This window comes from Shimia sp. (genome assembly GCF_022448905.1).
Lineage (GTDB): Bacteria > Pseudomonadota > Alphaproteobacteria > Rhodobacterales > Rhodobacteraceae > Shimia.
The window spans coordinates 1-57671 of record NZ_JAKVCW010000017.1 but is presented as its reverse complement, the minus strand read 5'-3'; the positions used below and the strand labels follow the sequence as shown (position 1 = coordinate 57671).

General features: G+C 57.5%; 48 protein-coding genes (1 of these 48 running past the window's edge). 18 read left to right on the top strand and 30 right to left on the bottom strand.

Annotation, left to right across the window (positions count from 1 at the left end):
* The 6 genes in view from dctP to MK208_RS18010 are tightly spaced (at most 57 nt apart) and all read right to left on the bottom strand, a layout consistent with a single transcriptional unit that may run on beyond the window.
* Positions 1–754, bottom strand: partial view of a TRAP transporter substrate-binding protein DctP gene (gene dctP / locus MK208_RS18035; RefSeq protein WP_294118887.1) — the 5' portion only. Its footprint begins 305 nt before the window's first position; the window shows 754 of its 1059 coding nt (coding positions 1–754); its start codon is at positions 752–754; its stop codon lies off the left edge, out of view.
* 36 nt (positions 755–790) lie between these two features.
* A complete protein-coding gene (locus MK208_RS18030) occupies positions 791–2260 on the bottom strand; it encodes a TRAP transporter large permease (protein WP_294118886.1) in 1470 nt (489 codons plus the stop codon).
* Positions 2260–2850, bottom strand: a complete 591-nt coding sequence (locus tag MK208_RS18025; RefSeq protein ID WP_294118885.1) for a TRAP transporter small permease subunit — start codon at positions 2848–2850, stop codon at positions 2260–2262. Before MK208_RS18025 ends, MK208_RS18030 begins: the two co-directional genes overlap by 1 nt.
* Positions 2851–2907: 57 nt before the next feature.
* A complete protein-coding gene (locus tag MK208_RS18020; protein WP_294118884.1) occupies positions 2908–3432 on the bottom strand; it encodes a flavin reductase family protein in 525 nt (174 codons plus the stop codon).
* Positions 3432–4322, bottom strand: a complete 891-nt coding sequence (locus MK208_RS18015) for an aldo/keto reductase (RefSeq protein ID WP_294118883.1) — start codon at positions 4320–4322, stop codon at positions 3432–3434. The genes MK208_RS18020 and MK208_RS18015 overlap by 1 nt, the downstream gene beginning before the upstream one ends.
* Positions 4322–5476 (bottom strand): LLM class flavin-dependent oxidoreductase, encoded by a 1155-nt coding sequence (locus tag MK208_RS18010; protein ID WP_294118881.1) that lies wholly within the window; start codon positions 5474–5476, stop codon positions 4322–4324. The genes MK208_RS18015 and MK208_RS18010 overlap by 1 nt, the downstream gene beginning before the upstream one ends.
* A 91-nt stretch (positions 5477–5567) precedes the next feature.
* On the opposite strand from MK208_RS18010, the gene MK208_RS18005 reads away from it, so the two are divergent.
* The 3 genes from MK208_RS18005 to MK208_RS17995 all read left to right on the top strand — a co-directional run bounded on the left by MK208_RS18005 (position 5568) and on the right by MK208_RS17995 (position 8684).
* Positions 5568–6278, top strand: coding sequence for a GntR family transcriptional regulator (locus MK208_RS18005; RefSeq protein WP_294118880.1), 711 nt, complete (start codon positions 5568–5570; stop codon positions 6276–6278).
* 8 nt (positions 6279–6286) lie between these two features.
* Positions 6287–7393: a Gfo/Idh/MocA family oxidoreductase gene (locus MK208_RS18000; protein ID WP_294118879.1), complete on the top strand. Its 1107-nt coding sequence runs from the start codon at positions 6287–6289 to the stop codon at positions 7391–7393.
* Positions 7394–7625: 232 nt separating this feature from the next.
* Entirely contained in the window at positions 7626–8684 is a 1059-nt protein-coding gene (locus MK208_RS17995; RefSeq protein WP_294118878.1) for a hypothetical protein, read from the top strand.
* A gap of 49 nt (positions 8685–8733) precedes the next feature.
* Here the strand turns inward: MK208_RS17995 and MK208_RS17990 are convergent, their stop codons facing one another.
* Complete coding sequence (locus tag MK208_RS17990; RefSeq protein ID WP_294118875.1) at positions 8734–11223, bottom strand: PAS domain S-box protein; 2490 nt, start codon at positions 11221–11223, stop codon at positions 8734–8736.
* 36 nt (positions 11224–11259) lie between these two features.
* The gene (locus MK208_RS17985; protein ID WP_294118874.1) at positions 11260–11781 is read right to left on the bottom strand and encodes a molybdopterin-dependent oxidoreductase; all 522 of its coding nucleotides are present in this window, start codon (positions 11779–11781) and stop codon (positions 11260–11262) included.
* A gap of 334 nt (positions 11782–12115) precedes the next feature.
* Between MK208_RS17985 and MK208_RS17980 the strand changes: the two genes are divergently transcribed.
* Entirely contained in the window at positions 12116–12730 is a 615-nt protein-coding gene (locus MK208_RS17980) for a response regulator transcription factor (RefSeq protein ID WP_294118873.1), read from the top strand.
* A 21-nt stretch (positions 12731–12751) separates the two neighbouring features.
* Here the strand turns inward: MK208_RS17980 and MK208_RS17975 are convergent, their stop codons facing one another.
* The 5 genes from MK208_RS17975 to MK208_RS17955 all read right to left on the bottom strand — a co-directional run bounded on the left by MK208_RS17975 (position 12752) and on the right by MK208_RS17955 (position 21549).
* Positions 12752–15367, bottom strand: a complete 2616-nt coding sequence (locus tag MK208_RS17975) for a type I secretion protein (protein WP_294118872.1) — start codon at positions 15365–15367, stop codon at positions 12752–12754.
* Between the two features lie 44 nt (positions 15368–15411).
* Positions 15412–16806, bottom strand: a complete 1395-nt coding sequence (locus tag MK208_RS17970; RefSeq protein ID WP_294118871.1) for a nucleotide sugar dehydrogenase — start codon at positions 16804–16806, stop codon at positions 15412–15414.
* Between the two features lie 221 nt (positions 16807–17027).
* On the bottom strand, positions 17028–18443 hold the full coding sequence (locus MK208_RS17965; RefSeq protein WP_294118869.1) for a mannose-1-phosphate guanylyltransferase/mannose-6-phosphate isomerase: 1416 nt from the start codon (positions 18441–18443) through the stop codon (positions 17028–17030).
* A 102-nt stretch (positions 18444–18545) separates the two neighbouring features.
* A complete protein-coding gene (locus MK208_RS17960; RefSeq protein WP_294118868.1) occupies positions 18546–20162 on the bottom strand; it encodes a glycosyltransferase in 1617 nt (538 codons plus the stop codon).
* Positions 20125–21549 carry an HlyD family efflux transporter periplasmic adaptor subunit gene (locus MK208_RS17955; RefSeq protein WP_294118867.1) on the bottom strand — a complete coding sequence of 475 codons (1425 nt, stop codon included), beginning with the start codon at positions 21547–21549 and terminating at the stop codon, positions 20125–20127. Before MK208_RS17955 ends, MK208_RS17960 begins: the two co-directional genes overlap by 38 nt.
* A 324-nt stretch (positions 21550–21873) precedes the next feature.
* On the opposite strand from MK208_RS17955, the gene MK208_RS17950 reads away from it, so the two are divergent.
* Genes MK208_RS17950 through MK208_RS17925 form a run of 6 tightly spaced genes read left to right on the top strand, consistent with a single transcriptional unit; the run spans position 21874 to position 27681 of the window.
* Positions 21874–23439, top strand: a complete 1566-nt coding sequence (locus MK208_RS17950) for an ABC transporter substrate-binding protein (protein WP_294118866.1) — start codon at positions 21874–21876, stop codon at positions 23437–23439.
* 4 nt (positions 23440–23443) lie between these two features.
* On the top strand, positions 23444–24214 hold the full coding sequence (locus MK208_RS17945; RefSeq protein WP_294118864.1) for an ATP-binding cassette domain-containing protein: 771 nt from the start codon (positions 23444–23446) through the stop codon (positions 24212–24214).
* Positions 24201–24983 carry a dipeptide/oligopeptide/nickel ABC transporter ATP-binding protein gene (locus MK208_RS17940; RefSeq protein WP_294118862.1) on the top strand — a complete coding sequence of 261 codons (783 nt, stop codon included), beginning with the start codon at positions 24201–24203 and terminating at the stop codon, positions 24981–24983. The genes MK208_RS17945 and MK208_RS17940 overlap by 14 nt, the downstream gene beginning before the upstream one ends.
* Positions 24980–25927, top strand: coding sequence for an ABC transporter permease (locus MK208_RS17935; RefSeq protein ID WP_294118860.1), 948 nt, complete (start codon positions 24980–24982; stop codon positions 25925–25927). Before MK208_RS17940 ends, MK208_RS17935 begins: the two co-directional genes overlap by 4 nt.
* Positions 25924–26772: an ABC transporter permease subunit gene (locus MK208_RS17930; RefSeq protein WP_294118858.1), complete on the top strand. Its 849-nt coding sequence runs from the start codon at positions 25924–25926 to the stop codon at positions 26770–26772. The genes MK208_RS17935 and MK208_RS17930 overlap by 4 nt, the downstream gene beginning before the upstream one ends.
* Before the next feature lie 18 nt (positions 26773–26790).
* A complete protein-coding gene (locus MK208_RS17925; protein ID WP_294118857.1) occupies positions 26791–27681 on the top strand; it encodes a DMT family transporter in 891 nt (296 codons plus the stop codon).
* A gap of 417 nt (positions 27682–28098) precedes the next feature.
* Here MK208_RS17925 and urtE read toward each other — a convergent pair whose 3' ends face one another.
* From urtE to MK208_RS17875, 10 genes are all read right to left on the bottom strand, one after another.
* The gene (gene urtE / locus MK208_RS17920; RefSeq protein ID WP_294118855.1) at positions 28099–28794 is read right to left on the bottom strand and encodes an urea ABC transporter ATP-binding subunit UrtE; all 696 of its coding nucleotides are present in this window, start codon (positions 28792–28794) and stop codon (positions 28099–28101) included.
* 1 nt (position 28795) lies between these two features.
* Positions 28796–29536, bottom strand: coding sequence for an urea ABC transporter ATP-binding protein UrtD (urtD, locus tag MK208_RS17915; RefSeq protein ID WP_294118854.1), 741 nt, complete (start codon positions 29534–29536; stop codon positions 28796–28798).
* Positions 29533–30762, bottom strand: coding sequence for an urea ABC transporter permease subunit UrtC (urtC, locus tag MK208_RS17910; RefSeq protein WP_294118852.1), 1230 nt, complete (start codon positions 30760–30762; stop codon positions 29533–29535). Before urtC ends, urtD begins: the two co-directional genes overlap by 4 nt.
* 190 nt (positions 30763–30952) lie before the next feature.
* Positions 30953–32920, bottom strand: coding sequence for an urea ABC transporter permease subunit UrtB (gene urtB / locus MK208_RS17905; protein ID WP_294118850.1), 1968 nt, complete (start codon positions 32918–32920; stop codon positions 30953–30955).
* Between the two features lie 62 nt (positions 32921–32982).
* A complete protein-coding gene (gene urtA / locus MK208_RS17900) occupies positions 32983–34263 on the bottom strand; it encodes an urea ABC transporter substrate-binding protein (RefSeq protein ID WP_294118849.1) in 1281 nt (426 codons plus the stop codon).
* 562 nt (positions 34264–34825) lie between these two features.
* The gene (locus MK208_RS17895) at positions 34826–35977 is read right to left on the bottom strand and encodes a Gfo/Idh/MocA family oxidoreductase (RefSeq protein ID WP_294118847.1); all 1152 of its coding nucleotides are present in this window, start codon (positions 35975–35977) and stop codon (positions 34826–34828) included.
* A complete protein-coding gene (locus MK208_RS17890) occupies positions 35977–37032 on the bottom strand; it encodes a sugar phosphate isomerase/epimerase family protein (protein WP_294118846.1) in 1056 nt (351 codons plus the stop codon). Before MK208_RS17890 ends, MK208_RS17895 begins: the two co-directional genes overlap by 1 nt.
* A 70-nt stretch (positions 37033–37102) precedes the next feature.
* Positions 37103–38056: a substrate-binding domain-containing protein gene (locus tag MK208_RS17885; protein ID WP_294118845.1), complete on the bottom strand. Its 954-nt coding sequence runs from the start codon at positions 38054–38056 to the stop codon at positions 37103–37105.
* Between the two features lie 120 nt (positions 38057–38176).
* Complete coding sequence (locus MK208_RS17880; RefSeq protein ID WP_294118913.1) at positions 38177–39157, bottom strand: ABC transporter permease; 981 nt, start codon at positions 39155–39157, stop codon at positions 38177–38179.
* 32 nt (positions 39158–39189) lie between these two features.
* Positions 39190–40695 (bottom strand): sugar ABC transporter ATP-binding protein, encoded by a 1506-nt coding sequence (locus tag MK208_RS17875; RefSeq protein ID WP_294118912.1) that lies wholly within the window; start codon positions 40693–40695, stop codon positions 39190–39192.
* Positions 40696–40901: 206 nt separating this feature from the next.
* Between MK208_RS17875 and MK208_RS17870 the strand changes: the two genes are divergently transcribed.
* Positions 40902–41930 carry a LacI family DNA-binding transcriptional regulator gene (locus MK208_RS17870; RefSeq protein WP_294118843.1) on the top strand — a complete coding sequence of 343 codons (1029 nt, stop codon included), beginning with the start codon at positions 40902–40904 and terminating at the stop codon, positions 41928–41930.
* 71 nt (positions 41931–42001) lie between these two features.
* On the opposite strand, the gene MK208_RS17865 is transcribed toward MK208_RS17870, so the two are convergent.
* The 3 genes from MK208_RS17865 to MK208_RS17855 form a co-directional block, all read right to left on the bottom strand.
* Complete coding sequence (locus tag MK208_RS17865; RefSeq protein WP_294118842.1) at positions 42002–42790, bottom strand: ATP-binding cassette domain-containing protein; 789 nt, start codon at positions 42788–42790, stop codon at positions 42002–42004.
* A 1-nt stretch (position 42791) separates the two neighbouring features.
* A complete protein-coding gene (locus tag MK208_RS17860; protein ID WP_294118841.1) occupies positions 42792–43916 on the bottom strand; it encodes an ABC transporter permease in 1125 nt (374 codons plus the stop codon).
* A 91-nt stretch (positions 43917–44007) separates the two neighbouring features.
* The gene (locus tag MK208_RS17855; RefSeq protein WP_294118840.1) at positions 44008–44958 is read right to left on the bottom strand and encodes a sugar ABC transporter substrate-binding protein; all 951 of its coding nucleotides are present in this window, start codon (positions 44956–44958) and stop codon (positions 44008–44010) included.
* Between the two features lie 184 nt (positions 44959–45142).
* Here MK208_RS17855 and MK208_RS17850 point away from each other — a divergent pair, with 184 nt between their 5' ends.
* Positions 45143–46141 (top strand): LacI family DNA-binding transcriptional regulator, encoded by a 999-nt coding sequence (locus MK208_RS17850; RefSeq protein ID WP_294118839.1) that lies wholly within the window; start codon positions 45143–45145, stop codon positions 46139–46141.
* 33 nt (positions 46142–46174) lie between these two features.
* Here MK208_RS17850 and MK208_RS17845 read toward each other — a convergent pair whose 3' ends face one another.
* From MK208_RS17845 to MK208_RS17835, 3 genes are all read right to left on the bottom strand, one after another.
* Positions 46175–47308, bottom strand: a complete 1134-nt coding sequence (locus MK208_RS17845) for a Gfo/Idh/MocA family oxidoreductase (RefSeq protein WP_294118838.1) — start codon at positions 47306–47308, stop codon at positions 46175–46177.
* A gap of 94 nt (positions 47309–47402) precedes the next feature.
* Positions 47403–48296 (bottom strand): TIM barrel protein, encoded by an 894-nt coding sequence (locus MK208_RS17840; protein ID WP_294118836.1) that lies wholly within the window; start codon positions 48294–48296, stop codon positions 47403–47405.
* Between the two features lie 16 nt (positions 48297–48312).
* Positions 48313–49416 carry a Gfo/Idh/MocA family oxidoreductase gene (locus MK208_RS17835; protein WP_294118834.1) on the bottom strand — a complete coding sequence of 368 codons (1104 nt, stop codon included), beginning with the start codon at positions 49414–49416 and terminating at the stop codon, positions 48313–48315.
* A 132-nt stretch (positions 49417–49548) separates the two neighbouring features.
* On the opposite strand from MK208_RS17835, the gene iolD reads away from it, so the two are divergent.
* From iolD to iolG, 5 genes are read left to right on the top strand one after another with little or no spacing between them, the layout of a single operon-like run.
* The gene (iolD, locus tag MK208_RS17830) at positions 49549–51417 is read left to right on the top strand and encodes a 3D-(3,5/4)-trihydroxycyclohexane-1,2-dione acylhydrolase (decyclizing) (protein WP_294118833.1); all 1869 of its coding nucleotides are present in this window, start codon (positions 49549–49551) and stop codon (positions 51415–51417) included.
* The gene (locus MK208_RS17825) at positions 51417–52391 is read left to right on the top strand and encodes a PfkB family carbohydrate kinase (protein ID WP_294118832.1); all 975 of its coding nucleotides are present in this window, start codon (positions 51417–51419) and stop codon (positions 52389–52391) included. The genes iolD and MK208_RS17825 overlap by 1 nt, the downstream gene beginning before the upstream one ends.
* A 12-nt stretch (positions 52392–52403) precedes the next feature.
* Positions 52404–53261, top strand: a complete 858-nt coding sequence (locus tag MK208_RS17820; protein WP_294118831.1) for a 5-deoxy-glucuronate isomerase — start codon at positions 52404–52406, stop codon at positions 53259–53261.
* Complete coding sequence (locus MK208_RS17815; RefSeq protein WP_294118830.1) at positions 53258–54088, top strand: class II fructose-bisphosphate aldolase; 831 nt, start codon at positions 53258–53260, stop codon at positions 54086–54088. The genes MK208_RS17820 and MK208_RS17815 overlap by 4 nt, the downstream gene beginning before the upstream one ends.
* Positions 54089–55078: an inositol 2-dehydrogenase gene (gene iolG, locus MK208_RS17810; protein ID WP_294118829.1), complete on the top strand. Its 990-nt coding sequence runs from the start codon at positions 54089–54091 to the stop codon at positions 55076–55078.
* Positions 55079–55165: 87 nt separating this feature from the next.
* On the opposite strand, the gene MK208_RS17805 is transcribed toward iolG, so the two are convergent.
* Positions 55166–56344: a phytanoyl-CoA dioxygenase family protein gene (locus MK208_RS17805; RefSeq protein WP_294118828.1), complete on the bottom strand. Its 1179-nt coding sequence runs from the start codon at positions 56342–56344 to the stop codon at positions 55166–55168.
* 79 nt (positions 56345–56423) lie between these two features.
* On the opposite strand from MK208_RS17805, the gene MK208_RS17800 reads away from it, so the two are divergent.
* Positions 56424–57446, top strand: a complete 1023-nt coding sequence (locus MK208_RS17800) for a LacI family DNA-binding transcriptional regulator (protein ID WP_294118827.1) — start codon at positions 56424–56426, stop codon at positions 57444–57446.
* Positions 57447–57671 lie beyond the last annotated feature (225 nt).

The window sequence follows — 57671 nt, the reverse complement described above, 5'->3', positions numbered from 1 at the left end:
ACGTCTGGTTCGACATCCACCACAGCGCACCCATGTAAGCGTGGCCATCCAAAGTCACATACTGCAGGCCCGCATCTGGGAACTTCATGCCCATGATGTCGGTGATGCCATTCTTGGAGCCTTCAACAACACCAGTCTGGAAGCTGGTGAACAGTTCAGGCCATGGGATTGGCGTAGGGGACGCGCCCAGCGCTTTCACAAGCTCCTGCGGCAGGTCAGCCACAACGGTCCGGATCTTCAGACCTTCCATATCGGCAGGTGCCGCCACACGACGTTTGGTGTTGGCAAAGTTGCGCCAGCCACCGGTGTTACCGATGGTCATCAGGCGGATTGCGTCGCCGCTGTCCTCCAACGCCATCGCGCGCATTTTGCGGGTGAAGTCGCCAGACAGGACATGCTCCGCAATTCGGTCGTCCGCCATCAGATATGGCAGGTCGAGAACTTGCACATAGGGGAACAGGCCGGACGCGCCACCAGAGGTCGAGATGTAGACGTCAATGGACCCATCGGCCACGCCCTGAAGGCATTCGGCGCCGTTGGAGCACAACTGTGTGCCGATAAACAGCTCCACTTCGATGGCGCCGTTAGAGGCCGCTTCGACATAGTTTTTGAAGACAACAAGGCCGTCATAGTCCTCGTCATTTTCATTCGAGTTTGCCGTTGCACGGATTGTGTAGTCGGCCGCACTCGCCGTCAGCGCAGTGCCAGCCATCAAGGCCGACAGTGCCACCGTCTTTGCCAGTTTCATAAACATGCGTGTTTCCTCCTGTTGCACGTCGTTTTTTTGGTATCAGTTCAAGAACCCCGTTAGCTTCGGAATGGTCAGAGAGATTTCAGGCACAAAGGTGATCAAGAAGATCACAGCGACCTCGACCGCTAGGAACGGCAGAATGGCTTTGGCGATGGTCGTCACCCGCTCGTGCGAGACTGAGGCAGCGACAAATAGCACTAGCCCCATCGGGGGCGTGGCCAAGCCCACGGTCAGGTTTACGCACATGATGATGGCAAAGTGCACGGACTCGACCCCAAGCCCTTCAAAGACCGGCGCCAAAATCGGGCCAAGAATGATGATCGCGGGGCCCGCGTCCAGAAACATGCCCACCACGAAGAGCAGCAGGTTGATCAGGAACAGCAAGATCAGAGGGTTCTCCGACAAGGTCAGAATGAACTCGGCCAGAATTTCTGGCGCGTGGCTGAGGCTGACCACTGTTTTGAACGACATGGCCGCGCCCACCAACAGCAGCACCACGGCGGATGTGATCCCGGCCCGAGTGAAAACCTCCGGCAAGTCTTTCAACTTCATGGTCCGCAGCACCAGGAACCCAACCAACAGCGCATAGGCAACTGCGACAGCGGCGGCCTCTGTCGGTGTGAACACACCGGCCAAAATACCGCCAAGGATCAGGATTGGCGTCTGCAGTGGCACCACCGCGCGCTTGCAGACAATGCGGAATTCGGGGCTGACCACACGGCGCAATCCGAGCATCAATCCATGCGCCAGAAGCACCGCACCGAGGAAGGTCAGCCATTTGGACAGGGTTGTGTCAGCTGCCGGGGCAAATTGCACCAGCAAAAGCCCGAGGTTCAGCCGCACAAGCCCAAAAGACACCCAGCTTTCCAAACCGCCGATCTCGACGTTCTCAAACGTGACACGGCGCGCCGCGGGCAGATCGTATTTGTCGGCCATGACGCGGACCATCACCATTAGGCCAACGCCCACCAAAATGCCCGGGACAATGCCCGCCAGGAACAACGCGGCAACGCTTTCGCCCATAACGTAGGCGTAGATGATCATGATGCCTGAGGGTGGAATGATCGGCCCAATAACAGAACTCGCAGCGGTCACGGCGGCAGCAAATTTCCGGGTGTAGCCTTCACGCTCCATCGCCGGGATCAGCATGGAACCAAGCGCAGAAGTGTCTGCGACCGCCGAACCCGACAGCCCGGCAAACAGGATCGACGACAGGATGTTCACCTGCGCAAGCCCGCCCCGCAAATGGCCCATCAAAGCTTGGGAGAACTCAACCAGACGCACGGTGATCCCGCCCCGGTTCATCAACTCGCCCGCCAACATGAAAAACGGGATGGCCATCAGGGGGAAGCTGTCCATGCCATTGTAAAGGTTGCGGTACAACAACGTGATGTCGCGCTCTTGCCCGTTGAGCCAAAGCAACGCGCCGGGCGCAGCCAGCAGGCAGAAAAACACCGGCAGCCCCACCAAAAGAAGGAACAGAAACAGCGGAAGGAACCAGATCAGCATTACTCAGACCCTCCGATTGTCAGGCCTGACCGCGCTGGCAGGCGGTCCCCCATGCCCAGGAGCCGGACAAAGCGCTCCAACAACAGCTCGATGTTCACCAGGATCAACAACACGATGCCCACCAGAAGGGACAGCATCATCCAACTGCGCGGGATCCGGTACCATTCGTCAAACGTCAGAGACGTCGGCAGATACAGTGACGCGGTGGCGAAACGCCCCCCAAGCCCGGTGACCTCTTTGTAGCCGATCTGCGCCCCGACGATCAGCACGGTCAGGCTGATCAACAGCAGGGCAAACTGCAGAAGATGCATCGCCTTGCCTTTGATCACCGCATCAATGAAGTCGATCGCCACAAAGCCCCCATTGCGGAACGCTGTGGGCGCCATCAGGCCCGTCATCCACAACATGAAGAAGCGTGCCGCCTCGTCGGGCCAGGGCAATGCGCTACCCAACACATAGCGAAAAAACACTTGGATCAGGATCGCCGCGACCATCACGCCAATGGCGAATACGCCCAGCCAACGCCCGACTGCCAACAGTCCGGAGTTCAGTGGACGCAACAGATTCAAGACAGCAAAGACTGCCTTCATCGTGTTCTTCTCCTCCCGTTTAGCATTCTGTCCTCTTCAGAATGCAGGCCGCCGATCTTATTGTTTTACGGCGGCAATCTGGCCCATTTGGCCCTTGTAGAAAGTCAGTGCATCTCCGTCTTCACGCATGGTTGCGCGGTCAACATGTCCAAGAACAATCGCGTGATCGCCGCCTTCGTAAATCGCAGAGCGAGTGCACTCGAACCGCGCAAGACAATTGTCCAAAATAGGCACGCCCCAATCGTTCACCTGGTGCGCGACATCCGCCAAGCCAAAGGCATCTTTGGCCACCGTCCAGCAAAGATCGTCCTGTTCGGCCGACAGCACATGGATCGCATAATGGGTTGCGCGCTCAAAATGCGGAAACCGGCGCGAGTTCTTGTCAGGGGACCACAGCACCAGAGGCGGGGTCAATGACACCGAGGAAAAACTGTTCGCGGTGATCGCCACCGGACCGTTTTCCGATGCGGCCGTGACAATGGTCACCCCGGTGGCAAACCGTCCAAACGCGTCACGCAGCAGCCGTGTGTTGTTCGGGTCGGGCACAAAGCTGAGCTTTCCCCCGACAGTGTGAGCAGACATCATGGGACCTCCTTGCCGAGCGCGGCTTCGTAGAGAGAGAACCAGGTTTCGCGGTCCAGTGTGACCTTCTCCGCGTCCGAAATCATCTTGATTCGATCAAGGTTGTTGGTGCCCAGAACCGGCAGGATACGGGTTGGGTGGCGCAACAGGAACGCCACGGCCACAGCGGCGCGATCCACGCCCTGCTCTGCCGCAATACGATCCAAACGATCCGCCACATCCCCTGTTCCGGTCATCAGGCTGCCGCCACCAAGCGGCGACCATGCCATGACAGGCTGGTCATGCTGTTGATGGAAGGCCAAATCCCCATTTGTGAACGGGGACAGTTCCGCCAGTGAAATCTCGATTTGGTTGGTGGCCAGCGGCGTCTTCATCGCCGACTGCAAAAGCTTCCAGTCCCAGGGGCGGAAGTTGGAGACGCCGACGGAGCGCACCTTGCCTGACGCCACCAGATCATCCAGCGCCGCGCCGGTTTCGTTGTGATCCATCAAAGGGTCGGGGCGGTGGATCAACAGAAGATCCACATGATCCACCCCCATCTCACTCAGAGACCGGTTCACTGAGGCTTCGATGTGCGCGCGCGAGGTGTCGTAGTATTTGACCGGCTTGTCGGCATAAATCCCGATGGGCGCGACGATATCGCACTTGGTCACAATCTCGATCTGATTGCGCAACGCCGGGTTGGCTTTTAGCGCCCCGCCCAGCACCGCTTCGGCCCCGTAGTCACCATAGATGTCCGCCTGATCAAAGGTCGTGATCCCCTGATCCAGACAGGCTTGGATTTTTGCTTCTACGTATTCTGGCGACGTGTCCGCATCATCGGCCACACGCCACATGCCATACACCAGACGGCTGAAGCTCAGCCCGTTTGCGATTTCGACACGGTTCATCAGCGGCGTTCTCCAATACCAAGGGGGGTCTGCGGCGTGGAAGCTGGCACGCGCCCATAGGCATGCGGCAGCGATACAGTGTTGAGATGCGGCATCACGCGGGCGCCAAAATGCTTGGCCTCGTCCACATGCGGATAGCCAGACAGAACAAAGGCCCGCATCCCCATCTTCTTATAGGCTTCAAGCTTGGACAAAACCTGATCGGTTGACCCGACCAGTGCCGCGCCACAACCAGATCGCGCCCGGCCCACGCCGGTCCAGAGATGCGGCTCAATGAAGCCATCATCGTCGGCCACATCGCGGTTTTTCGCCTGATGCGACACGCCCAGAGATTTCGCGTCCAGCGCACGTTCACGGATGGCGCGCCCCTGCTCGTCATCGAGTTTAGACACAATGTAGTCGGCATATTCACGGGCTTCGGCCTCGGTGTCCCGGACAATCACATGCACGCGCAGGCCGTAATCGAGGGTCCGGCCATAGCGTTCCGCCACCGCGTTCACCGCCTTCATGCGCCCGGCCAGTTCGTCCATCTTCTCCGGCCACATCAGATACACATCGCAATGCTGCCCGCAGAGTTCCAACGCATCCGGCGAATAGCCACCAAAGTAGAGCAGAGGTCCGCCAGTCTGATACGGAACCACAGGATCGGTTGTCAGGCCCTGGAAGTTGTAGACCTCACCTTCGTGGTTGATCTCACCCTGGGTCCAAGCCTGCTTCAGAATTTCGACAACTTCCCGCGAGCGCTGGTAGCGATAGCTGCTCTCGGCCTTTTCACCGGGAAAGTCGGACGAGATGATGTTCACGGTCAGCCGACCTTCCAACATGTGGTCCAACGTCGCCAGCGTACGCGCCAGCATGATCGGCTGCATCTCGCCACAGCGCACGGCGGCCAGCAAGTTGATCTTGCTGGTGATCGGTGCGCAACCCGCCACGAAGCTCAGCGTGTCCTGCCCCACTTGATAAGAAGACGGGCACAAAATGTTGCGAAACCCTTGAGCCTCAGCTTCTTTCACGATGTTTGAGCTATGCGCCCAGGACGACCGCAGATCGCCATCTGGCACGCCAAGGAACTGGTAATCGTCTGAACACAGCGCGGCAAACCACGACACTTCCACAGCATCCAGATCAGCTGATGTCACCGGTACGACGGTCATCGAGTTCCTCCCAAAATCTCGTTCTCCTTACCTCTTGATTAAACTGCGATTTGATGTAGATCAATGGTGTATCAATTTTTCGAGATGATCCATGTCAAATCCAGACCTCTCCAGCACGGCCTTGCCGCTCTATTTGCAGATCAGCGAAACCCTGATCCGCGAGATCGCGGCGGGCCGTCTGGTGGACGGAGAGCGCTTGCCGCCTGAACGCGAGCTTGCCAAGCAATACGGAACCACCGTGCGTACATTGCGCAAATCTCTTGCCGAGCTGGAGAAGCAAGGCATGCTGGAGCGCGTTCAAGGGTCAGGCAACTACGTGCGTGCTACGCAAAGCGGACGCAGCGTTTACTCCATGTTCCGATTGGAGTTGCCCGAGGGTGGCGGATTGCCAACCGCAGACATCCTCTCGGTGCATGGCATGGAGAAGCCGGTCGACCTCCCAACATTTGGCACGTCGAATCACGGCACACGGATTCGCAGGTTGCGGTATCTGGACGAGGTTGTGATCGCCGTCGAAGAAATCTGGCTAGACGGCGACGCAGGCAAAGTGGACCCGGCAAAACTGTCGGAATCACTTTACCACTATTATCAAAAACAGCTCGGCTTCTGGATTCGCCGCGCCGAAGACCGCGTCTCCATCGGGCACGTGCCAGACTGGGCGCCAGAGACATTTGGACAGAAGCCGGGGGCAGTTTCAGGCTACATCGAACGCCTGAGTTGGTCGCAAGCCACCGCCCCAGTCGAGTTTTCCCGCACCTGGTTTGACCCGGAACACTCTATCTACATCCAACGCCTGACTTAGGAGGCACTATGACGAAACCCACCACCTACGGGATCATCGGCTGCGGCATGATGGGGCAAGAACACCTGCGCAACATTGCACTCCTCCCGAACACGGAAGTTGGGGCCATCTTCGAACCCAACGCCCAAATGCGCACGGAGAGCGCGCGTTTCGCGCCCGATGCGCGGTTTGTTGACAGCCTGGAAGAACTGCTGGCCGTAGACACTCTGGACTGCCTGCTGATCGCCAGCCCGAATTTCTGCCATGTAGCCCAGCTGCAAGAGATCGCCCAGCTCCGTCCTTTGCCCATCCTTGTCGAGAAACCGTTGTACACCGATCCGCAAGATCTGGCCCAAATCGACGCGTTCATCGCCAGCTATCCCGCCCCGGCCTGGGTTGCGATGGAGTACCGCTATATGCCGCCGGTCGCGGCGTTCCTAAAAAACGCAGCAGATGTCACCGGCGGCATCAAAATGCTGACCATCCGTGAACACCGGTTTCCCTTTCTTGAAAAGGTCGATGACTGGAACCGTTTCAACGCCAAATCCGGCGGGACATTTGTGGAAAAGTGCTGCCACTTCTTTGATCTCATGCGCCTGACGCTTGGATCAGAGCCGGTGCGCGTGATGGCCTCGGGCGGGCAGGACGCGAACCATCTGGACGAACTCTATGACGGGCAAGCGCCGGACATTCTCGACAATGGATATGTCATCGTCGATTTCGATAACGGTGCCCGCGCGATGCTCGAACTGTGCATGTTTGCCGAAGGTGCCGAATATCAGGAAGAAATCGCGGCAGTCGGCCCCAAAGGCAAAATCGAGGCGCTGGTCCCCGGACCAGGCCGTTTCTGGCCTGCACATCTTGGCGCCGCGCCCACCCCCAAGCTCATCCTGTCTCCGCGTGCGCCCAAAGGTCCCGTTGAAAAAGAGATCCCTGTGGACCCGGACATCCTCGATGCTGGCGACCACAACGGCTCAACCTTTTATCAGCACAAATATTTCCTGGAATTGGTGCGCGGTGAGCGGTCCACACCCGAGGTGAGCTTGACCGACGGCAAAATGGCTGTCCTGATGGGCATCGCGGCGCAAACCTCCATCCAAGAGAAGCGATCCGTCGAGATGTCGGAGATCACCTAAACAGCTTTGGCGCATGGTTTTTGATTGGCACTGCAACGCCAACGCCCCATGCGCCGATCACCGTCGCCGAGAGACCGGCAAGACAAAAGGCCGACGGGCTCACAAGCCACCAAGCTGAGTGACCCCACATCAGAACCGCAGTATCGCCAAATGCGCGTCCCACTATACTTTCGCGCGCGCTTCGGACTTCAGCATCGCCACCATACTGGTTGCCAATCAGTAGGAGGTTGAAATGTTACACATGCTCAAATGTCTCGCGCTAGGCTGTGTCGCTGGCGGGGTGGTCAGCCTGCCGCAAGCCCATGCAGAGGTTTCCCCTAAAGCGCTCTACAACGAGGCGATGGCATCTCTCTCAGATGCGCCGAAAGAGGCCATCCGCACCTTGCAGTCGATTTGTACCGACGGCTATGCGCGGGCCTGTGATCGGTTGGGCTACTTTCGTTTCAAGGGGATCGGCGGAAACCAAGACACCGCGCAGGCCATCGCTTACTATGACAAAGCCGTTGAGCTGGGACAAAGCAAGTCCCTTGTGTCCTTGGGCAAAGTACAGCTTTCGTCGCAAGACTACGAGGCTGCGCAGCAGAGCTTGTTGGCCGCGTCAGCCCTAGGTCTGCAACAAGGTGAGGCGGTTCTTGCCTGGGCCCATGCGACGGGCCGCCTGGGCCCCTTGTCCGATCCCCATTTGGGTATTCCAACACTGGTCAAGTTGGCAAAGGCAGACAGCCGCGATGGTCAGATGCTGTTACTAGACGCCCTGACGCGGGATCTCTCGCAACGGGTTGATGTGACCGACACTCTGGACCAGCTGCACAAGCGTCATGCGGATGGCGACGCCAAAGCGGCAGAAGCCTTGCTGAAATACTATCGGGTTGTTGGACATGCACGTGGCACGCTCGCCACCCGTGACCGGCTTCTGCAAACCGAAGGATTGCGTGCAAAAATCCAAGTCGAAGAAGGGTTGTATCTGGCAAGAGATCAAAACCCGGCTCAGTTCTGGCGTGCCTCTGAAGAGATTGTGCGCGCGGCGCCAAATGATGTGTTTGCACGCGGGCTCTCGGTGGCGGCCAAAATCAACAAAAACGCATATGTGCGGATTGTGCAGATGGAGCTACGCGATCTTGGCTATGCCGTTGGGCGCGCCAGCCCCTATATGAACCGCCCTTTGATCCGGTCCATCAACGCCTTTTGCCGCGATACCAACCAGCAAAGCGCGTGCCTCTATGGGCCTTTAAAATCCAAGAGCATCAAAGCTGTCGCAGGAGAACTGGCGCAGGTTCGCGCTGAATTGTAATCCAAACACAGACCGATAAAAGGGGCGCACCCAGCGCCCCTTTTTGGTTTTAGCGCTGATGTATTTGATCTGGGAACACACGATCGAATTCAGACTGCAAGTGGTTCAAATGTGCCCCCCAGCGGTCTTCAGGCGCGTTTTGCACCGCTTGCAGCGCGCCCCAAAGCTCCATCCACCCCAAGACTGCGGCAGACCCAGACAAACGGTGCGCTTCTTCTCGTTCCGCTTCCGTCAACGGGTCGGTGACTTGCTTCCCGGTCAGGAACTGTGAAATCTCTGCCTGAGTTTCCTGTACGGCTTCTGTATAGCGCTCGAGGCCAAATTGCTTCAGAAACTCTGGGGCGTCTTGCGTCGCGGCTGTAAACGCTTCGACGCCATCTCCCACACCGAACACATCGGCCAAAGCACCATGGATCGCGGCCCGTCGCACCGGCTTTAGGATCAGCGTTTGAAAATCTTGCGCCAGAATGGCCTCATGGTCCTTTTGCGCCGCATGTGCGGTGACAGCCACGGCCGGTGTCGCGACATTTGGTGACGTGCCTTCTCGAATACGCTTCAGCGTTTCCAACCCGTCGATACCTGGCATGCTGATGTCCAGAAGCAAAACGTCGAAACCCGAAGTCTCGCAGGTTTCTATTGCCTCAAAGCCGTTACTAGCTTCCTGCGTGACGCCCCCCAGATCGCGGACAATGTCTGTGAGGATTTCGCGGTTGATGTCGTTGTCATCCACCACCAGAGCCCGAAACCCTGCAGGCAAGTCCCGTAAGGAATGCGCGGTCGCATGCGTTTGAAGGTCCGCCACATCCGTCGTGGTTGGCAAAGGCAAGCGGAAGGTAAACAGGCTGCCCTCTCCCAACAGGCTGTCAGCCTCCAATTCGCCTCCGTTGCGCTCGATCAAGCGTTTGGTGATGGCCAGCCCGAGCCCTGTGCCGGAATTCTCCCGATCAAAGGCGGTGTCGATCGTGACAAACTCTTCAAAAATCCGGCTGAGGTTTTCCGGCGCAATACCAACCCCGGTGTCGGCCACTCTGAACTCGACCAGATCGCCAGAAGACACTCGTTCAACCTCTATTGCGACGCTGCCCTCACGGGTGAATTTCAGCGCATTGCCAACCAAGTTCACCAGGCAGCGCTGCAAGGAGCCACGATCCCCACTCACGGTTTGCAGATCCTCCGTCAGGAAGTCTACTGAAAGCGCGTTTGCATGCTGGGAAGCGTTGCTTTGCAGGCTGTCCACCACGTCCTGCACCAAATCTGTGAGGTTGAAGAGCGCATGTTTGGGAGCCTCAGCCTCAGACGTCAAAGAGGACAAATCCAAAACGTCGTTGACATGGGACAGCAGCAACTCGCCGGAAATACCAATCGACGCCAAATGCCGTTTTTGCGCGTCACTCAGGTCTGACTGATCCATCAACTCAAGTGACCCCAAAATACCATTCAGCGGTGTGCGCATTTCATGGCTCATGACGGTCAGCAGGTTGGACTTCGCCTTTTCGCCCACCTGCGCTTTTTCCAGCGCGTCTTTTAAATCCTCTTCAGCTTTCAGCTCTTTGGTGATGTCCCGCAGGAACGACACAAACACCGTTTCGCCACTGGCCTCCGACAGGGAGATAGACAGCTCCACCGGAAAGACCTCGCCGCCTTTGCGCATCCCTTTCAGGCGCACGCGCCCTGCCCCGATAACTTTGCGTTCGCCGGTTTCCACAAACCGTTTCATCCCCGCCCGATGTGCTTCTCGCAGCTCTTCCGGCACAATCAGCTCCGCCAAATCCGCGCCCAACGCCTCATCACGCGTGTAGCCAAACACGGTTTCCGCCGCGCCGTTGAACTCCACAATATGACCTTCTGTGTCCGCAACCAGAACCGCATTCAGCGATGACGACACAACAGCCTCAAACCGGGCCCGCGCCTGCTCTCTCTTCTGTGAGGCCCTTTGCCCTTGGCGATACAACTGGATCAAACTGGCCAGCGACAAAAACAGCACCGCAATCAGCGCGGTCAGACCATAGGCGAGCCGCTGTAAGGTGACCGACAACCGGTTGCGATCTGCGGTTTCCTGCGTTGTAAAGTGGTCGACTCCTGCCAGCGCCAAGGCCCGCACTTTTGGGCGCAACGCATCAATGTCCGACAACAGTGTGGGCAGGTAAGCCTGGAGCGTTTCATCCGGGCCGTCGATCAAAGGGATACTACGGTCCAAAAACTGTGTGGCGGCAACCGTGCTTCCTGCCACCGTTGGGGCCTCCACCATCGGCGCAAAGAAGGCACTTTGTCGGGTCGTTGTGATCCGGCTGTAGAAGATGTCAAAGCGTTTGCGGACTTCGCCCAGCCCAGCGTTCTCATTGGACCGCGCAGACAGCACCGCGCTTTGCAGCCGCAACAGCTCCACCTCAAGCTGCGACATCGTCCAACTCACGTCATCGTTTTGCGCGGTCGACAGAACCCGCAGGTCCGTGAACACCGTACGCCCCAAGCCACCAACCAAAAGCAAGCTTGCCAATAGCAAGCCTGCGAAGAGGACAAACGGCCATCTGCCATTCATAAGAAGGAGCCTGATGCGCGGGATGTGGGCCTCAAGTTACTCATTGGCAACAACTTCAATTCGATCAAGCTGCCAAATGCTGCGGGAATAATACTCTTCTGTTTTATAGGCGTCGTTGCCTGCGAATGGGTAAACGATCCACAATGGCCCCTTGTCACGCAAGGTCATTTTTTCGCCATTGCGCAGATAGGCGATTATCGGACCATTCTCTACCGCATCAGACGTCGGGATCGACACGGTGTAATCATTAGCGGCTGTGGCCAGTAGATTGCCGTCGCTAGCACCCACATGGGTAAGCAGTGCGGACAAGGAGACGCCTTCAAAAACCTGGGTTCCTTCGGTCCAAATGGTGTCTGTCTCAAACTGCACTTTTGGCAGGGCGCGCAGGTCGCTTTCTTCGAATTGCCAGGTCAGTCCCGCATCTGTCGCTGAAACATCTCCGCTGACCGTCAACAAAGTGTCGGCCATGGCCTGTGATGCCACCATGGCGAGCAGGATGGCGCCGGTCAGAAAGCTTGGTGTGGTGGGGGCAGCGAGCAGTTTTTTGAAACGTTGCATGAGACACTCCGAGATTGGGTTGGTTTGTCTCTTGGTGACATGTGGGGGCGAGGTGCGTGTTTGGGCATCAGGCTAGGCCACTAACCTTTGGTATAGTTTGTCTGACCCTTCGCTAGTTGGCGGTCATCTGATGCCCCAACGGATTTTACTCAAACTATGCGAATTTACCTGCAGTTATCCTGTTGGTGTCAGCATCGGCACACCAGGACACATGGTTTTAAAGGAGCTAGGTATGTCGCAAGATTTACGGCAAAGTCAGGGTGTCACGACTGGTTTACACGCGCAGGGCCTCGTAGGGTCCTCCCAGAACCCAAGAGTAGGACGCCCCGTTTCTATGCGTATTTTGTTAGCTGATGACCACGGAATGGTTCGCGAAACCATCTCTGCCTACATCACCTCTGAAGGCCGTGCCACAGTTGTGGCCGGATCAGATTATTTTGAGGCCATGAAGCTTCTGGACCAAAAAGGTCCATTTGATCTGGTTCTGCTGGACTTCAGCATGCCGGGCATGAACGGGCTTCAAGGCCTGATCGACGCCGTGGCGGCCTACCCGGATCAGGCTTTTGCCATTGTCAGCGGCACTGCCCCAAACAAAGTGGCGCAAGACGCCTTGGAAGCCGGGGCCATTGGTTTTTTGCCCAAAACCATGGGAGCCAAGTCTTTGGTCAACGCGGTGCGTTTTATGATCGCTGGCGAAACCTTTGTACCAGCCAGTGTGCTTTCTGCCGGCGGCGAAGCGGAAGAAAGCGATTTTGAGAAGCAGCTGAGCCAGCGTGAGAAGCAAGTTCTTACCGGTCTGTGCAAAGGGCAATCCAACAAGGAAATCGCTCGGGATCTCGATTTGCAAGAAGTGACCATCAAGCTGCACGTGCGCACCCTGTGCAAAAAACTCAACGCAAAAAACCGCACGCAGGCGGCCTTGATCGCAAAAGAGGCAGGCTTTGAATAAGCCCGCCTCGCCTTGGTTTCGTTAGAACACAAAGCTGTCTGAGAGCAGTGCAAAGTCTTCCGCAGTGTCCTGCAACAGAAGCGTTGTGTTGTTTCCGAGTTGGATGGAAACGTCTTCACCGCTGACGCTGACATGGTTGCCAAACCAATCAGAGTACTCGCTTTCGCTGCCCCCAAGGTCCAAACCGCGAAGGTGCAGCCGGTCCCCTTCGGCAACGGAATAGTCCAGAATGAGGTCTTGCGACCCGTCCAGATCGTCGTTGCGGAATATGAAGGTGTCAGCACCGATGCCGCCAGTGGCCACGTCGTTCCCTGCCCCCAAATACAGGCGATCAGCGTCTGCGCCGCCATCCAGCGTGTCATCGCCAATCGCACCGCTGAGATAATCGCGGCCTGCGCCACCCGACAGCTCGTCATTGCCTCGGTCGCCTCGGAGACTGTCGCGCCCCTCGCCTCCGTTAAGCACATCATCGTTCGCGCCGCCACGGAGATTGTCGCTTCCCAAGCCGCCATCCAGCGCATCATTGCCGGAGCCGCCACGCAAATCGTCATCGCCTGCGCCACCTGTAAGCGCATCTTGCCCGGAGCCACCAACCAACTGGTCGGCACCGTTACCGCCGTTCAGCGTGTCGTTGCCGCTGCCACCTGTTAGCTCATCAGCGCCTTCATCGCCAGCCAGGCTGTCATTGCCGGAACCGCCGTTAAGAACGTCATCAAAAGAACCTCCAGAGAGGTCGTCATCTCCAGAGCCCCCGCGCAATATATCTGCACCGCTGCCTCCAGACAGCACATCGTCTTGCCCACCGCCCGACAGCGTATCGTCACCGGCGCTGCCAAAGAGCATGTCAGACCCCGATCCCCCTCTCAGAACGTCCGCGGCCTCGCCGCCGTCCAACGTGTCATGACCTGCAGACCCTTCCAGCGTGTCGCTGCCTTCACCGCCCAGCAGAAAGTCATCATTTTCCGGCAGAAGGTTACCAAATTGGTCATAACGCAACCCGTCACTGTCATAGTGAGAGACAATGGTGCTGTTGCCATCCGGACCTGCGCCGCCGTGCAAATAGTCATCGCCATCGCCACCCAGAAGCGTGTCACCAAGACCGCCGCCAATCAGGTCATCTTCGCCAATGCCACCGTCCAGCGTGTCATTGCCACCGTTGCCTTCGAGCGAGTCGTCGTAGGTCAGTTCGCCCTCCGTGGTCGCAACCAAGCTCAAATCACGGATCAAAACAGAGGACGACAAATCAACCTCGACAAAGGGACTTTCCGCGGTTGGATCAGCCGCGCCATCGTTAGAGTAAGAACTGGGCGCTTCGGTCAGCAACACAAGGCTGGCTTCGCCGGTCGCGGGATCGATCACCACTTGGTAGATGCCGCCACTGTTGCCCGTGGCGTTGTTCATGTCGTGATCGCCGGAGTTGCCACCAACAAAGAGGTTGCCGTCCGCGTCCATGATCGCCGCGCCAAAGGTCACGGCCGGCGCGCCGTCCAGCGTGACGCCGTCCACAACCGTCGAGGTCACCGGCACCAAGGTGAACTCCGGTACGCCACTGGAAATATCGGCCACCAAAAGAATGGTGTCTGCTCCTTCGGATGGCGGACGCGCCACGCCGTAGAAGCTTTGAGTTTTGGCATCAAAGGCCACGTCATAAACCCGGTGGGTGACAAGCGCGCTGGGGAGCTTGTGCACTGTCACCACCGGGTTTCCATTGGCGTCTAGCTGATCCACATCGATCACCGCAATCCGGTCCATGCTGGATTGAAACGACCAAAGGTTGCCCTGATCATCAAAGTCGCCGGTCCAGGACCGATAAGGCGTTTCGCCAATCCGGTAACTGTTGCCCTCTGCATCCAGCATGATCAAGTCAGAGCGCTGCACCGCGTTGCCGAGGCTATCAACACCGGTTCCCACCGCGATGGCATACAGAAGATCGTCTTGCGCGTTGTAGCCCATGGAGTTCACGTTCACTGTGCCCGCTGCACCCGCGACCTCATAGGTCTGAGTTTCCACATCAAACACATGCAGCGTGCCGTTCAGTACCTGATAGAGGTTGGCCTGACCGTCGGCAAATGCGGCCACTTCCACTGTCTGCCCACCGATCTGCATCTCGCGCGCATAGTGGAAGATTGGACCGGATGTATCTATCGATGGCCCCGAACTTGGACCGTCAATCGAGCGCAAGGTGATCTCGGTTTCACCGCCAATGGCAGTGAAGCTTGTGTCAAAGGCATTGTAAGCGCCGCTTTCCGTGGAATAGGTCCCCACAATCGCGCCGTTGATGAGCACTTCTACTGTGGCGCCCGGCTGTCCCGCCGCAAAATTGGCGGCGAGGTCGAAGGACAGATTGTAAACGCCTCCGACTTCGGTGGTGAGGGTTTGGCTCATCTGCTGATGGCCGCCATCCAACGCAGACACCGTCCAGTTTCCGCTGTTGGCGTAGTCGGTAAACCCGGTTGCGTTGTCAGTGCCTTCCAACAGATTGGCCTGTTCATAGTCGCCATACAGGGCGTCGTTGCCCGCGCCGCTGGTGATGCTGTCGTCTCCGGACAAGCCAACGATCAAGTCTCCTGTGCCAGTCCCATCGAGCACGTCGGAGAGGCCCGTTCCAGTGATGAGATTTAGGTTGCTTGTGGGCATGTCATGTCCTCACATATGTCTGAACAGGTTGTGACTTTGGCCGATCACCAGCCAATGCCGTTAATCGCGAGATCCTGTGGGGCGCTGTCAAACAGCCGGACCACATCCACGACCGCCACATTCTTGTGTCGCTGCACGGCGTCTCGGTAAGTGTCGCTGGCGTGGCACACGATCACCACGTCGGCCGCTACCATGACGCTCTCGACATCGTCACGCAGCATGTCGGAGAGGCCTTCTGCCAGTTTTGTCAGACCCTGGCTGCCGTACTTGGTGTAGCTCGCCAGCCCGTCCAGAGGGGTGTCTTTGGTCACGGCCTCATCATGGACGAGCAGCTCAACGCCTTGTTGTTGCAGCGTCGCCATGGCTTCCAGAATGGGGCTCTCCCGCAGGTCATCTGTGCCTGGTTTGAACGCCAGGCCCAGAATTCCCACCCGCTTGGCGCCGGTTTTCTGCACCATCTCCACAGCCTGTTGGATTTGCTCAGCGTTAGACTGTTCCAGTGCGCCGATCATCGGAAGATCGACCCCAAGGGTGCTGGCCACATGCTGTACCGCGCGCACCTCTTTGGGCAGGCAGGAGCCGCCATAGGCAAAGCCCGGCTTCAGGTAATAGGCGGACAGGTTAAGTTTTTGATCCTGTGTGAAGATCTCCATCACCGCGTGGCTGTCCACGCCCAAGGGCTTGCACAAACGCCCAACTTCATTGGCAAAACACACTTTGGTGGCGTGCCATACATTGTCGACATATTTGATGGTCTCGGCCACCTCGATTGTGGTCAGAATGGGCTTGTCGTCCACCGGCGCATAAATACGGCGCATGATCTCTGCCGTGGCGAAATCAGTGGTCCCGATCACGGTTTTGGGTGGGTTGTGGAAATCATCGATCGCCACACCTTCGCGCAGGAACTCCGGGTTGAAGCAGATGCCAAAATCACGACCTACCGCTTTGCCCGATACGGCCTCCAGAATGGGTGCCATAACCTTCATCGTGGTGCCCGGCGGTATGGAGCAGCGCATGGCGAAGACGTGAAAGCCCTCTTTATCTCGCAGCCCTCGCGCCATCGCATCACACGCCAGCTTGATGAAGTTGTGATCACAGCCCCCGTCCGCAGCGGTAGGGGTTCCTACAGACACAAAGGTCACATCCGTGTCGATGACCGCTTGACGCAGATCATCTGTGGCGCTGATCAAGCCGTCTTCAACACCCGCGGTTAGGGTTTCGGTAAGCCGATCTTCGTGGATGGGGCTTTGGCCGAGGCCAATCTGATTCACTTTGGTCTGGTCCAAATCCACGCCAATCACCCGGTGGCCCAGCGACGCCAGGCATGCGGTTGAAACCGCGCCGACATAGCCAAGACCCACAACACTGATGCTGGATTTTTGACGTGGGACCGGGACGACAATCTCTAAGTCCTGCGGTGAAAACCTGCGGTATTCCATAATGTCGAACTCCTTCTTGAAGTCATCTTAGAGGATTTTTTTCATCAAATTTTCTGGAATTAGGTCAGCCTGAACGCCCCGAGGGTCAGCCCACTATCCTTTCGAGTGTCCCCCTTTTGGGAGCCTTCAAAACAACAAAACCTGCATGGAGTTCCATGCAGGTTTGCCGCGTTCGCCAAGCTGGGTGGGCTATAAAGCGGCGAACGATCCGGGGGAAAGGATCAGGCCAGTTCTTCGCGGTGATAGATGTCTTCGTAGCGAATGATGTCGTCTTCACCGAGGTAGCAACCAGACTGGACCTCAATCAGATGCAGCGGCAGCTTTCCGGGGTTTTCGAGCCGGTGCACGGCGCCCAATGGGATGTAGGTGCTCTCGTTTTCCGTCAGCAGTTTGACGTCGTCATTCACCGTCACTTTTGCCGAGCCACTGACCACTACCCAGTGCTCTGCGCGATGCACATGACTTTGCAGGGACAGCTTGGCGCCCGGCTCCACCATGAGGCATTTCACTTGGAACCTCGGGCCGAGAGACAGCGTTTCGTAGTACCCCCATGGGCGGTAGCAGCGTTTGAACCCATCAGCTTGCGGGACCCCTTCGGCGCGCAGCGTTTCCACCACTTGGCCGACATTGGCACTTTCAGACCGGTCGGCGATCAGGATGCCATCATCGGTGGCCACGGCCATGACGTTTTTGAGGCCCAACCCCACAAGCTTCACATCCGGGTTTTCGGACTTCAGCAAGCTGCCTTCACAGTCAATTGCGGTGGCATTACCAGCCGTCACCGTGTCTTGGCTGTTTGGCGCGCCAATGTCCTTGAGCGCTTGCCAGCTGCCCAGATCCGACCAGCCGCAGGTGAGCGGCAGGGCTGCACATTCCTGGATATTTTCCATAATCGCATGATCAAAGGAGATATCCGCGCAACGTTTGTAGGCTTCGGCGTTCAGACGGGTGAACCCGAAATCTTCCGCACCCAGCGCCAACGCCGCCTCCGTCGGGCCAATCAAATCTGGCGCATGGGTTTCGAAAGCCTTCAGAGCCGTATCGACGCGGAACAAGAACATGCCCGCATTCCACAGCCAGTTGCCCTCCTCCAGCATTGCGGCGGCGGTGTCAGCGTCCGGTTTTTCCGCAAACTGAGAGATCATGAGCGCGTCATCATTACCACCCTCGACACGCAGATACCCAAAGCCTGTAGCGGCGTGATCCGGTTTGATACCCAAGGTCACGATCAAACCTTTCTCTGCCACCCGCGCCGCCTTTGCAATCACCTGGCGAAAAGTGCGGTCGTCAGTAATCTGATGGTCGCTGGGCACCACAAGCAATACCTTGTCCGGCGTGTCCTTGTGTACCAACGCGGCTGTCAAAACGGCCGGTGCGGTGTTGCGCCCCTCCGGCTCCACAATCAGTGCACCGCAGATGGCTTGCATCTCCGTCATCTGCTTCTGCGCAATGAAGCGGTAATCCTCACCGGTGATCACCGTGGGCTCGGCAAATCCAGGAGCCATCACCCTGTCGACTGTGCGTTGAAACAGGCTTGGACCATCAAGCAGATTGGCAAACTGCTTTGGGAAACTCTTGCGCGATACAGGCCACAGACGGGTACCGGAGCCTCCGGCGAGAATGACAGGCGTGATCATGAATACATCCTTTTGTTGTGTGTTGAGAACAATCTAGCTGTGCGAAGGACGCCAGTTGGAATGTCGGAGGGGTATGCGGATGCGCAAAAGGATAGGTGTGCCTCAAAGGGGCAGGTCGATCAGCCCGACATAGAGCATCAACAGGGTGAGAAAGGCGGACGTGGCTGTGACCAATTGGAACAGCGCGAATCCATTGCGCAAACGATCCAGCATACTCGTGCCTTCTCCCGCGCTTTGATTGCCGCGATTGGACCATTTCTGTTTGGACAGGTGAAAGATCATGTAAATCTTCACCGACGCGTTAATCACCTGATTCAGATAGAGAATAAACGGCCAAGTCATGTCCGCGCGGCGACTGTATCCCATCAGAAACAAGCACAGCACCACGCGGGAAAACAACACCCAAATCAGGCAGTTCCAGAAATATCCGGGGGCCACCATACTGCCCAAAACCGCCATGACCGGACTGACCATCATGGTCCACATGGCGATGCGTTGGTCCACCACACACCACCAGATGAAGAACGGCATCCGGCGTGGGCCCAACGCAATGGCACGACTGCCATTGCGCAACATGTTGCCAGACCAGCGGCGGAAGTTCTGGATCATCCGCATCAGCCCGTTCTCTTTGATCACCTCAATGGTGTAGACCGTTGCATCCGGCACATAGGTCATCTTCGCCCCCACACTCAGCAAGCGGTACCAGGTTGATTTGTCATCCCCAGACAAGAAACGGAACCGACCCCAGAGCCAGTGGTTCAGGTGATCGGCCTCAATGGCGCGGATGAACTTCGGGTCCACGATGTGGCGGGCGCGAAACACGCTCGTGCGGCCGGTCAATGTGAGAACACGGTTGGACAAGGCGTGGCTCTGCATTGCCAGCCTCCGTTGGGCAAAACGCATGTCGAGCCACTTGGCGATCCACTGCGGCCCGTAGCAAATGACCTCTTCGTCGGTGGTCAGCGCCTGCAACTCGGGATCATAGGCAAACATCGAAAGGGTTTTCTTGAGCACCTCGTCGCCAAACAAAGCATCCCCATCCATGAAGATCACCAGCTCCTCAGGATCGGCCGCCGTGCGGCTGATTGCGCGCAGGATCAGGCCGATGGCCATGCGCTTGCCCGGTTGGTTTTGACGGATAAACACCAGTTCGGCGAGATCGTCGGGTATGTCTTGCGCGTAGGTCTCGACAAACTCCCGGATGATCATTTCGTCATAGGCGCTACCGGTGCCGATATAGAGCGTGGTGGGTATGAGCTCACGCCGGATTTGGCCCAGAATGGACCCGATCACCCGTTTTGTGATCGAGGGCTCCTCATAGTAGGTGGTCATTTGGATATGCAGCCGTTTGGGCCGCCAGCCTGCCTCCCAAAGCGCATCCGCCTCCCGGCGCATACCCGGCCATTTGCACCGGGCGTAGATCATCGCGCGGATGGAATGAGTGAACCACCAGCCAAACCGCCACAAACCCAAAGTGCCAAGCACCACCGTGATATGGCCTGCATTGGGATCAAGGAACCGGTTGGGCACATTGGCCAGCAGCCAATAGAGCGCCTTTATCACCACCATCAAGGCTATTAGATGCGGAAAGGTCCAGCGCGCCCAATAAGGTTTGATCGGCGTCTGCGAATCCCGCAACCGCGTTGTTAGGTCTTTGTCAAAGGCATATTCGGACTCTGGCTCATACATCGGACGGCCACAGCGTTTTGACGCGCTCAATCACCCGCTGCGCCCAGGGACGTCGCACCTCAAGGTTGACCGGCGCATCGCGGCGCAAGGCCACTTTGGTATCCGCCGCACTCAGATCTCGCGGCGTGACGGTGACGATGATGCCAAACTCCCCAGGACGCCGCGGGTCCGCACCGGCCTGAACATCCGTCACCACGCCCGGCAGCGTCTGTTTTTGCCCCATGGTGTTGATCCCAATGCTGGCGGGCATGCCGACAAAGATCGTTTCGGCAAAGCGCTCGCTGACCCAGCCTTGCGCCACGCGCGGTGTATCGCCCTCAAACACCACAGCCATGTCATCATGGTCATAGGGCTGCCCCTTACGCACCAGAACTTCATGCACCACGCCATCGGAGGGCGCACGTACGTGGCTCAGCGAGATCGCAGCTTTGTGCGCATCCCGCGTTGCCCGCAAACCGCGCACTTTCGCCAATTGCGCGGCCTCTACTTCTTGCAGGCGGGTCACAGCAAACTCAAACGGGTCCAGCGCAATGGCGGCCTGCGGGTTTTTCCCCAACATCGCCTGCCAGCGGTCCCACAAAGTGTCAAAGCCACGATCCCCAACAAACCGCGCATAGGCCTGCCCCACTACCGCCGCCCGCACCTTCGGTGCCGCAACCGTGTGATAGGCCATCAACGCCTCCAGTGTTTCGTTGATTTGGAGCAGTTCGTTTTGTTCCTGCGCCAGCTTCGCCCGCGCCAAATCCAATTTGCCTTCCGCTTGAGGGTCTTTCAGGCGCACAAGAACCTGCCCCGCAACGACAGCCTCGCCCGGTTCCACGGAAATCGACTTCACGTACCCTTCGCTGGCAGGCAGGTGCTCTGCAATTGGCGCGACCACCCGCCCATGTTGCACATTGATGCGGGTTACGCTGTTGAATACGGACGCACCAAGAATGGTGGCGACGGTCAGGGCGATCACGCTATAGATCAAAACATGCAGAGCCACGCGGATTGGTGTGGGCCAGCGCCCCCTAATGCTGGCTTCTTTCTCTTCATCTGTCTCACTCATCGGAACCAGGTCGACAGGCGTGTCCAAGCTGGTGATGACATCCCCACTGCTGGCCATCTGGCCGGACAGGAGCGCGCGGTAAAACAATGCCAGCGTCTCGCGCTGCCGTCCGCTGAGGCCTTCAAATTCTACCAGACCGGCGTCGTTTGGTTGGGTAAGCCGCACCGGAAAGCGCACATCCACACCTTGGAATGGCACACTCAGCACGCCCGTCTGAGGACAGTCCCCAGCGCCTTCAGGCCAGTGCAGCCCTGCCAGCGACCACGCCTCAATCCGCACAGCCTCTCCTGCTGGCGTTTCAAACGTCAGCGGCGCTTGCACGGTCCAGCTCATGTCAGAGCCAGCGGGTTGATGGCGAATTTTCACAGCGACCTCATGAGATGTTCGACATCAAACTAGGAACAAGGGCGCAGCCTGAGGCCCGCGCGGCTGTATGGAACGGCGATCTAAAGAGAAATCAACTAACCCAAAGGTTAGAATATGCCGGTTTGGCGCACGAACAGGGCGTGCATTCGTATAGTTTGCGAGGGAACTCGCCTGGCGGTTCAATCTCCCAGTTCAAAGTCCAGAAACCCAGGGAGGATGTGGTGCAGCACAAAACCTACGCAAACAGTCGGATTAATATTGATATGATATAACATTTATCATAAGGGGAGTTTCATCATAAACTTGGTTCAAGGGAACTCCATAGTGTCGATTGTATCGCCGAAATTTGGCCGGTCTTTGTCTGTATCTCTATTAGCAATTGCCACATCCATTGCCTCCCTTTCCGCCACCCAGCTTGCAGCAGAAAACACCATGGTTGTTGCTGCGCCATTTGGCCCGAAAAGCAGCATTCCTGACCCGCGCGCGCGCCAGAACGGTTGGTTAAGCAATCGCGCAGGGGTATCTGAAACCCTGATTGGTCTGGGCTATGACATGTCGATGCAGCCACGACTTGCTGTGTCTTATGAAAACCTGTCCCCGAACGAATGGCAGCTCACTTTGCGTGACGGTGTGACGTTCCATGATGGCACTCCCGTGACCGCACAATCCGTCAAAGAGTCGTTTGCCAAACTGGACGTCGAAGGCCATGCGGCACACAACCCGCGCCTGTCCAAGCTTCTGGGCATCGCCGATATTCAGACACCTGACGACAAAACGCTAATCTTCACCACCAAAGAGCCGAACTCCGCGTTCCTTTGGTCCCTGACCGAGCCATCTGCCGCCGTAATGAAAGAAGGCACCGACGCGCTGCCTTTGATCGGCACGGGCCCGTTTGTCTTTGTGAAGGCAGAGGCGGAGAAATCTTATGAGGTGAAAGGCTTTGCCGACTACTGGGGCGGCGCGCCGAAATTGGACAAATTGAAGATCGACGCAATCTCTGATCCGTCTGTGGCCGCACTGGCGCTCCAGGCCGGAGATGTGGATCTGGTCACCAACTATCCCGAGCCGGATTTCGCCAAATTGAAAGAAAGCGGTGAAGGGCAATTGTTTGCGGGCGCCACAACCCGTTTGTTCTTTTTCCAACCCAACATGACCGATGGCCCATTGGCAAACCCCGCGTTGCGCGAAGCCGTGTCGCTTGGGCTGGACCGTGAAACCATCGTCGCCGCTGCCCTTGTTGGCGTGGGCGGCTCCCCGGCAAACGCCCTTTTCCCTGCCAATATGGCGTCATGGGCCAACGCAGATCTGTCTCTGCCTTACGACCCAACGAAGGCGGCTGAAGTGTTGGATGCGGCGGGTATCACAGACTCCGATGGCAACGGCATTCGCGAACTGGACGGCAAAGACGTGGTGCTGAAACTGCGCAGCTATGAAGGGCGCGCGGCCCTGCGCCCAACGTTGGAAATCTCACAAGTACTGTTGCAGCAGATTGGCCTGGGTGCAGAGATCGCAATGGGGGAATTCGGCGCAAACAACGACGCGCTGAAAGCGGGTGAGATCGATCTGCACCTGCAAGCCTGGGGCACCGCACCACAAGGCGACCCGGACTATTTCCCAAGCACGCTGGTTGCAACCGGCGCTAGCTACAATGTGTCCGGCTACTCCAACCCGGAGCTGGACGCGCTCTTGGAAAAAGGCCGTGGCCTGTTCACAACAGAGGAACGGCAGCCGATCTACGCGGAAGTGCAGGAGATCATCAACCGTGACCTGCCTGTGATCCCCGTGTTCCACAAAACGCAGGTGTCTGTGGGCAACGGCAAGGTGGAAGGCTACCAAATCCACCCGGCTGAGACCTATTTTGCCTCACCGGAGTTGGCGATTGCCAAGTAAACCCATGTCGCTTTTGACAATTGATGCCCTGTCTGCCGCGATTGGCAGGCAGGGAGTCCTGCACGACATCAATCTCACGCTTAACGAAGGTGACTGGCTCGCCGTTGTTGGTGGCTCTGGCGCGGGTAAGTCGACTTTGCTGCGGTTGATTATGGGTCTGCGCAAACCGGCTCGGCCATCGGCAGGACATATCACCTTTGATGGGCAACACTGGAATTGCACCGCGCACTATGCTCCGGATCGCAAAGGGATCGCCCTCGTTCCCCAAAGCCCCGCGCATGGGTTTGATCCCCTGCGACGGCTCCGCTGGCAATGGCGACAGGTCGCCAAGCGAAAATCCCCGTTAAGCGTTGCCGAGCAAGACGCAGTGATCTCCTCACTTGGCTTGCCTTCACTTGACGAAAGCTATCCACATCAATGGAGCCGCGGCATGCAACAACGCCTGCTGCTCGCCATGGCGTTGATTGAACAGCCCAAGCTGTTGATTTTGGATGAGCCCACCTCCGCCTTGGACCCATTGATTGCCGCGCAGGTTCTGGAAAAAGTGCGCCAGATTTCGAAGGCACAGGGCATCTCTGTTTTGATGGTGACCCATGACCTTGGCATGGCCGCCCAATTTGCCAGCCACATCGCGGTGATGGCGGAAGGGCGCCTTGTGGAAACTGGTCCAACTGAAGCCCTGCTGTCTCAGCCACAAGCTTCCTACACAAAAGACCTAGTAGCGCATCGCCATTGGCAAACCACCACCGAGGACCTGTGTCGTGCAGCAGAATAAGCCGCTGATTTCTGTGTCCAACTTGCAAGTGTCTATGGGCGGCAAACCGCTTCTCTCGAACGTGTCGTTTGACCTGAGCGAAGGCGAGATGCTCTGCATTGTTGGGGAAAGCGGTGCGGGCAAATCCACATTGGTCAAAGCCCTGCAAGGCATGATGCCCGGACACTGTGATCGCTTCACCTATGCCCCCTCCAGCACCGAGGTTTGTGGCGCGATACCTGCAGGACTTGGATTGGCTCAAGCCCGGTGGGTGATGCAAGATCCACTCGCCGCACTAAACCCGCGTCAGCCCCTTGGACGGTCCATTGCAGAGAGCCTGCACAAGGAAAACCTCCCAAAGGACCAACTGCGCAAACGCGTGCTTTCGGCGCTGGATGACGTTGAACTAACAGCCGATTTTTACGACCGCCTGCCGTCCCAAGTGTCTTTGGGGCAGGCGCAGCGGGCCTGTTTGGCTCGCGCACTGATCGCGCAGCCCAAGCTGATCTTCTTTGACGAGCCGCTCAGCGCGCTGGATGCTTTGGTGCAGAAAAAGATTGCCCAAAGGATGGAAAGCCTGCGCCGGGCCACAACCACGACCTACATCGCCGTCACACACGATCTTGGCTTCGCAGCCGCCTATGCCGACAAGGTGCTGCTGCTGCGCGATGGCACCGTCTCGGCGTATCAATCTCGCACGGCCTTTTTTGCCAACCCGCAAAGTGACTACGCCAAAGACTTGGTCGCTGCTGCGCAAAGCCTCGGCGCACTCCCGGAGGCCGCCGCATGAAAACGCTTCTCATCCGATTTGCCGGCCTGTTGGCGGTCCTGTTCGGGATCACCCTGATCACCTTCACCATCAGTTACTTCGCCCCCGGTGACAAAGCCGAGGCAATTGCCCATGCCCGCTACCCGGGTGATTTTGGCATCGCGCCAGAGGTGCTGCAGGGCATCCGCGAGGAGTTCAACCTCGATGCGCCGTTCTTTTCCCAATACACCCATTGGCTGGCAGACGTGATGCGCGGAGATTTCGGCGTTTCTTACTCATCACGCACTTCAGTTTGGGTGATCTTTGTCGACAACCTTGGTGAAACGGTCACGCTCACGCTGACCTCGTTAGCCATTGGGCTGGCTGCGGCGTTCTTGCTGTCCGCTTTTGCGGTTCGCTATCCAAACACCATCTGGGATCGCGGCGCGGTGATTATCTCTTCCATTGGCGCCGCGATGCCGAGCTACTGGCTTGCCTTGCTGCTTATTCTGGGCGTGTCCGTGTACCTCGGCTGGCTGCCCGCCTATGGGACCGGCACTTTTGCCCATCTGATCCTGCCGGCTGCAACGCTGGCCTTCTGGGTCATGACCTCGCAAACCCGCCTTCTGCGCACTTTCATGCTGGAAGCCTACAACCAGCCGTTTATCGAAACCCTGCGCTTGCGCGGCATACCCGAGCGGGAGATCTTTTCCCGCCATGTCCTGCGGCATTCTTTTGTCCCGACGCTCACTATGATTGGCCTCGATATGGCCAGCCTGCTCGAAGGCGCCATCATCGTGGAACTCACGTTTTCCCGCTCCGGTCTTGGGTCTCTGCTGGCTGGCGCGGTGCTGTCACGGGATCTGCCTGTCGTGATGTTCCTCGTGATGTTCTTTGCCACCGCTTATGTGGTCATCAACTCCGTGATTGATGGTGTTCAACACCTCTGCGACCCACGCAATCTAAAGAGGGCGAAAGCATCATGAGCCTGAGCCAGTCGATCAGCATTTCAGATAGCCACCCTGCGGATCCCTTGCGGCAGTTCACAAAGCGCGTTGGCGTGGCGACGCTTGTCCTCTTGGGATTGTGGAGCCTCGCCCTCTGGCTGACACCCTATGAACCCGCCGCCGCTGACTTTCTCAACCGGCTGGCACCGCCAAGCGCCGCGCATTGGGCTGGCACAGACCACCTTGGGCGCGACATTGCCACGCGACTGCTCTACGGTGCGGGATGGTCGCTAGGACTGTCACTTGCCATCTCACTAACAGGATTTGTGGTCGGCACCGTGGTTGGCATTCTCGCCGCCCGCTCTGGCCCGGCGGGCGACTTTGCCGTCATGCGCGTGACCGACAGCTTCTTTGCTTTCCCCGAGTTGATCGCAGCGGTGACCTTCGCGGGCCTGTTTGGCCCCAGTACTTCCAACCTTGTGATCGCGCTAATGGTGGTCAGCTGGATGAAATTCGCCCGTCTCGCCCGCGCGCTGACACTCAGCCTTGGCGAGAGCGATTACATCACCCAGGCGCGTTTGAATGGGCTGAGCAGCCGGTTGATCCTGTGGCGACACCTTTTGCCAAATATCCTGCCGTCCCTATTGGTGCTTTGGACAAACAGCTGGTCGCGCACCATTTTGTCGGTCTCCGGCTTGAGCTTCCTTGGATTTGGCGTACAACCGCCGTCAGCCGAGTGGGGCGCCATGCTGTTGGATGGCAAAGCCTACATGCAAACCGCACCGCACATCATGATTTTCCCGGGCCTCGCCGTTTTGTTGGCGGTGATGGTCATCAACCTCACCGGAGACCGCTTGCGCGATCTCATGGCAGGCAAAACCTAACCTAAAAAAGAGCTCGTTATGGATACGACAGGCATTGCGCTGCGCATTGGCGCCACGTTCTTTTTCACGTTGATGGTTGTCTGCGTGAAGTTTTTGTCAGGCACAGTCCCGCTTGGACAAATTGTCTTTTTCCGCAGCGCGGTGGCCTTGGTGCCATTGGTGTTGTTCCTCATGTGGACTGGCGACTTCCCCGGCGGGCTGCACACCAAACGCCCGTTTGGCCATGTCCTACGCTGCCTTCTGGGTTGTGCCGCCTTGTTCGCTTCATTTGCCTCACTGGAATACCTTCCCCTCGCACACGCCTCGATCATTGGCTACCTCGCACCGATCCTGGCGGTTATCCTCGCGCAAATGTTCCTTGGCGAACAGATGACGCCCGCCCGTTGGGGCGCAGTGGCGCTCGGATTCTTGGGCATGTTGGTGTTGGTTGTCCCACAAGCTTCCGCGACCAGTGTTGATACATCTTATCTCATCGGCGCGGGACTGGCCTTAACAATGGCCGTCTTTACCGCCGGTGCCAAAGTGCAAATCCGCAGCCTGGCGCAAACCGAAAACGCGGGCGCCATTGCCTTCTACTTTGCTGCTACGTGTTCACTTGCTGGGCTGATGACCGTTTTGTGGGGCTGGGTCGCCCCAACGCCAATGGCTTGGGTCTGGCTTTGCGGAGCTGGCCTCGCTGGCGGCGTGGCACACATCATGATGACGCTGGCCCTGCAGCACAGCGAAGTGTCCAAGCTGGCCCCGTTTGAATACCTGTCGCTGGTGTTTGCCGTGCTGGCAGACCTTGTGCTGTTTCAGATCGTCCCTGAAGCCGCGTTCTACTTGTCCACGACCCTCATCCTTGCGGCACTTTGGCTGAATGTCACGGAAGGAAAATCAAGCTCAAAAAGAGCCACCCAAGGCAATTGATTTAGGCAAAAACGGTGTGACATCTGGCGTCGAAACGAGTTTCCAATCCATAATCGACCCTTGCTTACAGTGGCGAACGCATATTGCAAACAGGTTGTGTGCCCGCCTCAAAACAATACTGGCAAACGACGAGGTCTCTTCGTGTGCCGGAAGCCCCCCCCTAACGGAACAAAGGCACGTCTGCATGGCGAACCCTTCGGACGCCAAAAGACGCCTCGTTTTTATTGGCAACAGCGCCTTCTCGGACCGGCCTTTGCTATCGCAATCTGATCGGGGCGTAGAGTTTTTGTGAGCCGAACTGTCAGAGACCCATCCAAGCCATTTGCTCATCAGTCCAATGATCCCGGCTTCAATGTCCCTATCGTTGGCCCCGCGCCTCTTCCGTCTCGAAGTCGCAAGAGAGAATACAATACAGGTTCATACTGAAACGGCGTCCAGAACCCCCTCTTTTGAGAGAGTTGCTTTTGTCCCAGATAACATAACCTCGCCGCGACGCAGGACAACAAAGCTGTCAGCGAGATCATAGGCAAATTCGAAGTATTGCTCGACTAGCATGATCGCCATGTCGCCCTTGTCGCGCAACAACTTAATCACCTCTCCGATTTGTTGGATGATATTGGGTTGAATCCCTTCGGTTGGTTCGTCCAGGAGGAGGAGCTTCGGGCGTGTGATGAGGGCTCGGGCAATGGCAAGTTGCTGCTGTTGCCCCCCAGAAAGGTCGCCCCCGCGGCGTCCCTGCATTTCCTTGAGCACAGGAAAAAGTTCAAACATCTCTTCCGGCACTGCGCGGTCCCCCTTGGGCAGACAGTTGAATCCGGTCTCCATGTTCTCACGCACCGTCAACAGCGGGAATATTTCGCGCCCCTGAGGGACGTAGGCGACACCTTTGTGGGCCAACGCCTGAGCTGGCAGCGGCGGCAGAGCTTCGCCATCCAATGTCAGCATGCCGCCAGAGCGCGGATGCGTCCCAGAGATGGCTTTAATCAGACTGGTTTTACCCACCCCATTTGTGCCCATGACACAGGTGACCTCGCCCTGTTTCGCTTCCATCGAGATGCCGTTGAGGATCTGGGAGTGGCCATAATGCAGCGTAATGTCTTCGAGTTTCAGCATCTTAGCGCTCCAGATAAACGTCGATCACATTCTGATCGGAAGTAACGTGATCCAGGCTGCCTTCGGCCAGTACAGCCCCTTCATGCAACACCGTGACTTTGCAGTTCAGGCGGCGGACAAACTCCATGTCATGTTCCACCACCACAACCGCGCGGGTTTTGGCGGCTTCCACCAAAATATCAGTGGTGTGTTCCCGTTCAGAAGGTGTCATGCCAGCGGCCGGTTCATCCACGAGCAAGAGACGCGGCTCTTGGGCGAGCAGCATGCCGATCTCCAGCCACTGTTTCTGGCCATGGCTCAATTCGCCGGACTTACGGCCCAACTGGTCTTTCAGCCCGATCTGTTCCGCCAGATCATCCACTTTGGCCAAATCGACTTTTGTAGGCCGATAGCGCAACACCGCCAGCCAGCCGCGGTTGTTCTTAAGCGCCATCAGCAGGTTTTCCTGTACCGACTGGTCCTCAAACACTGTCGGTTTCTGGAACTTCCGCCCTATCCCTGCCTGCGCGATCTTGGCCTCGTTCATGCGCAGCAGATTCATTGAGCTTTCGCCCCAGATCACGCGCCCTTCGTCAGGCCTGGTCTTGCCCGTGACGATGTCCATAAAGGTGGTCTTGCCAGCGCCGTTTGGCCCAATCACGGCGCGCATTTCCGCCTCAGCGATCTGAAACGACAGGTTGTTGATGGCACGGAAGCCATCAAAGGTGACAGACACACCCGATACTTCAAGCAGCGTGTTCATTGGCTGGCCTCCTGTTCGCGCAATGCCCCGTCATCTGGCCCCAGATCGGCCCCATGGCGGGATGGGCTGCGGCGCTCTGTGTAGAGATCGATAAGCCCCCCGATGCCTTTAGGCGCGAAAAGTGTGACAAGCACAAAGGACAGCCCCAAAAGCACCAACCACCAGTCAACCCATTTGACTGTGTAAAAACCAAGGTTGATGTCAGGCGCCTGCCCGCCGGTAAACCAAGTGGACAGCAGACTAACAAACGCGGCACCGATGATCGCACCGTAAAGCCGCCCGCGTCCGCCGATGGCGACCCAGACCGCGAGGTAGATCGACGCGATAGGCGCAATCTCCGCCGGATTGATGATGCCTGCTTGCGGGTAGTAGAGCGCGCCCGCGACAGCAGCGATGCAAGCGGTGAGCGTAAAGATCACCAGTTTGTACATCTCTACCGAATAGCCAAGGAAGCGCACGCGCGCCTCATTGTCACGAATGGCGCGCAGAACCGAGCCGAACTTGCCGCTGACGAGCCAAGCGCAGAGCACATACCCCCCACCCAGCGCCGCAGCAGACGCCCAGAAGAACCAGAGAGACACATAATCTTGGGACGCCGTGACACCGGGCAAATTTTGCAAACCGGACAGACCGTTGTTGCCGCGCAGACCGCTGTCGTTCTGAAACAGATAGAGCGCCAGTGCGAGGGTCATAGCTTGCGTCAAGATCGACAGATACACCCCGGTGACGCGCGAACGGAAGGCGAGCCAGCCAAAGACCAGCGCCAGTATGCCAGGCACAAAAACGACTAAGATCAACTGGATCACCAAACTGTCGGCAAAAGCCCAGATCAAAGGGAACTCGCTGCTCCCAACCACGCCGAAGATCTGATTGCCGACGGCGTCAATGACTTCGCCGTCGGTTGGGGGGATCTCCGCTTGGGCAAGACTGTCCACCACTATCAGACGCGTGCGCTCATACATGAGCCACATGCCAATCATGTAACCGCCCAGTCCAAAAAAGGCGAAGTGACCAAGGCTCAGGATGCCGGTGTAGCCCCAAATCACATCCATCGCGAGCGCGATGAGGCAGAGGCAAAGCGTCTTGCCCAACGTCTTGATGAAACTTGTGGAAATGCCACCAACGCCAAAGCCTTCGGACATCACCGTCACCAGCAAAGTGAAGAGCGCGAGTATCGCAAGGAAGACGAGAACCGATGGGTTCTTGGCAATAAAACTACGCTGCATCGGAAAATCCTCCTGCAAGCTGCACCTCCCGACCGAAAGCTCGGGCAGCCCCCGTACCGCCCCCCCACGGGGCGGGGGCTTCGTTGCAAGTATTGTGCGGTTTGAAAGAGGCTTGGCACTTCAAAGCGTTCCGTTGGCTGGACGCGCCCCGTGCGGTCCGGGGGCCGCCTTTGGCGAGAAATTGCATGGCTTATTCCCCCGCCGCGCGGCCTTTGAGGGCGATGATGCCCCGCGGCCGGAATTGGATGAAGATGATGATGAAGATAATCATGTAAGTCTGGGCGGCCAGCGTATTGGATGGGTTCATCCATTCGATGCCTTTCTGCAGGAAGCCGATCATCGCAGCGCCCGCAAGCGTGCCCCAGATATTGCCGACACCGCCGACCACGACGGTCATGAAGCTCTGCACGATGTAGTCGCTGCCCAGTTCTGAGGTCACCTTGGCAAAGAGGCCAATGGCCACGCCGGCAATACCTGCGATTCCGGAGCCCAACCCGAAAGTCAGCATGTTCACCTTGTCTGGATTGATGCCCATGGACGCCGCCATGCGCGGGTTCTGCGTCACGGCGCGGGTCTCTAGGCCAAGGCGTGTGCGCTTCATGATGTAAAGGAAAATGCCGAGGAAGATCAGCGCAAGGATGAAGATCGCGATGCGAATATAACTGATCGAGACCACGTCGTTCATCACCCACGCGCCATCCAACCAGCCCGGAGCGGTCAGAGGGCGCGCCTGTGTGCCAAAGATGTTTTTGGCCAGCTGTTGCAAGGCGATGGAAATCCCGAAAGTCGCCAGCAATGTCTCCAAAGGGCGGGCTTGCAACCAGCGGATCACAAGACGTTCCATGGCCACTCCGGCGGCAAAGGTCACAGCAAAGGCCGTTGGGATCGCCACGATGATCGACACCGTGTGATCCGGGATGAACTGCTGCACCACATAGCCCGTGTAGGCGCCCATCATGATGAACTCACCATGCGCCATATTGATCACGCCCATCACACCAAAGGTGATGGCGAGGCCAATCGCGGCCAAAAAATAGATTGAGGCGAGCGACAGCGCATCCAGCGTCAAATCAAGTGTTTGGTTGAGGCCAACCTTCAGTTCAATGTCCTTGAGTGCCTTTGCAGCAGCATCGGTGACAGATTTGGATGGCTCTGCATAGGCGTCAAAAAACACATTTACCTTCAGCGCGGAGTCAATCGCAGCCTCATCTACATAGGTGGGCACCTCGCCTTCGGCAGCCAGAACGGTGTAAGCCTTCAAGCGCGCTGCTTGGGTGTGCAGTGTCGCCACCGGCACACCGCCAACGCTGCCTCCCTCAATATGCTCGCCCAAGGCGAGGCGGATGTCATCAGAGGTCACACGCGCTGGCGCAATCCCTTTGTCAGCCAGCAAGTCATAAGCAGTGATCTTGTCGAAACTGTCCTGCCCCGGATGCAAAATCTGTGCGACATTCGCGCCTTCCGGAACCGCGCCAGCGGCGACTTCGCGTGTGGTGGTCAGAAGTGGGTTCAAAGTGGCACGCACGTCCACGCCAAGATCACCGGACATATCGGCAATGGCTGACAGGCGCGCGGTCTCGTCCGTGTCATAGCCAATGGTCAACAGTCGTTCGAGACGCTGTTTCTGCGCTTTGAGCGCTGCATCCGGCTCGCCATCGATGGACGCGCGCAAAGGGGCGAGCAGACTGGCCTCCGGGTCTCTCTCGATGGACAAAAGCGCGGCCTTGCGGGCTTCAATGTCGGGATCACTCAATTGGAATTGCACCAACGCCGTCCCAATCAGCGCACGGATGCCGCTGTTGGGTTTGAGCTGTTTCAGCTCTTTCTTGGGAAATTCTCCAACCGTTTCGCCGCTATCAAAGTCGGTGAGCGCATAGGTCTTGCTGTCGATCTTCTCGCCAATGAAAAACAGCCCGTCTTCCTTGCGCTGCCACATGTTCTTGGCGGCCCAAACCTCAAGAACGGTCTGCGCTTGGGGCAAACCAGAACTGGCCACAGCGTCAATCGCGGGCCCAATGGTCTTGCGCGAACTTTTCACAATCAGCGCCTGATGCTCTTGCAGGATTGGCTGGATAGCGGCGTCTTGCGCCTGCGCCCTGTCGGGCGAAATCAGGCAAGCGGCCAAGAAGGCAAGGCCTGCCAAGAAGATCTGTCTCATGTGAGGAGGTCCGCGAATTTAGTGAGGGGCCGCCACGTGAGGCGGCCCCAGTAGGTCTCAACTTAGTAGTTGGACAGCGTCTGAACGCAGGTTTTGGTCTCGGTGTTGTACATACCGCAGTCCAGCTCTTTCCAATCCGACATCAGCACAGCGGATTCTGGCAGGAAGTCTGTCCAAGCATCGCCCGGCACTTCGGAAGTCTGGGAAATGATGTCAAACTGACCGTCTTCCTGAATTTCGCCAATCAGAACCGGCTTCGCCAGATGGTGGTTTGGCAGCATCACGGCGGTACCACCGGTCAGGTTCGGGAATTCCTGGCCGTACATTTTGGAACGCACCGCGTCCACGTCAGTGGAGCCTGCCTCTGTCGCTGCGTTCAGCCACATGTTGAAGCCGATGTAGTGCGCTTCCATCGGGTCGTTGGTCACACGCTCTTCGCCCATGGTCGCCTTCCAGGTTTCCACAAACTCTGCGTTCACGTCGGCATCGGCAGACTGAAAGTAGTTCCATGCGGCCAGGTGACCCACGAGATTGGACGTGTCCAGACCGGCCAGTTCTTCTTCACCCACGGAGAAGGCCACCACAGGAATGTCATCCGCAGAAATGCCCGCCGCGGCCAGCTCTTTGTAGAAGCCGATGTTTGCGTCACCGTTGATGGTGGAGATCACGCCAACTTTTTTGCCGTCTGCGCCCAGTGCAACAACGTCCGCCACGATCTTGGACCAGTCAGAGTGGCCAAATGGGGTGTAGTTCACAAAGATATCGTCATCCGCGATGCCTTTGCCCTTCAGGTAAGACTCGAGAATATTGTTGGTGGTACGTGGGTACACATAGTCGGTGCCGAGCAAGGCGAATTTCTCAACGCCCAATTCGTCCAGGAAGTAGTCGGTTGCCGGGATCGCCTGCTGGTTTGGCGCCGCACCGGTGTAGAACACGTTTTTGGAGCTTTCTTCGCCTTCGTACTGAACCGGGTAGAACAGCAGACCGTTCAGCTCTTCGATCACTGGCAGCACCGATTTACGGGACACCGATGTCCAGTTGCCGAAGATAACGTCGACCTCGTGCACGGTCAGCAGCTCACGGGCTTTTTCGGCAAACAGAGGCCAGTCGGACGCCGGGTCCACGACAACCGCTTCCAGCTGCTTGCCAAGCAGACCGCCTTTGGCGTTCTGTTGGTCAATCAGCATCAGCATGGTGTCTTTCAGCGTGGTTTCAGAAATTGCCATGGTACCGGACAGCGAGTGCAAAACACCCACTTTGATGGTGTCTTCGTCGGCCATGACAGCGCCGGCGAGAGACGCAAAAACCAGAGATCCGGCGAGCGTGGATTTCAGAAAGGTCATTCTTTTCTCCTGGCGGGGCGGCCACGGAAGCGCTTGCACTCATGTGCCCGCTGCCATTACCTGATCCCCGCAACTTCGTGTTGCAAACCGTGTGGCGGCCGTGTCGAGGTCCAATTCGTCGGTCGTCACACACCCTCCGATTTCACGACACAGCGTCGACGGATGGTGGCTAGAGCGTTTCTTTATTGCTGCTTGGTTGGCAAACTCGCCGAGGCAAAACGCCCTCCCCCCGCGCTAGGTGCATAATTTTTGAGCTCTTTTTCTGACACGCGCATAAAAATGTGACGCCTGCAGCTGGTATTGCGACAGCATTTTGCCGGACGATTGAGCATTTAAAAAAAGGCCTGCCAGATTCCTCCACACTCAAGCGGACCTCTTTGGGGGTAAGCAATTGACGCGTCAAACACAGGTATCAATTGGCCACAGACCGACTTTTGAAGCTGCCACAACAGTGCCAAAACCATCACATTTCAAGCACCACGAAACTGACATAGCTGGCGCCAGAGTCTTATTTTGCGCCGCGCTCAAACTGTCCGCGACGCCCGCCAACAAACAAACATTCCTAGACTAGAGAAACCCACGCAGAGTTCCGCCCCGAGCTGCGTACGCAAGCATCAATGAACGCCATCCCTTGCAAGCCTTCCTCTAGCCCCGGCAAAACAGTGAGAGGGCTCCCCTGCTGTCCCGCCTGCATTAGCCGAATGCAAGCCGCTGTTTCGAGGTAGATATTGGCAAAGCCTTCCAAATACCCTTCGGGATGTCCGCTGGGCGTGCGGGTGAGATAATCCGGCTGTCCAGCTGCGCCGGCACCAGCCCGTGTCAGGAGACGTGTCGGTTCACCAAAAGGCGTATAGCGCATCACATTGGGTGTTTCTTGCTCCCACTCGATGCCACCTTTTGAGCCATAAACTCGCAATCGCAGTGCATTTTCATTGCCCGGAGCAACTTGCGAACACCACAACATCCCCCGCGCGCCTTCGGCAAAGCGCAGCATCACATGGGCGTTGTCATCCACCTGCCGCCCATCGACAAAGCTCTGAAGGTCAGCGCAGAGACTTTCCGGCGTCAGGCCGGTTACAAAGCAGGCAAGGTTAAAGGCATGGGTGCCAATGTCCCCTGTGGACCCGCCAGCGCCGGAGCGCGCAGGGTCCGTGCGCCAACTGGCCTGTTTGTTGCCCTCCGGCTGCGGCTCGGTCAGCCAGTCCTGCGGGTACTCCACCTGCACCACACGGATGTCCCCCAGATCGCCGTTGGCGATCATATCCCGCGCCTGCCGGATCAGCGGGTAACCTGTGTAGTTGTGGGTCAAAACAAACAGCGCGTCCGATTTCTCCACCGCTTGCGCCATCTTGCGCGCATCCGCCAAAGTCGAGGTCAGCGGCTTATCGCAGATCACATGGATACCGCGTTTTAGAAACTCCCGCGCCGCAGCCATGTGCACATGGTTTGGTGTGACAATTGCCACGGCTTCGATGCCATCCTTCAACCGCGCCTCGCGGATCGCCATAGCTTTGAAATCGTCATAGGTCCGGTCCGGCGACAAGCCCAGCGCCTGCCCGGAGGCTTGCGCCTTTTCCGGCGTAGACGATAACGCACCCGCAACCAGGTCAAATTGCCCATCAATGCGCGCTGCGATCCTGTGCACCGCGCCAATAAAGGCATCATTGCCGCCGCCGACCATGCCTAACCGGATTGGTCTCTCAAACTCACTCATCATGAAATCCCCAGCATGCGTTTGTTGGCCTCTTCATCGGTGCCACCATCGGCAAAGTCGTCAAAGGCAGTTTCGGTCACGCGAATGATATGATCGCGCACAAAGGCCGCGCCTTCGCGGGCGCCGTCTTCCGGATGCTTCAGGCAGCATTCCCATTCCACCACGGCCCAACCATCAAAGTTTTTGGCCGCCATCTTGCTGAAGACCTTGCCAAAATCGACTTGACCATCACCAAGGCTACGGAACCGCCCTGCGCGATCAACCCAGCTTTGATAGCCGCCATAGACGCCCTGTTTGGTGGTTGGATTGAACTCGGCATCTTTGACGTGAAACATCTTGATCCGGTCAGCGTAGTCATCGATGTGACCGACGTAATCCAGACACTGCAGCACAAAGTGGCTCGGGTCATAGAGCATGTTGCAACGCGCATGGTTGTCGACGCGGTCAAGGAACATCTCAAATGTCACCCCGTCATGCAGGTCTTCGCCCGGATGGATTTCGTAACAAATGTCGACACCCATCTGATCCGCATGATCCAGAATGGGCCGCCAGCGTTTGGCCAACTCGTCAAAAGCCGTGTCGATCAGCCCCGGCGGGCGTTGTGGCCAGGGATAGATGTAGGGCCACGCCAACGCGCCGGAAAAGGTCACGTGAGATGTGATGCCAAGGTTATAGCTCGCCGTAACCGCCAGCTTCATCTGTTCCACAGCCCAAGCTTGCCGCGCCTTTGGATTGCCGCGCACTTCCGGCGCAGCAAAGCCATCAAACGCTTCATCGTAGGCGGGATGCACCGCCACCAATTGTCCTTGCAAGTGGGTGGAAAGCTCTGTGATTTCAACGCCGTTCTCGCGCGCCACGCCGACCAGTTCTTCGCAATAACTCTGCGAGCTGGCCGCACGGGCGAGATCAAATAGACGCCCGTCCCAGCTCGGCACCTGCACGCCCTTATAACCACAATCAGCGGCCCATTTGGTGATGCTGTCCCAGGAATTGAAGGGGGCCTCGTCGCCGGCGAGCTGCGCCAGAAACAATGCGGGACCTTTGATTGTCTGCATGATTTTTCTCCTGTTTGAAGAAGAGGCCCCTTGGGAGAAAGGGCCTCTTCTCGGGTACCCGAATGGCGCTTTAGAACGGCGAATCCGGGAAGTAGAAGCTCGCCGCGTTCTCAGGTGTGATCAGCGTCGCACCCAGGATGTAGCGCCCAGCCACAGGGCCATTGGATTTGAACGCAGACACGGTCACATCCATCGCGGTGGCAATCATCGCTGGCGGATAGAGCACGTCGACTGGCACCAGCTCGTTGCCATCCATGATGCCTTTGATGGTCTCTTTCATGCCGGCACCGCCAACAACAAACATGCCATCGCCATCACGGCCGGCCTGTTTCAGCGCGGCAACAACACCAATTGCGATGTCATCATCCTGCGCCCAAACCGCGTCAATATCCGGGAAGCGAGACAGGAAGTCCTGCATCACTTCAAAACCGTCGTCACGGTTCCAGTTGGCGTGCTTGTGATCCAGAACGTTGATGCCGGAGCCTTCGATTTCGGCCATGAAGGCGTCAAAGCGCTCGTTGTCGATCAGCGTCGGAATACCGCGCAGAACCACAATGTTATCGCCATCCTTCAGGCGGGTTTTCATGTACTCAGCTGACACGCGACCCAGTTCCGGGTTGTTGCCCGCCACATAGATGTCCTCAATGCCCGGCTGGCTCAGGCCACGGTCCACAACGGTGATCAGCGCGCCGGACTTCTTGACGTTCAGAACCGGATCGGTGAGTGGCTCGGATTCAAACGGCAGCACCACAAGCGCGTCGATTTGGTGCACGGACACGAGGTCTTCCAACGCGCTGGCCTGCGCGGATGGATCTGGCGAGTTCACCAGGATCAAGTCCACATCCGGATAGAGCGCTTCCAGCCGCTCTTCGGCCTTTTCCGCGTGCCAGTTCATACCAGCGGCCCATGCATGGGTTGGGGTTGGGTAGCTCACACCGATCTTGATGGTCTCAGCACTTGCCCAGCCGGTAAGGGCGATTGTGGCCGCCGTGGCCAATGCGCCAATTTTGGTAAAGGTCTTCATGTTTTCCTCCCTAAAAGTCCTTTGACTTCCCTGTGATTTGGACGCACCTCTCCTCTCCGGTGACGCCCGGTTCTTTCGCACAAAGCTCTGCGAGAAATTCTTCGTGTGGTGTGTCAGCGCCTAGTCTGCCGACGTGTTGCGGCCCCAATCTCCGCGTTGCAGCCAGACGGCCACGATGATGATGAGGCCCTGCATGGTCCCGTTCAGATAGTTGGAGATCATGTCCGTGAAGTTCAGAATATTGCCGATGGTGGTCAGGATCAGCGCGCCCAAAATAGTGCCGCCAATCCGGCCATAGCCGCCCTTGAGCACCGTACCCCCAATGATCACCGCAGCGATGGCTTCCAGTTCCCACAAAACGCCGGTTGAAGACGACGCGGAGCCGAGACGCGGCACGTAAATGATGGTAGCGAGCGACACGCAGAGACCCTGGATCACATAGGTCAGTGTTTTCACCCGATCCACCTTGATGGCGGAGTATTTTGCCACGCTCTCGTTGGAGCCAATCGCGGTGCAGTAGCGCCCGAAAGCGGTGCGGTTCATCAGGAACCAACCTGCAATGGAGACAACGATAAACACCCACACCGGGATCGGCAGACCAAAGAAACTGTCGTAGTAGACCGGGCGATACACGCCGCGAATGTCATAGTTGAGCGACAGGGTTCCGCCGTCAGCGAAATAGGTCACCAGCGAGCGGTAAATACCCATGGTGCCAAGCGTCACGATGAAGGCTTCGATCTTGCCTTTGGTGGTCAAAAGCCCGTTCACAAGACCCGCCCCAAGCCCAAGGATCACCGAACATCCACAGCCAATCAGAACAGTTGTGACGCCGGTGCCAAACGTGTCCACCGCGCTGTTCATCACAATGATCATCACGCCCGCGATCACTGCGGCCATGGACCCAACCGACAGGTCAATGCCGCCAGCGGTGATCACAAAAGTCGCGCCCACCGCAATGATGCCAATGAAGGCCGAACGGGTCAGCAGGTTGGTGATATTGCCTTCACTCAGGAAGGCCGGGTTGAGCAGAAAGCCGATCACACAGAGGATCAGGAGCGCAATCGCGGGTCCTGCCGTCTTGAGGTCAAAGCCGCGCAGCATCGAAGGTTTGGCTGTACTCATGGTTGTCTCGGTCATTGCTGTTGCTCCCGCTTAAGTCCTGCGGCGTAGCGCACGATTTCTGTTTCGTTGATGCGGTCGCCGGTCACGACCCCAGTGATTTCGCCTTCGCGCATCACCACCACGCGGTGACACAGGCCAATGATCTCCGGCATTTCAGAGGATACCACGACCACAGACACGCCTTCGGCGGCGATGGCGGCGATAAAGTGATAGATCTGCTGTTTGGTGCCCACGTCGATGCCGCGCGTCGGCTCGTCGATGATCAGGATACGCGGATCACACTCCATGACTTTGGCGAGCAGAAGCTTTTGCTGGTTGCCGCCAGACAGGTCGCCCACGTTCACATTGGGGTCCCGCGCCCGAATATCAAAGCGCCGAATAGCACGCTCCAGCGCGGCGTCCTCAGCCTTGCGGTCCACGCTCAAGCCTTTGACAAACTTCGGCAAAGCAAAAAGCGAAAGGTTCGGGAGCATCTTCTGCCCAAGCAGCAGACCTTTCTCTTTGCGGTCTTTGGTCAGATACACAATCCCCGCATCGCGTGCCGCCGCCACAGAAGTGAAGTTTGCAGGCGCGCCATCAAAGGCGACACTTCCGCCCTCGCGCGGTGTCAGGCCGCAGATGGCCTCAAAAACCGCTGTACGCCCGGCGCCAATCAGCCCTGAGAACCCAAGGATTTCCCCTTTCCTCAGGTCAAAGCTGACGTTGTGTACGCCGGGCGCCACCAGATCGCGCACGTCCAGCACGCGATCTGCATCCACATCCACTTCGTTCATCGGCGGGTACAGGTCGCTCAACTCGCGCCCCACCATCATCTGCGCCATCGTGTCCGGCGTCACGTCTTTCGCCGCATGGGTGCCGATCCACTGCCCGTCCCTTAGCACGGTAACTTGATCGGAAATCGCGCTGACTTCGGCCAGCTTATGGGAAACAAAGACAATCGCCGTGCCGCGCGCTTTCAAGCGGCGCACCTGTGCGAAGAACAGCTCCGTTTCCGCTTCGGTCAAAACCGCCGTTGGTTCGTCCATGATCAGAACACGTGCGTCACGGCTGATGGCTTTAACAATCTCCACCATCTGCTTTTGCGCAATCGAGAGATCGGAAATCCGGTCTTCGGGCGAAATGTCGAGGCCGATGTCATCCAGATAGCCGCGCACCATGGCGCGCATTGTGGCCCGATCCAGCACCCCCCTGTTCATGATTTCCCGCCCAAGGAAAATGTTTTCCTCAACGGTCATCTGCTCGGCGAGATTGAGCTCTTGGTGGATCAAAACAATCCCCAGCTCTTCGGATTGACCGTTGCCGGGCAACTCGGTGTCCACACCATCCAACCGGATATGGCCGGACGTGGGCTGCAAGAACCCGGAAAGGATTTTCATAAACGTCGACTTTCCCGCGCCATTCTCTCCGATGAGCGCGTGCACCTCCCCGGCGCGAATATCCATGCTCACGCTGAACAGAACCGGGACCGAGCCAAATGACTTGCTGATCCCGTCCGCCGACAAAATCGGCACACCTATAGACTGGCCATCCGGCACGTCGTCTCCTCCCTGAATTTTCGCCTCACTGCGGAGGCGTTGATTGATTTATGTAAACGTTTTCATCAATCATGTAAACCTTTACATAGAGCGCTGTAAACCTTTTCACAATGCCGCATTGCGGCTATAAGGCTCCTAACCGCCTCGTGCGCATAAACAAAAACACCAAACCAACAGGCGCGCCAAACGTGTCATTGCCACCCAAGAAATCTGCCACAATTGAGGACGTCGCCAAGCTGGCCGGCGTCTCCATTGCCACGGTCAGCCGCGCGATTCGAAACCCGGAAAAGGTGGCGGAGAGCACGCGCAAGAAAGTGACCAATGCCATCGCGCGCACCGGCTACACCGCCAATGTGATGGCGCAGAACCTGCGCATGAAACGCTCCAAGATGGTCATGGTGCTGACGCCCTCCATTGCGGACCCCAACTTTCCGGGCGTGCTGATTGGACTGGAGAAAGAGGCACACGCGCGCGGCTACGGCGTGTTGATCGGCAACACCGAAGGCGCAATTTCACTGGAAGAAAACCACATGCGCTTTCTGGCAACGGGTGTGGCAGATGGGCTTGTTCTTCTGACCGGGCACCTGCCCGTGGCTGGCGCGCCACAAGATCCGGTTACGCAACTGCCCCCGCTTGTGGCTGTGGGCCGCCCTCTGGAGACCACCGAGACCGATTTTGTCGGGGTGGACGACGTGGCCGCCTCCAAAATGGCAACCGAATATCTGGTGTCACTTGGCCATCGCCGCATCGTGTTTGTCGGCGGCGGCACCGGCGATGTGCTGTCCGATTTGCGTCACGAAGGCTATCGCAAAGGCCTGGCAGAATGCGCCGAAGAACTGGCCGATTGGCGCGTCGAGGGGGATGGCAGCAGCGAAGGCGGGCGTGCGGCTGTGGAGCGCCTTTTCATCAAGGATACACTGCCGACGGCCTTTTTCTGCTTCAATGACAACACCGCCATTGGCGTGATCGCGGCCCTGCGCCTGCGTGGGTTTGACGTGCCCGGCGATTTTTCCGTGATAGGCTTTGACGACATTCCCTTTGCCAGCAACATCACCCCGGCTCTGACCACGATCCGCCAACCACGCAACAAGATTGGCGAGCGCGCCATGGCGGTGCTTTTGGATGGGTTAGAGGGGCAAAGCACGGAGAAAACCAATGAGCGGCTTCACGGCGATTTGGTTGTGAGAGAAAGCTGCGGGCCTGCAGGGCGCAGCTAATGCCCCACCCCGAAACCACGGGAGGGGACTTTGCATTGATATAGAGCGCAACACCAGTTGGCTTCGATCTTCTAAACGGTGCCGCCGAGACTGTCTTCCAGCGCAACCAGTTCCTGGCCGCCGGCCATCATATCCTGCAGCTCATCCGGGGTGATCTGCCCGCGTTGCGACGTGCCTAGGGTTTGACCGCGATTAAGCACCGTAAAGCGATCTCCAACCGCCAGCGCGTGGCGGACGTTGTGGGTGATAAACACCACAGCCACGCCCTGCTTGCGCACCTTGTCGATGGTCGCCAGAACGTTCGCCGTTTGCCTCACACCCAATGCGGAGGTTGGTTCGTCCAAGATCAAGACCTTTGCCCCGAAGTGAACCGCGCGCGCGATCGCGACTGTCTGCCGCTCACCGCCTGACAAAGTACCAACCGCCTGATCCGGCCCGCGAAGGTTGATGCCCATTTTGCGCATCTCGTCCATCGTGACCTTATTGGCGTAATCGTGATCGAAGAAGTTCATTGGGCCGATCTTCTTCACCGGCTCATTGCCCATGAAGAAGTTCCGGCTCACCGACATCAAAGGGATCATGGCCAGGTGCTGGTGCACCGTCGCAATCCCGGCAGAAATCGCATCACGCGGGTCGGCAAAATGCATCTGCTGACCTTCAAATAGGATCTCTCCTTTGGTCGGCTTATGCACACCGGACATGGTTTTGATGAAAGTCGACTTCCCCGCGCCGTTGTCGCCAAGCAAACAATGACACTCGCCGGGAAAGATATCGACCGAAACACCCGCCAATGCGATCACGCGACCAAAGTGTTTCTCGATGTTTTTCATTTGAATGATGGGAGCATGTTCAGGGTTCATATCAGCGCTCCCCTGTGATGATGCGACGGATGTAGGTGTTCAGGATTACTGCCCCCAGCAGGATCACGCCAAGGAAAACGCGGAACAGAGAGCTTTCCACACCGGCAAAGAACAGACCTTGCTGCACCACGCCGAAGATCAACGCGCCAAGCGCGGCCCCAATCACCGATCCGTAGCCACCGGTCAGCAACGCTCCCCCAATAACCACCGCGATGATAGCTTCAAACTCCTTGAGCAAGCCGCGGTCTGCACCGGCAGAGCCGAACTCCATAACCTGACACACAGCAAACACAGTCGCGCAGAAGGCGGTGAACATGAACATCAGGATTTTCACCTTGTTCACCGGCACACCAGAGTTCCGCGCCGCCTCAGCGTCGCCACCAGCCGCATAGATCCAGTTACCGAACTTGGTTTTGGTCAAAATGATGTGCCCGACAATCACCAGACCAATGGCCCAAACGATCAGCATTGGCAGGCCTTCGACCACGGGCTGCCCTTTACGGGTGCCGCGCTCAAACACCGCAATGATGCCGTTGTCGCCCATCCACTGGAAAAAGCCGGTGAAGATCTTGCCGCCAAACACGGCCGCCAACCAATCCCCCTCAGCAACGTCGCTTACGCCGCCAATGATGGTTTTGCGCTCGATGGTCTGCGGCAGGTAGATCGCAAAGCCGCGCAGGATAAACAGGAACGCCAAGGTCACGATAAAGCTTGGCAGCCCGGTGCGCACCACGATGAACCCGTTTAACGCACCGATGGACACGGCAATCACGAAAGTGACAATAATCGCCATCCAAACCGGCCAGCCGAGCGTCACACTGAAAATCGCAATCAGCATCCCCGCGAAACCGATCATCGAGCCAACCGAGAGATCAAACTCCCCTGCGATCATCAACAGACAGGCCCCAACGGCGATGATCATGAATTGCGCCGAGATCTGGCTCCAGTTCATGATGCCCTGGCTGTTGAACATCCCGCTGTCAAAAGCGAAGAGAAGGAAAAAAGTGAACACGGCGACGGTGCCGACAATCCCACCCAGTTCTGGGCGGATCAACGCATTGCGGAAACTGGAAATTTCCTTGACGCGTTCGTCGGTGTTGGCCGTGGGCTGCGTCGCGCTTGTCATGCGACATCTCCCGTTTGGTCTGAATTGTAGGATTTGGAGTACAGTGTGCGAGGGGCGCCAATGCAAGCGCCCCGCGCGAAGTGAGTGACGCTTAGCGGTATTCGCCCGCGAACTCTTCAACTTTCTCCAGGCCGTCTGCGGTCACAAAACCAGGGCCGGAGTTGATGTTGTTGCCTGGCAGAACGCCGTAGCGGTGGTAGTTGGTGAGCACCACAACCGGCAGGTAGGCCTGCAGGAATGGCTGCTGGTCGATGCCCCAGTTGATCACGCCGGCCTTAATGCCTTTCACGATCTCTTCACCGAGGTCAAAGGTGCCAAAGTAGATGTCACCAGCCATGCCGTTTTCATCCAGCGCCAACAGGGTTGGATCTGCGGATGTTGGGCCAAGCGTCAGAATGGCGTCGGTTTCCGGGTTGGCATTCAGATACGCCAGAACACGGTTTTTGATCTCTGCCGGGTCTTGGCCACTGTCGATCATCTGGTCACCCAGATCCACGCCCAGACCATCGGCAAAGCCCTGACAGCGCTCGGTCGAAGATGGCGAAGAAATGTAGTGGTTCACGCAGAGGAAGCTGCCCACGCCGTCACCTTTGGCGCGTACACCCGCTGCATAGCCTGCGTCATACTCTGGCTGACCCACATACATCAGCGCACCAACTTCGCGCGCCTGATCTGGCGTGCCGGAGTTCATGATGATCACGTCAACGCCACTGTCCACTGCCGCTTTGATTGGACCGGACAGGACATCGTAATCAGACAGAGTGGTGATGATGCCGTTTGGACCGGAGGCCGCGGCCTGCTCAATGATACGCGCCATGTCGGCGAGGTCACCGGTTGGCGGGTTGCGGTATTCAACCTCAACACCCATCTGATCGCCCGCAAGCGCGATGCCGTTTTTGATTGTGTTCCACCAGCTGTCGCTGTCCGGTGCGTGGCTGACCAGAACATATTTCTCACCTTCGGCCACTGCCGAAGTTGCCACGGCAAACGGTGCTGCCACCACGGCAGCGGCCAGAGCCAGCTTCTTTGTAATTGACGTCATGTTTTCCTCCCAAAATCACGTCTTCATGGCACGTGGGCGGCTGTTCCCGCCTCTCCGACTCAATTTAAACCACACTCCAACCCATTTTGCAACCGGTTGCAAAATTGCAGGCGCTGTTTCATGCTGCACTTATTAAAAAAACCTTGTAAACAAGCCGTCATAACGAACTAAGGACCGACAAAAAATGGCCGTCACTTTGAAAGAGGTTGCAGAACGCGCAGGCGTTTCACGGTCAGCCGTATCGCGCACCTTCACCGACGGCGCTTCTGTTTCCGACAAGATGCGGCGCAAAGTCGAAAAGGCCGCCAAAGAGCTGGGCTATAGCCCCAACGCCCTGGCTTCTTCCCTCACAACCGGGCGCACCAAATTGATCGGCCTTGTGTCCAACAACTTTCACAACCCGATCTTTCTGGAAGTCTTTGACCTGTTCACCCGCGGACTACAGGACCGTGGACTGCGCCCCTTGCTGGTGAACCTCACTGACGAGACCGACCCCGAGAACTCGGTCCGTATGTTACGCCAATATTCTGTAGACGGCGTGGTGGTCGCCTCCTCCACGCTCCCCCCGGGATTTGCCAAAGCCTTTCGCGATGCAGGCGTTCCTGTGGTGCATTCTTTTGGACGGGCCTCATCAGCGCCGCAGGTGCACGTCGTGGGAATTGACAACGTTGAATGTGGCCGCATGGCTGCTCGCGAACTTATTGAGCGCGGCTACACGCATCTGGGCTTCATGGGCGGCCCGGAAGGCGCCACCTCGACCCAGGATCGCTACACAGGCTTTATGTCAGAGATGTCAGCCAATCCGGGCATCAAGGCCAGTTACTCCTTTGCAGACGCCTACTCCTTTGATGCCGGACGTCGCGAAATGCTCAGGCTGCTAAAAAACAGCCCTGCACAAGCCTACTTCTGCGGCGACGACGTTCTGTCCATTGGCGCACTGTCCGCCATTGATGACAGCGGCCTGGCCTGCCCGGACGACATTGGCCTTATCGGCCTCAACGACATGGAAATGTCACGATGGGAAAACATCGACCTGACCACCATTCACCAACCAATCCGCCAGATTGTAACGAGCTCAATAGAGCTGATGGTGGCGATGCTGGACGACCCGGAGCGCTATCCGGAAACCCGGATTTTCCCATGCTCTATCGTGGAGCGCGGCACCTTGAAGGCAGAGGTCTGAGGCCACACCACTTGGCGCAGCCTCAGCTCTCCGTCAGCGGAACATAGGTGGACGGGCATCGATCCAGGCACCGCCATCTTTCGCAGAGGCCACCGCCGTGTAGACCGCCGCCATGGACCGCACGCCGTCCGCGGCATTTGGCAATCCATCACGCAGCTCGCCGGAAATGGCATCCGCCAAATCACAGTAGATATTGGCCACCGCCAGAGGGAAGCCTTCGGGATGCGCAATCGCCACACGGCTCAAACGCTGCGCATCTTCGTGCAGACCGCCCTCACCTTTTTCAATGATCTGCGTGCGCCCGCCAACGGGCGTGTAGATCAACTGGTTTGGCTGCTCTGAAGCCCAGCGCAGACCGCCGGTCTCGCCAAACACCTGAATATCAAAGCCGTGCTGCCGGCCAATCGCCACCGAAGATGTCCAGAGCCGCCCAACCGTGCCGCCGCTCATACGGAAATTGACCATCGCGTCATCTTCCAACTCACGGCTGGCAATGGTGGAGGCAAAGTCGGCTGACAGGCTTTCGACCTCATCATCGGCAATGAACCCGGCCATATGCATCGCATGGATGCCACAGTCCGCAAACTGCCCGGACACCCCGGCCATCGCCGGATCATAGCGCCAACGCACACGCGGGTTATCCGCATCTGTGGCGTCGCCGTGATGCCCATGGCTGAAGTTTGTGACCACCAAACGCACTTTGCCAATCTCACCCGCCCGAACCATCGCTCGCGCCTGACGCACCATTGGATACGCCGAGTAGCAGTAGTTCACTGCGCAGATCTTGCCGCTCTTCTCAGCGACCTTCACGATTTCTTCGCCTTCCTCGACGGTCATGGTCATTGGCTTTTCGCAAAGCACATTGAAACCGCTCTCAAGAAACGCCTTGGTGATCTCAAAGTGCGTCGAGTTGGGCGTGGCCACCGTGACCAGATCGATCCGGTCATCACGGCCCCGCTCGCCGGCAAGCATCTCCTGCCAATCACCATACGCCCGATCTTCGGCCACACCGAGACGCTGCGCATACTCCTTACCCACATCCGGGCGATGATCCAACGCGCCGGCAGCAAATTCAAACCGCCCATCCGCAAGCGCCCCCAATCTGTGAGCTGGCCCAATCTGGCTGCCTTCGCCGCCGCCAATCATGCCCCATTTCAGCTTTGTCATGAGCTTGTCTCCTCCTCATGATGTCACCTGAGGTGCCAGAATTTGGCACCTCCGCAATACAGTCGTGATACAGACGTCATACCGACGTCCAGATTTAGCTGAATCCGATGGATTCCAGATACTCACGGTTCTTGCGCGCATCGCCCACAGGATCCGGGTCCAGAAGTGGGTCGCAGTCCTGCTCCACCGTGCACCAGCCTTCAAATCCGGCATCCAAAAGCACCTGACGCACGGCTGGGAAATCGACATCTCCGTCACCGAGATTACAGAAGATCCCCTGACCACAGGCATCATAGAATCCGGTGCGATTGGCGATCACCTCGGCCTTCACCTTCGGATCTATGTCTTTGAAGTGCATATAGGAAATGCGGCCAATGTGTTTCTTCATGAAGGCCACGGGATCAAAGCCTGCGTAGCTGTGGTGTCCGGTGTCAAAGCAGATCTTCAAGATGCTTTCGTCAACCTCATTCAGCAAACGCTCCAGCTCCGGCTCAAAGTCCATGAACCCAGCAGCGTGCGCATGAATACCAACGGTCAACCCATACTCTTCGCTCCCGATCCGCGCGGTCTCAGCAATACGATCCCGATAGGCGGTCCACTCGGCCTTATCCATCTGTTCAGCCTCCCCCACACGCCCAGCGGTTGGCGCTCGACGCGGAGAGATTGAATCAATTAAAACAAGATGTTGCGCCCCATGCGCCTGAAGCGCCTTGGCCGTGCGGTGGGTGGCATCCAGCACATCGTCCCATGCGTCCGGATCGTGATAGGCGCGGAACACAACCCCGCCGATCAGCTCCAAATCATGCTCGGCCAAAGCCTCTCCCAGCACCGCCGGGTCCTCCGGCATGAAGCCCACAGGCCCAAGCTCAATCCCCTTGTAGCCCGCCTCGGCACACTGTTTCAAAACGGTTTGCCAGGTTGGATTGCGGTCGTCCTCCGCAAACTCCACGCCCCAGGAACAGGGTGCATTGCCAATCCGAATGCTCATTTCGCTCACTCCAAAGTCAGAAGCTGTTGATATGTTTCCAGGTTTTCGCATCATGACTGGCCAACGCAGCCGCAATGACACGATTCACCTCATGTCCGTCTCGGAAGGTCGGGAACACCGCCTCCCCTGTTTCGATCGCCCGCAGGAAATCCCGCGATTCGATGATGATCTGATCTTGATAACCCGTTCCGTGCCCTTGCCCCTGGCAGAACGGCTCGTAATCGGGATGCGCAGGACCGGTCAGGATTTTCACAAACCCTCGCGTCGCCTCCGCACCCTCCATACGATAGAGCCAAAGCGCATTTTGATCCTCCTGATCAAAGCGAATTGCGCCCTTTGTGCCCGATATTTCATAGGCATAGCCCATCTTGCGCCCGGTCGCGATGCGCGAGAAATACATATGCCCCATGGCGCCGCTCTCAAACCGGCACATCATTTGCGCATGGTCATCGTTGGTCACAGCGCCACCGGGCCGCTCCGCATGAACGGTCTCCACCTCACCCAGAACCTTGGAAATCGGCCCCATCAACGCCAGCGCGCAGTTGACCATATGCGGCGCCAAGTCGCCCATCGTGCCATTGGCCATACCCTGCGTGCGCCAACTGGCCGGTATGTCCGGGTCAGCATAGAAATCCTCGGTGTGCTCACCGCGAAACCAAGTCACATCCCCAATTTCACCTTGGGCGATCAAATCGCGCGCAAACTGGGTTGCAGGCGTGCGCACGTAGTTGAAGCCAACCATATTGGCCGCGCCAGCAGTCTCCGCTGCAGCAACCATCGCCGCGCCATCTTCCATCGACGCACCCAATGGTTTCTCGCAAAGCACAGGCTTACCCAATGCAAAAGCAGCCTCAGCAATCTCACGATGCGTCTCCTGCGGTGAGGCAATAACCACGGCCTCGACCTTCGGATCAGCCACCAATGCGCGCCAGTCTCCAGTAGATCGCGCAAATCCGTAAGCTTTTTGATACCGCTGCGCGCTCTCGGGAGACGACGCGCAGACCATTTCCAGACGCGGACGCAGCGCAGTGTTGAACACCGCCCCCACAGAGGCCATCGCAACCGCATGGGCCTTGCCCATATAGCCGCCGCCACAAATGCCGATCCCGATCTCAGTCACCGCGCAGCCTCCTTTTTGAAATTCAATTTGCAACCGGTTGCAAAACTTGTATCTTGAGATTCGAAAACTCGCAAGCCGCATTCGTTCGGAACCCTCAGATTCCGCCAAATGCTCCAGAAGGGTCGCGCAAAGATGACGACAGAAAACACCACTATCCGCCTCACCACAGCGCAGGCAATTATTCGTTGGCTTTCCAATCAGTTCATAGAAATCGACGGGAAGGAAATGCGCGTCTGTGGCGGCGGATTCGGCATCTTTGGCCATGGCAATGTGACCTGCTTGGGCGAAGCCCTGAACGGCGTGCGTGAAGAGCTGCCTCTGTACCGCGGACAGAACGAGCAAAGCATGGGATTCGCGGCCGCGGGATACGCCAAGCAATGGCTGCGCCAACGCTTCATGTTCTGCACGGCCTCGGCGGGTCCTGGCACGGCCAACCTGCTGACAGCCGCCGGATTGGCACACGCAAACCGCCTGCCCATGTTGCTGCTCTGCGGGGATACTTTCCTCACACGTCTACCGGACCCGGTGCTGCAGCAGATGGAAAACTACAACGATCCAACTTTTGGCGTGAACGATGCTTTCAAACCCATCGTGCGCTACTGGGATCGGATTTCCCACCCAGCTCAGGTGATCCAATCCCTGCCAAACGCCCTTGCAACCATGTTGGACCCCGCCGATTGCGGCCCTGCCTTCCTTGGATTGCCGCAGGATGTGCAAGGATGGACTTACGACTACCCCGAAAAGTTCTTTGCCAAGAAGGTCCACCGCATCCGCCGTCAATCTCCAGATGCGGCGGAAATTGCCGATGCAGCGGCAATGCTTGCAACAGCAAAGCGCCCAATGATCATTGCAGGCGGCGGTGTTCAATACTCACAGGCGGCCACTGAACTCACCGCCTTTGCAGAAAAACGCAGCATTCCCGTGGTTGAGACCATCGCCGGTCGCGCCAACATGCTCGCTACCCACCCGCTGAACATCGGCCCGATTGGCGTCACCGGTTCAGACAGCGCAAATGCGATTGCCGAAAAAGCAGACGTGATCCTTGCGGTTGGCACCCGATTGCAAGACTTCACCACCGGCAGCTGGACTGCCTTTGATCAAGACGCACAGTTCATTTCGATCAACGCCGCTCGCCATGACGCCGGCAAGCACATGTCCCTACCCGTGGTAGGTGACGCCAAACTGGCTCTGACAGCGCTGGACAGCGAACTCGAAATGAAAACGCCCACACAATGGGTCACTTTCGCCCAGGAAGAGCGCAAAAAGTGGGACGCTTACGTGGCTGACAACGTGTCCTACGGCAACCGCCCCAATTCCTATGCACAAGCGATTGGTGTTGTGAATGAGCTTTGCGATGCGCGAGATCGTGTTGTGGCGGCCGCGGGTGGTTTGCCCGCTGAGGTCACCGCCAACTGGCGCACGCTGGATATTGGCACGGTGGACGTCGAGTTTGGATTCTCCTGCATGGGCTATGAAATCGCGGGGGCCTGGGGTGCCCGGATCGCCCAGGCAGAACGGGAACCGGATCAAGACACCATCACCTTCTGTGGGGACGGCTCCTACATGATGCTCAACTCAGACATCTATTCTTCTGTGCTGAGCCAGAAAAAAATGATCGTGCTTGTGTTGGATAACGGTGGTTTTGCCGTGATCAACAAGCTGCAAAACAACACCGGCAACGAAAGCTTCAACAATCTGCTGGAGGACTGCCCGACAATTCCAGAGGCCTTTGGCGTCGACTTCACCGCGCACGCGGCCTCGATGGGGGCAACAGCCGAGAAAGTGGCGAACCCGGCAGAGTTGGCGGAAGCCTTCAAACGGGCTAAGGCCAGCGACAAGACCTATGTCATTGTCATGGACGTAGACCCCTACGAAGGCTGGACCACAGAAGGTCATGCTTGGTGGGAGGTAGGCACCCCTCACATCACCGAAGATGACTCTGTGCGCGAAGCGCATATTGCGTGGGAAGCCAGCCGCGTCAAACAGCGTCGGGGTGTGTGATGACTTTGATTGACGCCATCAAGGGCAATCGCTTTGCGGTGTTTGGGCGCGCAGGCATGGACATGTTTGCCGACCCCATTGGAGTTAAAAGCGAGGATGCCACCACCTTCCGCGCGGACCTGGGCGGATCCTCCGCCAATATCTGCGCCGGTCTGGTGAAGCTTGGATCGGAGGCGTCCCTTGTCACCTCAGTGTCTGACGACGCAGTAGGCCGGTTTTGCTTCAACCGCCTACAGGACTACGGCGTCGGCACGCGCTACGTCCGTTCTGTCGGTGGAGAAGCCCGGACGTCACTGGCGGTCTACGAAAGCTGCATCGAAGACTTCCAGAACGTGATCTACCGCAACGGTGCGGCGGATTTTCAAGTCTCAGACGAGGATATGGACGCGGTTGACTACCGCGCATTCACCGCGCTCATAACCGCGGGAACGGTCTTTGCCGCCGAACCATCGCGGTCCGCAACCTTTCGCGCTTTTGACAATGCGAAGGCCGCCGGTCTGCCGGTGATATTTGACATCGACTACCGCCCATACAGCTGGCCATCTGCAGAAGTGGCCGCTGACGTGCTATCGCGCGCGGGCGACGCCAGCGACCTGATTGTTGGCAACGATGAAGAATTCGGCTTCATGGCGGGTGGCATCGGAAAAGGCCTCGATAAGGCGCGGGAATTGGCCGCCAGCGGCAAGCTGGTGATCTACAAAATGGGCCATGAAGGCGCCATCACGCTGAGTGCTGGTGAAGAAATCCGCACCGGCATCTACCCCGTCACCGCCGTCAAGCCCAACGGCGCCGGAGACAGCTTTATGGCTGGCCTCCTTGCCTCAATCGCCACAGGCCACAGCCTCCGCGACGCCGTCCTGCGCGGCTCCGCCTGCGCCTCCATTGTGGTGTCCCAGCCCGGCTGCGCCAACGCCATGCCCACAACCACCGAGCTTGAGGCCTTTTTGTCCTCGCACTCCGGACCAACTCTTTGAAAGGAGAGCCCAATGCACATTGCGCCCCATGACAACCAGAACAAACCCATCGTTGATGCGAACCATGACCTGGTGCCGCTGAACTACTTCAACATCGTGAAACTCAAACGTGGTGAAGTGTTTGAATACGCTGTGCCCGGCTACGAAACCTGTGTGGTACCGGCCACCGGCACCGTGGATGTCGATGTAGAGGGCGCAGTCTATCCTGACCTGGGCAACCGAACAGAAGACGTCTGGGACGGCGATCCTGAAGGGGTCTATGTGCCGGTTGGTGCGACCGTGCGCATCACCTGCAAAACCGACACCACCGAAACCTTCATTGCGGGTGCCAAATACGACAAAGTTCTCGAGCCGTTTGACGTGCGCGTGCCGGAGCTTGATCTGGTGCAATACGGCTCCGACGACACCAAAACCCATCGCAAGATCAAACACATCCTCGGCGCCAACCACCATGACAAAGTGGGCCGTCTTCTGGTCAGTGAACTCTTCACGGTCGGCGAAGGCGGCTGGTCCGGTTTCCCATCTCACAAGCATGACACGGACCGTAAGGGCGCAGACGGCGAGATGATCGAAACCCGCCACGACGAAACCTACAACTTCCGTTTCAAGCCGAACTACGGCTCTGGCGTTCAAATGCTGCAGCGCGAAGATAACAAGCCAGGCGACGCGTATCACATCATGGATGGCTCAACGATCATGCTCGACAAAGGCTATCACCCCTGCGCCGTGCTGCCCGGCTATCAGATGTATTACTTCACCATCCTCGGCGGGTTGAGCCAACGCAGCCTGAAGCAGTATTTCCAGCCAACCCATGAGGAACAGCTGCACACGATCCCCGGCATTATGGATATGGTTGCGAAGTTCAAATGACCCTGGTGACATTAAAAGATGTCCTTCAGCCGGCGCTGAAGGACGGTTATGCCGTGGCCGGATTGGTCACGCTTGGCTGGGAAGACATGCGCGCTTATGTGGCAGCGGCAGAAGCGGAAAACGTGCCGGTGATTTTGCAGGCCGGTCCCTCTTGTCGGGAGCACACACCGCTTCCTGTGCTGGGAAAAATGTTCACGCATCTCGCGGAAAACGCCTCCGTGCCCGTCGTCGCGCATCTCGATCACGGCTACACGGCAGACGAGTGCCGCATCGCCATCGAAAGCGGCTTCACTTCGGTGATGTTTGATGGCTCGCGCACACCTTTGACGCAAAACATCCACGACACTGCCGTGATTGCCGAAATGGCGCATGCGGCGGGCGTGTCGTGCGAAGGGGAAATCGGCTTTGTCGGCTACTCAGGCGGCGAAGGCTCAGCCGGTACCGATCCTGAAGAAGCTGCACAATTTGCGCGGGACACTGGCGTTGACGCTATGGCGATCTCCGTCGGGAATGTGCATCTGCAACAAGACAAAGAAGGCGGGCTGGACGTTGACCGCATCAACGCCATTGAAGCTTTGACCGACGTGCCCTTGGTAATCCATGGCGGCTCCGGTGTGCCCGTGGCACAAAGGCAAGCCTTGGCGCGTGACTCCAAGATTTGCAAATTCAATATAGGAACAGAACTGCGCATGGCGTTTGGCGACGCGATGCGCGCGGCAGTGAACGCCGACCCAACGCGCTTTGATCGCGTGCAGATTCTGAAAGAGACCCACGATCCATTGGTGGCCAAAACCCGCCAAGTCTTGCGCAGCTTCAAGGGGGCATAGATGACACGTATTGGACTATTGGGGTGCGGCCGGATCGGCCAGGTGCACGCCCGATCCATATCACAGATTGAGGGCGCTACTGTCACGGCGGTGGCCGACGCCTTCCCGGCGCCTGCTCGGGACTTGGCCAACCAGACAAACGCCAAGGTCATGGATGCCATGGAGCTGATCAACAGCGCGGATGTCGACGCAGTTGTCATTGGTACGCCAACCGACACCCACTACGACCTCATTCACGCCGCCGCCATAGCGGGCAAAGCCATCTTTTGCGAGAAACCTGTGGACCTGTCTTCCGACAGAATTCGCGACTGCAAAGCTGTTGTTGAAACCGCTGGTGTGCCGTTCCTGACGGCCTTCAACAGGCGTTTTGACCCAAACTTCGCTGACTTGCAGGCGCGACTGCAGCAAGGCCAGATTGGCGACACTGAGATCATCACAATTCAATCTCGCGACCCTTCCCCGCCCCCGGTCAGCTACATCAAAAGCTCCGGCGGCATTTTCCGCGACATGATGATCCACGACTTGGACATGGCCCGTTTCCTGTTGGGAGAGAACCCCGTTCGCGTTTACGCCATCGGGTCTGCGCTTGTGGATGCGGAAATCGGCAAAGCCGGTGATGTGGATACCGCTGCAGTCACGCTCTCCACAGCCAGCGGCAAAATCTGTCAAATCACCAACTCGCGACGCGCAAGCTATGGGTACGACCAACGGATCGAAGTGCACGGATCACGCGGCATGTTGCGTGCCGAAAACGTGCACGAAACAACGGTCGAAATGGCGACCGAGGCTGGCTTCGCACGGGCGCCGGTGCAACACTTCTTCTTGGAGCGGTATGAAGCGGCCTATCGTGCCGAGATGGCGCATTTTGTTGACGCCGCCGCAAACAGCACGCCGCCAGCGCCAAGCATTGAAGACGGCTTGCAGGCGCAGTTACTGGCAGATGCGGCGGATCAGTCCCTGAAAACTGGCAAACCGGTCGACCTCACCTGACTCTAAGCAGGCTCCCCAAAAACAAACGGGCCATCGTGTGAAACTAACGATGCCCCGTTCTTTCCTAAATAAGGCACACCAACTTGCTTAGGTCGCCAGTTTGACAGTCTTCATTTCTGCAAGTCTGGCACCGAACTCGTCCTCACTCAAGCCCTCCTCAATGGCACGCGTAAAGTAGGCAGCCTGTGTTTCTGGCGCCAACCCATTTGACGGAGGATCGCGGTCCAGATTTGTCGGGAACGAGTAGCCCTCTGCGGTGGCGGCAATAGCTGCTGAGAGCTCAGCCTGCGTCAAAGTCCCTTCAGAGGAAGCCCGCACGGCATGGGGAAACACCAAACGGCACATCTTCTCTCGGTCAACCGTCTCCATAGCCTGCCCAAAGGCAGAAGACACTTGCAGCAGATTCACAAACCGATGGATATCGGAACTGCTGTTTGCGCCAGCGGCATGAAACAGTGCCGGATTAAAAAAGACGGCGTCCCCTTTGGAGAGGGGTAATTGCACGCAACGCGCCTCAAACACCGCTCGGAAATCCTCCCGCCGCCAGGCGGCATAGCCAGGCTTGTAGGTTTGCGAAAACGGCAACAGCTTGGTTGGGCCGCTTTCCAACGGCATGTCACAATGCGCGACCGCGCCCTGAAGGGTCAAAATCGGTGACACCTCATGCACATGCGCTGGATAAGCTGCGCTCACATCCGCAGTCTGAAACCCTAGGTGATAATCTCGATGCGCCTGCTGCGCCGCACCACCGGGATGCACCAAATTGACTTGGGCCGTCATTTGATAATTTGGCCCCAGCCAAGCCTCACACACAGCCGAAATCGCCGGATTGGCAAAGTAGCGCATGAAAACACCAGGGGCGGCCTCGCAAAGCTTCTGAAGCGAATTCCAAATGCGATCATTGGCGCCGGACGCCGCAAAGTGATCCGCGCCTCCGCCCGCGTTTTGCTTTTCCTGCTCAATAATTCGGCCGTAAATTTCAGTGGCCTGATCCAACACGCAGGTGTCACGGTACGCCCCTTTCAGCACGACAATGCCGGCCCCGCTTTGCAATACCTGCGCCCATTCGGTCATCACCGTTCGGCGGCCCCCGCCTTCTAAGGCGGACAGAAGCTTACCGCTGTCATAGACGGGAATGTTCTTTTCGATTGCCATTGCCAGCGGCACGTTTTCCGGACGTGTTACCTGGTCCAGACACGCTTCAAAGTCTCTCACGTCGCAGTGTTGGGGATCGTAGTACCCGATTAAATCAGCCCTGTTCGCCATGCAGTTTCCTCCCTATTTGCCCTCAGCTTACTGGGAGTGAAGATTGATTTTCCGCCCAAAACACATCAAAAACACATCAATGACACATCGCTTTCCCATCAAAGAAATTGCACGGCAAGCCGGCCTTGGCACAGCAACCGTTGACAGGGTTTTGAACAATCGCGCCAATGTCAGTGCCCAGACCAAACAACGGGTCACCGCCGCAATCGAAGAGCTGGCGGCACAAGAAGCGCAGCTTGCCGCACGCGGGCGGCGTATGTTTTTTGACTTTGTGATCGAAGCCCCGGCGCGCTTCAGCCGCGAAGTCAAATCCGCGGCGGAGGCGGTATTGCCGCATATAACTTTGGCAGTCTGTCGACCGCGCTTTTTGTTGCAGGAAATCATGCAAGAGGCAGAAGTTGTCGCTGCGCTTGAACGTATCCACAAACGGGGCAGTCAAGGCGTGTGCCTGAAAGCCAAGGACACCCCCGCAATACGGACCGCGGTGCGCAAACTCCACGCGTCCAAGATTCCCGTGGTCACTTTGGTCACGGATCTCGGCGGCGGCGACAGATTGGCTTACGTGGGCTTGGACAATGCAGGCGCCGGACGTACAGCCGCCTATCTCATTTCCCAAACTCTGGGGAACAGGTCCGGAGCTGTATTGGCAACCCGCAGCCACGAGCGCTTCCTGGGAGAGGAGGATCGTGAAATCGCATTTAAGGAGGCATTGCTACATCTCTGTCCAAACCTGCGGATAATCTCGCTACAAGGTGGTGGTGGAGTCCATTCAGCAACGGCAAACCAACTCACAAAAAGAGTAGAGAATGTGACCGCTTTACAGGCGGTTTACTCAATGGGAGGCGGAAACAAGGCGATCCTGGAAACCCTTGAGCACTGTAGACTGAAACCATGTGTTTTTGTGGCCCACGATCTGGACCGAGAAAATAAAGAGTTGCTCGCCAAGGAGAAGATCAGTTTTGTTCTCCACCATGATCTGCAACGCGACATTCGCGCCGCGTTCGACCACTTTCTTGCCTTCCATAGGCTGCTTCCTGAATCAACAACAGAGTCAATATCAACAGCGCAAGTCCTCACGCCTATGAACATTTCTCCAGATTAAGCGCGCGCAAAAGCCATGGCCGATCTCACCCGATAGGAAAGCAAACCGCATCCAATCTTTGTGACGGTCTCAACGCAAAATTCAGACACGTAGTGCGCCCACTTAATCGTCACGCTGAGCTGATCAAACGAACCCAAGAATTTGAAACAAAATTTTTATTTCAACGACTTAACTGTCCGTCGTCAGAGTTTTTGGAACCAATGAGGGCCTAAAGTAAGAGAGAGT

Bases quoted from the DNA above. Each gene is read 5' to 3' on its own strand.
- MK208_RS18030 (WP_294118886.1), bottom strand. From the start codon at position 2,260: ATGCTGATCTGGTTCCTTCCGCTGTTTCTGTTCCTTCTTTTGGTGGGG.
- MK208_RS18025 (WP_294118885.1), bottom strand. From the start codon at position 2,850: ATGAAGGCAGTCTTTGCTGTCTTGAATCTGTTGCGTCCACTGAACTCC.
- MK208_RS18020 (WP_294118884.1), bottom strand. From the start codon at position 3,432: ATGTCTGCTCACACTGTCGGGGGAAAGCTCAGCTTTGTGCCCGACCCG.
- MK208_RS18015 (WP_294118883.1), bottom strand. From the start codon at position 4,322: ATGAACCGTGTCGAAATCGCAAACGGGCTGAGCTTCAGCCGTCTGGTG.
- MK208_RS18010 (WP_294118881.1), bottom strand. From the start codon at position 5,476: ATGACCGTCGTACCGGTGACATCAGCTGATCTGGATGCTGTGGAAGTG.
- MK208_RS18005 (WP_294118880.1), top strand. From the start codon at position 5,568: ATGTCAAATCCAGACCTCTCCAGCACGGCCTTGCCGCTCTATTTGCAG.
- MK208_RS18000 (WP_294118879.1), top strand. From the start codon at position 6,287: ATGACGAAACCCACCACCTACGGGATCATCGGCTGCGGCATGATGGGG.
- MK208_RS17995 (WP_294118878.1), top strand. From the start codon at position 7,626: ATGTTACACATGCTCAAATGTCTCGCGCTAGGCTGTGTCGCTGGCGGG.
- MK208_RS17990 (WP_294118875.1), bottom strand. From the start codon at position 11,223: ATGAATGGCAGATGGCCGTTTGTCCTCTTCGCAGGCTTGCTATTGGCA.
- MK208_RS17985 (WP_294118874.1), bottom strand. From the start codon at position 11,781: ATGCAACGTTTCAAAAAACTGCTCGCTGCCCCCACCACACCAAGCTTT.
- MK208_RS17980 (WP_294118873.1), top strand. From the start codon at position 12,116: ATGCGTATTTTGTTAGCTGATGACCACGGAATGGTTCGCGAAACCATC.
- MK208_RS17975 (WP_294118872.1), bottom strand. From the start codon at position 15,367: ATGCCCACAAGCAACCTAAATCTCATCACTGGAACGGGCCTCTCCGAC.
- MK208_RS17970 (WP_294118871.1), bottom strand. From the start codon at position 16,806: ATGGAATACCGCAGGTTTTCACCGCAGGACTTAGAGATTGTCGTCCCG.
- MK208_RS17965 (WP_294118869.1), bottom strand. From the start codon at position 18,443: ATGATCACGCCTGTCATTCTCGCCGGAGGCTCCGGTACCCGTCTGTGG.
- MK208_RS17945 (WP_294118864.1), top strand. From the start codon at position 23,444: ATGTCGCTTTTGACAATTGATGCCCTGTCTGCCGCGATTGGCAGGCAG.
- MK208_RS17935 (WP_294118860.1), top strand. From the start codon at position 24,980: ATGAAAACGCTTCTCATCCGATTTGCCGGCCTGTTGGCGGTCCTGTTC.
- MK208_RS17930 (WP_294118858.1), top strand. From the start codon at position 25,924: ATGAGCCTGAGCCAGTCGATCAGCATTTCAGATAGCCACCCTGCGGAT.
- MK208_RS17925 (WP_294118857.1), top strand. From the start codon at position 26,791: ATGGATACGACAGGCATTGCGCTGCGCATTGGCGCCACGTTCTTTTTC.
- urtE (WP_294118855.1), bottom strand. From the start codon at position 28,794: ATGCTGAAACTCGAAGACATTACGCTGCATTATGGCCACTCCCAGATC.
- urtD (WP_294118854.1), bottom strand. From the start codon at position 29,536: ATGAACACGCTGCTTGAAGTATCGGGTGTGTCTGTCACCTTTGATGGC.
- urtC (WP_294118852.1), bottom strand. From the start codon at position 30,762: ATGCAGCGTAGTTTTATTGCCAAGAACCCATCGGTTCTCGTCTTCCTT.
- urtB (WP_294118850.1), bottom strand. From the start codon at position 32,920: ATGAGACAGATCTTCTTGGCAGGCCTTGCCTTCTTGGCCGCTTGCCTG.
- urtA (WP_294118849.1), bottom strand. From the start codon at position 34,263: ATGACCTTTCTGAAATCCACGCTCGCCGGATCTCTGGTTTTTGCGTCT.
- MK208_RS17895 (WP_294118847.1), bottom strand. From the start codon at position 35,977: ATGAGTGAGTTTGAGAGACCAATCCGGTTAGGCATGGTCGGCGGCGGC.
- MK208_RS17890 (WP_294118846.1), bottom strand. From the start codon at position 37,032: ATGCAGACAATCAAAGGTCCCGCATTGTTTCTGGCGCAGCTCGCCGGC.
- MK208_RS17885 (WP_294118845.1), bottom strand. From the start codon at position 38,056: ATGAAGACCTTTACCAAAATTGGCGCATTGGCCACGGCGGCCACAATC.
- MK208_RS17880 (WP_294118913.1), bottom strand. From the start codon at position 39,157: ATGCTGCGCGGCTTTGACCTCAAGACGGCAGGACCCGCGATTGCGCTC.
- MK208_RS17865 (WP_294118842.1), bottom strand. From the start codon at position 42,790: ATGAACCCTGAACATGCTCCCATCATTCAAATGAAAAACATCGAGAAA.
- MK208_RS17860 (WP_294118841.1), bottom strand. From the start codon at position 43,916: ATGACAAGCGCGACGCAGCCCACGGCCAACACCGACGAACGCGTCAAG.
- MK208_RS17855 (WP_294118840.1), bottom strand. From the start codon at position 44,958: ATGACGTCAATTACAAAGAAGCTGGCTCTGGCCGCTGCCGTGGTGGCA.
- MK208_RS17850 (WP_294118839.1), top strand. From the start codon at position 45,143: ATGGCCGTCACTTTGAAAGAGGTTGCAGAACGCGCAGGCGTTTCACGG.
- MK208_RS17845 (WP_294118838.1), bottom strand. From the start codon at position 47,308: ATGACAAAGCTGAAATGGGGCATGATTGGCGGCGGCGAAGGCAGCCAG.
- MK208_RS17840 (WP_294118836.1), bottom strand. From the start codon at position 48,296: ATGAGCATTCGGATTGGCAATGCACCCTGTTCCTGGGGCGTGGAGTTT.
- iolD (WP_294118833.1), top strand. From the start codon at position 49,549: ATGACGACAGAAAACACCACTATCCGCCTCACCACAGCGCAGGCAATT.
- MK208_RS17825 (WP_294118832.1), top strand. From the start codon at position 51,417: ATGACTTTGATTGACGCCATCAAGGGCAATCGCTTTGCGGTGTTTGGG.
- MK208_RS17820 (WP_294118831.1), top strand. From the start codon at position 52,404: ATGCACATTGCGCCCCATGACAACCAGAACAAACCCATCGTTGATGCG.
- MK208_RS17815 (WP_294118830.1), top strand. From the start codon at position 53,258: ATGACCCTGGTGACATTAAAAGATGTCCTTCAGCCGGCGCTGAAGGAC.
- iolG (WP_294118829.1), top strand. From the start codon at position 54,089: ATGACACGTATTGGACTATTGGGGTGCGGCCGGATCGGCCAGGTGCAC.
- MK208_RS17805 (WP_294118828.1), bottom strand. From the start codon at position 56,344: ATGGCGAACAGGGCTGATTTAATCGGGTACTACGATCCCCAACACTGC.
- MK208_RS17800 (WP_294118827.1), top strand. From the start codon at position 56,424: ATGACACATCGCTTTCCCATCAAAGAAATTGCACGGCAAGCCGGCCTT.